This window comes from Dongia deserti (genome assembly GCF_003574735.1).
Classification (GTDB): domain Bacteria; phylum Pseudomonadota; class Alphaproteobacteria; order Dongiales; family Dongiaceae; genus Dongia_A; species Dongia_A deserti.
Genome location: NZ_QORW01000020.1, coordinates 54,971 through 109,213 on the forward strand (window position 1 = coordinate 54,971; position 54,243 = coordinate 109,213).

The 54,243-nt window shown below is 63.6% G+C and carries 53 protein-coding genes and 1 tRNA gene (1 of these 54 running past the window's edge); 19 read left to right on the forward strand and 35 right to left on the reverse strand.

The genetic code is table 11. The features are described 5' to 3' along the window. Window positions 1–565 carry the 3' portion of a DMT family transporter gene (locus DTX69_RS24595; protein ID WP_119304232.1) on the forward strand. It extends 371 nt beyond the left edge of the window, so only the last 565 of its 936 coding nucleotides appear in the window; its start codon lies off the left edge, out of view; the stop codon is at window positions 563–565. Between the two features lie 129 nt (window positions 566–694). Further along, window positions 695–2,026 (forward strand): 30S ribosomal protein S12 methylthiotransferase RimO, encoded by a 1,332-nt coding sequence (rimO, locus tag DTX69_RS24600; protein WP_119304233.1) that lies wholly within the window; start codon window positions 695–697, stop codon window positions 2,024–2,026. Window positions 2,027–2,156: 130 nt separating this feature from the next. On the opposite strand, the gene DTX69_RS24605 is transcribed toward rimO, so the two are convergent. After that, complete coding sequence (locus DTX69_RS24605; protein WP_119304234.1) at window positions 2,157–2,993, reverse strand: aminotransferase class IV; 837 nt, start codon at window positions 2,991–2,993, stop codon at window positions 2,157–2,159. Next, window positions 2,990–4,420 carry an aminodeoxychorismate synthase component I gene (gene pabB / locus DTX69_RS24610; RefSeq protein WP_119304235.1) on the reverse strand — a complete coding sequence of 477 codons (1,431 nt, stop codon included), beginning with the start codon at window positions 4,418–4,420 and terminating at the stop codon, window positions 2,990–2,992. The genes DTX69_RS24605 and pabB overlap by 4 nt, the downstream gene beginning before the upstream one ends. Window positions 4,421–4,659: 239 nt before the next feature. Between pabB and DTX69_RS24615 the strand changes: the two genes are divergently transcribed. Beyond that, window positions 4,660–7,548, forward strand: coding sequence for an MASE1 domain-containing protein (locus DTX69_RS24615; protein WP_162917530.1), 2,889 nt, complete (start codon window positions 4,660–4,662; stop codon window positions 7,546–7,548). Further along, the gene (locus tag DTX69_RS24620) at window positions 7,545–9,023 is read left to right on the forward strand and encodes a hypothetical protein (protein WP_119304237.1); all 1,479 of its coding nucleotides are present in this window, start codon (window positions 7,545–7,547) and stop codon (window positions 9,021–9,023) included. The genes DTX69_RS24615 and DTX69_RS24620 overlap by 4 nt, the downstream gene beginning before the upstream one ends. Here DTX69_RS24620 and DTX69_RS24625 read toward each other — a convergent pair. The 10 genes from DTX69_RS24625 to DTX69_RS24670 form a co-directional block, all read right to left on the reverse strand. After that, window positions 9,016–9,642: a response regulator transcription factor gene (locus DTX69_RS24625; protein ID WP_119304238.1), complete on the reverse strand. Its 627-nt coding sequence runs from the start codon at window positions 9,640–9,642 to the stop codon at window positions 9,016–9,018. The genes DTX69_RS24620 and DTX69_RS24625 overlap by 8 nt on opposite strands. A gap of 90 nt (window positions 9,643–9,732) precedes the next feature. After that, a complete protein-coding gene (locus DTX69_RS24630) occupies window positions 9,733–10,551 on the reverse strand; it encodes a phytanoyl-CoA dioxygenase family protein (RefSeq protein WP_119304279.1) in 819 nt (272 codons plus the stop codon). Between the two features lie 53 nt (window positions 10,552–10,604). Continuing rightward, complete coding sequence (locus tag DTX69_RS24635; RefSeq protein WP_119304239.1) at window positions 10,605–11,828, reverse strand: phosphopentomutase; 1,224 nt, start codon at window positions 11,826–11,828, stop codon at window positions 10,605–10,607. A gap of 4 nt (window positions 11,829–11,832) precedes the next feature. Beyond that, a complete protein-coding gene (deoA, locus tag DTX69_RS24640; protein ID WP_119304240.1) occupies window positions 11,833–13,155 on the reverse strand; it encodes a thymidine phosphorylase in 1,323 nt (440 codons plus the stop codon). Further along, window positions 13,155–13,955, reverse strand: coding sequence for a purine-nucleoside phosphorylase (locus DTX69_RS24645; RefSeq protein WP_119304241.1), 801 nt, complete (start codon window positions 13,953–13,955; stop codon window positions 13,155–13,157). The genes deoA and DTX69_RS24645 overlap by 1 nt, the downstream gene beginning before the upstream one ends. Continuing rightward, a complete protein-coding gene (locus tag DTX69_RS24650) occupies window positions 13,952–14,344 on the reverse strand; it encodes a cytidine deaminase (RefSeq protein ID WP_119304242.1) in 393 nt (130 codons plus the stop codon). Before DTX69_RS24650 ends, DTX69_RS24645 begins: the two co-directional genes overlap by 4 nt. Window positions 14,345–14,347: 3 nt before the next feature. Beyond that, window positions 14,348–15,322 (reverse strand): ABC transporter permease, encoded by a 975-nt coding sequence (locus tag DTX69_RS24655; RefSeq protein WP_119304243.1) that lies wholly within the window; start codon window positions 15,320–15,322, stop codon window positions 14,348–14,350. 1 nt (window position 15,323) lies between these two features. Continuing rightward, window positions 15,324–16,451: an ABC transporter permease gene (locus DTX69_RS24660; protein WP_119304244.1), complete on the reverse strand. Its 1,128-nt coding sequence runs from the start codon at window positions 16,449–16,451 to the stop codon at window positions 15,324–15,326. Next, window positions 16,448–18,031: an ABC transporter ATP-binding protein gene (locus DTX69_RS24665; RefSeq protein WP_119304245.1), complete on the reverse strand. Its 1,584-nt coding sequence runs from the start codon at window positions 18,029–18,031 to the stop codon at window positions 16,448–16,450. The genes DTX69_RS24660 and DTX69_RS24665 overlap by 4 nt, the downstream gene beginning before the upstream one ends. A 17-nt stretch (window positions 18,032–18,048) precedes the next feature. Continuing rightward, a complete protein-coding gene (locus tag DTX69_RS24670) occupies window positions 18,049–19,041 on the reverse strand; it encodes a BMP family lipoprotein (RefSeq protein WP_119304246.1) in 993 nt (330 codons plus the stop codon). A 478-nt stretch (window positions 19,042–19,519) separates the two neighbouring features. Here DTX69_RS24670 and DTX69_RS24675 point away from each other — a divergent pair, with 478 nt between their 5' ends. Next, complete coding sequence (locus DTX69_RS24675; RefSeq protein WP_284736045.1) at window positions 19,520–20,224, forward strand: TOPRIM nucleotidyl transferase/hydrolase domain-containing protein; 705 nt, start codon at window positions 19,520–19,522, stop codon at window positions 20,222–20,224. A gap of 183 nt (window positions 20,225–20,407) precedes the next feature. On the opposite strand, the gene DTX69_RS24680 is transcribed toward DTX69_RS24675, so the two are convergent. Next, the gene (locus tag DTX69_RS24680) at window positions 20,408–20,893 is read right to left on the reverse strand and encodes a DUF992 domain-containing protein (RefSeq protein WP_284736046.1); all 486 of its coding nucleotides are present in this window, start codon (window positions 20,891–20,893) and stop codon (window positions 20,408–20,410) included. 182 nt (window positions 20,894–21,075) lie between these two features. Here DTX69_RS24680 and DTX69_RS24685 point away from each other — a divergent pair, with 182 nt between their 5' ends. Together DTX69_RS24685 and DTX69_RS24690 are read left to right on the forward strand one after the other, a co-directional pair. Beyond that, window positions 21,076–22,272, forward strand: a complete 1,197-nt coding sequence (locus DTX69_RS24685; RefSeq protein WP_284736047.1) for an acyl-CoA dehydrogenase family protein — start codon at window positions 21,076–21,078, stop codon at window positions 22,270–22,272. A 2-nt stretch (window positions 22,273–22,274) separates the two neighbouring features. Next, a complete protein-coding gene (locus DTX69_RS24690; protein ID WP_119304247.1) occupies window positions 22,275–23,411 on the forward strand; it encodes an acyl-CoA dehydrogenase family protein in 1,137 nt (378 codons plus the stop codon). On the opposite strand, the gene dhaK is transcribed toward DTX69_RS24690, so the two are convergent. The 12 genes from dhaK to DTX69_RS24750 all read right to left on the reverse strand — a co-directional run bounded on the left by dhaK (window position 23,408) and on the right by DTX69_RS24750 (window position 33,393). After that, entirely contained in the window at window positions 23,408–24,397 is a 990-nt protein-coding gene (dhaK, locus tag DTX69_RS24695; protein ID WP_119304248.1) for a dihydroxyacetone kinase subunit DhaK, read from the reverse strand. The genes DTX69_RS24690 and dhaK overlap by 4 nt on opposite strands. Window positions 24,398–24,409: 12 nt before the next feature. Beyond that, window positions 24,410–24,859 carry a hypothetical protein gene (locus DTX69_RS24700; RefSeq protein ID WP_119304249.1) on the reverse strand — a complete coding sequence of 150 codons (450 nt, stop codon included), beginning with the start codon at window positions 24,857–24,859 and terminating at the stop codon, window positions 24,410–24,412. Between the two features lie 4 nt (window positions 24,860–24,863). Then, window positions 24,864–26,483 (reverse strand): phosphoenolpyruvate--protein phosphotransferase, encoded by a 1,620-nt coding sequence (ptsP, locus tag DTX69_RS24705; RefSeq protein ID WP_284736048.1) that lies wholly within the window; start codon window positions 26,481–26,483, stop codon window positions 24,864–24,866. After that, window positions 26,458–26,769 (reverse strand): HPr family phosphocarrier protein, encoded by a 312-nt coding sequence (locus DTX69_RS24710; protein ID WP_119304251.1) that lies wholly within the window; start codon window positions 26,767–26,769, stop codon window positions 26,458–26,460. The genes ptsP and DTX69_RS24710 overlap by 26 nt, the downstream gene beginning before the upstream one ends. Then, window positions 26,766–27,155, reverse strand: coding sequence for a dihydroxyacetone kinase phosphoryl donor subunit DhaM (dhaM, locus tag DTX69_RS24715; RefSeq protein ID WP_119304252.1), 390 nt, complete (start codon window positions 27,153–27,155; stop codon window positions 26,766–26,768). The genes DTX69_RS24710 and dhaM overlap by 4 nt, the downstream gene beginning before the upstream one ends. Beyond that, entirely contained in the window at window positions 27,155–27,763 is a 609-nt protein-coding gene (gene dhaL / locus DTX69_RS24720) for a dihydroxyacetone kinase subunit DhaL (RefSeq protein ID WP_119304253.1), read from the reverse strand. Before dhaL ends, dhaM begins: the two co-directional genes overlap by 1 nt. 12 nt (window positions 27,764–27,775) lie before the next feature. After that, on the reverse strand, window positions 27,776–28,789 hold the full coding sequence (locus DTX69_RS24725) for an ABC transporter ATP-binding protein (protein WP_119304254.1): 1,014 nt from the start codon (window positions 28,787–28,789) through the stop codon (window positions 27,776–27,778). Beyond that, complete coding sequence (locus DTX69_RS24730) at window positions 28,782–29,879, reverse strand: ABC transporter ATP-binding protein (protein ID WP_119304255.1); 1,098 nt, start codon at window positions 29,877–29,879, stop codon at window positions 28,782–28,784. The genes DTX69_RS24725 and DTX69_RS24730 overlap by 8 nt, the downstream gene beginning before the upstream one ends. A 3-nt stretch (window positions 29,880–29,882) precedes the next feature. Continuing rightward, window positions 29,883–30,104, reverse strand: a complete 222-nt coding sequence (locus DTX69_RS24735; RefSeq protein WP_119304256.1) for an MAPEG family protein — start codon at window positions 30,102–30,104, stop codon at window positions 29,883–29,885. Next, window positions 30,101–31,054 carry a carbohydrate ABC transporter permease gene (locus DTX69_RS24740; RefSeq protein ID WP_119304257.1) on the reverse strand — a complete coding sequence of 318 codons (954 nt, stop codon included), beginning with the start codon at window positions 31,052–31,054 and terminating at the stop codon, window positions 30,101–30,103. The genes DTX69_RS24735 and DTX69_RS24740 overlap by 4 nt, the downstream gene beginning before the upstream one ends. After that, window positions 31,051–32,004, reverse strand: coding sequence for a carbohydrate ABC transporter permease (locus tag DTX69_RS24745; RefSeq protein ID WP_119304258.1), 954 nt, complete (start codon window positions 32,002–32,004; stop codon window positions 31,051–31,053). Before DTX69_RS24745 ends, DTX69_RS24740 begins: the two co-directional genes overlap by 4 nt. Before the next feature lie 72 nt (window positions 32,005–32,076). After that, window positions 32,077–33,393, reverse strand: a complete 1,317-nt coding sequence (locus tag DTX69_RS24750; protein ID WP_119304259.1) for an ABC transporter substrate-binding protein — start codon at window positions 33,391–33,393, stop codon at window positions 32,077–32,079. 392 nt (window positions 33,394–33,785) lie between these two features. Between DTX69_RS24750 and DTX69_RS24755 the strand changes: the two genes are divergently transcribed. From DTX69_RS24755 to DTX69_RS24775, 5 genes are read left to right on the forward strand one after another with little or no spacing between them, the layout of a single operon-like run. Then, on the forward strand, window positions 33,786–34,823 hold the full coding sequence (locus DTX69_RS24755) for a LacI family DNA-binding transcriptional regulator (RefSeq protein WP_284736049.1): 1,038 nt from the start codon (window positions 33,786–33,788) through the stop codon (window positions 34,821–34,823). Between the two features lie 15 nt (window positions 34,824–34,838). Continuing rightward, a complete protein-coding gene (gene xylB / locus DTX69_RS24760) occupies window positions 34,839–36,296 on the forward strand; it encodes a xylulokinase (RefSeq protein WP_119304261.1) in 1,458 nt (485 codons plus the stop codon). Continuing rightward, a complete protein-coding gene (gene xylA / locus DTX69_RS24765; RefSeq protein WP_119304262.1) occupies window positions 36,293–37,606 on the forward strand; it encodes a xylose isomerase in 1,314 nt (437 codons plus the stop codon). The genes xylB and xylA overlap by 4 nt, the downstream gene beginning before the upstream one ends. Before the next feature lie 60 nt (window positions 37,607–37,666). Further along, complete coding sequence (locus DTX69_RS24770; protein WP_456073062.1) at window positions 37,667–38,728, forward strand: sugar phosphate isomerase/epimerase family protein; 1,062 nt, start codon at window positions 37,667–37,669, stop codon at window positions 38,726–38,728. A gap of 21 nt (window positions 38,729–38,749) precedes the next feature. After that, on the forward strand, window positions 38,750–39,922 hold the full coding sequence (locus DTX69_RS24775) for a Gfo/Idh/MocA family protein (protein WP_284736050.1): 1,173 nt from the start codon (window positions 38,750–38,752) through the stop codon (window positions 39,920–39,922). A 28-nt stretch (window positions 39,923–39,950) separates the two neighbouring features. Here DTX69_RS24775 and trpS read toward each other — a convergent pair whose 3' ends face one another. The 3 genes from trpS to DTX69_RS24790 form a co-directional block, all read right to left on the reverse strand. Beyond that, window positions 39,951–41,009 carry a tryptophan--tRNA ligase gene (trpS, locus tag DTX69_RS24780; RefSeq protein WP_284736051.1) on the reverse strand — a complete coding sequence of 353 codons (1,059 nt, stop codon included), beginning with the start codon at window positions 41,007–41,009 and terminating at the stop codon, window positions 39,951–39,953. A 232-nt stretch (window positions 41,010–41,241) separates the two neighbouring features. Next, window positions 41,242–42,018 carry a citryl-CoA lyase gene (locus DTX69_RS24785; RefSeq protein ID WP_119304263.1) on the reverse strand — a complete coding sequence of 259 codons (777 nt, stop codon included), beginning with the start codon at window positions 42,016–42,018 and terminating at the stop codon, window positions 41,242–41,244. Continuing rightward, the gene (locus tag DTX69_RS24790) at window positions 42,015–43,583 is read right to left on the reverse strand and encodes a class I adenylate-forming enzyme family protein (protein WP_119304264.1); all 1,569 of its coding nucleotides are present in this window, start codon (window positions 43,581–43,583) and stop codon (window positions 42,015–42,017) included. The genes DTX69_RS24785 and DTX69_RS24790 overlap by 4 nt, the downstream gene beginning before the upstream one ends. 116 nt (window positions 43,584–43,699) lie before the next feature. On the opposite strand from DTX69_RS24790, the gene DTX69_RS24795 reads away from it, so the two are divergent. Both DTX69_RS24795 and DTX69_RS24800 read left to right on the forward strand, forming a co-directional pair. Beyond that, window positions 43,700–44,374 carry a glutathione S-transferase family protein gene (locus DTX69_RS24795; RefSeq protein ID WP_119304265.1) on the forward strand — a complete coding sequence of 225 codons (675 nt, stop codon included), beginning with the start codon at window positions 43,700–43,702 and terminating at the stop codon, window positions 44,372–44,374. A gap of 30 nt (window positions 44,375–44,404) precedes the next feature. Further along, a complete protein-coding gene (locus DTX69_RS24800; protein ID WP_119304286.1) occupies window positions 44,405–44,899 on the forward strand; it encodes a VOC family protein in 495 nt (164 codons plus the stop codon). Here the strand turns inward: DTX69_RS24800 and DTX69_RS24805 are convergent. Continuing rightward, window positions 44,896–45,480, reverse strand: coding sequence for a helix-turn-helix domain-containing protein (locus tag DTX69_RS24805; protein ID WP_119304266.1), 585 nt, complete (start codon window positions 45,478–45,480; stop codon window positions 44,896–44,898). The two genes, DTX69_RS24800 and DTX69_RS24805, sit on opposite strands and share 4 nt — an antisense overlap. Before the next feature lie 51 nt (window positions 45,481–45,531). Between DTX69_RS24805 and DTX69_RS24810 the strand changes: the two genes are divergently transcribed. Continuing rightward, window positions 45,532–46,035 (forward strand): GNAT family N-acetyltransferase, encoded by a 504-nt coding sequence (locus DTX69_RS24810; protein WP_119304287.1) that lies wholly within the window; start codon window positions 45,532–45,534, stop codon window positions 46,033–46,035. On the opposite strand, the gene DTX69_RS24815 is transcribed toward DTX69_RS24810, so the two are convergent. The 5 genes from DTX69_RS24815 to DTX69_RS24835 form a co-directional block, all read right to left on the reverse strand. Further along, a complete protein-coding gene (locus DTX69_RS24815) occupies window positions 46,032–46,253 on the reverse strand; it encodes a hypothetical protein (RefSeq protein ID WP_119304267.1) in 222 nt (73 codons plus the stop codon). The two genes, DTX69_RS24810 and DTX69_RS24815, sit on opposite strands and share 4 nt — an antisense overlap. A 72-nt stretch (window positions 46,254–46,325) precedes the next feature. Further along, complete coding sequence (locus DTX69_RS24820; protein ID WP_119304268.1) at window positions 46,326–47,288, reverse strand: ABC transporter permease; 963 nt, start codon at window positions 47,286–47,288, stop codon at window positions 46,326–46,328. Window positions 47,289–47,294: 6 nt separating this feature from the next. Then, window positions 47,295–48,275 (reverse strand): ABC transporter permease, encoded by a 981-nt coding sequence (locus DTX69_RS24825; protein ID WP_119304269.1) that lies wholly within the window; start codon window positions 48,273–48,275, stop codon window positions 47,295–47,297. Beyond that, the gene (locus DTX69_RS24830) at window positions 48,268–49,803 is read right to left on the reverse strand and encodes a sugar ABC transporter ATP-binding protein (protein ID WP_119304270.1); all 1,536 of its coding nucleotides are present in this window, start codon (window positions 49,801–49,803) and stop codon (window positions 48,268–48,270) included. The genes DTX69_RS24825 and DTX69_RS24830 overlap by 8 nt, the downstream gene beginning before the upstream one ends. A 65-nt stretch (window positions 49,804–49,868) precedes the next feature. Beyond that, window positions 49,869–51,011, reverse strand: coding sequence for a sugar ABC transporter substrate-binding protein (locus DTX69_RS24835; protein ID WP_284736052.1), 1,143 nt, complete (start codon window positions 51,009–51,011; stop codon window positions 49,869–49,871). A gap of 243 nt (window positions 51,012–51,254) precedes the next feature. Between DTX69_RS24835 and DTX69_RS24840 the strand changes: the two genes are divergently transcribed. From DTX69_RS24840 to DTX69_RS24855, 4 genes are all read left to right on the forward strand, one after another. Continuing rightward, window positions 51,255–52,271, forward strand: coding sequence for a LacI family DNA-binding transcriptional regulator (locus tag DTX69_RS24840; RefSeq protein ID WP_284736053.1), 1,017 nt, complete (start codon window positions 51,255–51,257; stop codon window positions 52,269–52,271). Between the two features lie 238 nt (window positions 52,272–52,509). Continuing rightward, the gene (locus tag DTX69_RS24845) at window positions 52,510–53,007 is read left to right on the forward strand and encodes a lytic transglycosylase domain-containing protein (RefSeq protein WP_162917531.1); all 498 of its coding nucleotides are present in this window, start codon (window positions 52,510–52,512) and stop codon (window positions 53,005–53,007) included. Between the two features lie 109 nt (window positions 53,008–53,116). Then, on the forward strand, window positions 53,117–53,323 hold the full coding sequence (locus tag DTX69_RS24850; protein ID WP_119304273.1) for a hypothetical protein: 207 nt from the start codon (window positions 53,117–53,119) through the stop codon (window positions 53,321–53,323). A 410-nt stretch (window positions 53,324–53,733) separates the two neighbouring features. After that, window positions 53,734–54,009 (forward strand): hypothetical protein, encoded by a 276-nt coding sequence (locus DTX69_RS24855; protein ID WP_119304274.1) that lies wholly within the window; start codon window positions 53,734–53,736, stop codon window positions 54,007–54,009. Between the two features lie 116 nt (window positions 54,010–54,125). On the opposite strand, the gene DTX69_RS24860 is transcribed toward DTX69_RS24855, so the two are convergent. After that, window positions 54,126–54,202, reverse strand: a tRNA-Met gene (locus DTX69_RS24860). Window positions 54,203–54,243 lie beyond the last annotated feature (41 nt).

Consider the following 54,243-nt stretch of genomic DNA (forward strand, 5'->3'; position numbering starts at 1 on the left):
CGGAGAACGCTTCGGCGGCGCCCGGCTGGTGGGCTACGGCCTGGTTCTGGCCGGCGTTCTCGCCCTGGGTGGGGCTGGTCTGCTCGAAGCTGGCGCCGGCGACTGGCGAGGCCACGCTTTGCTGCTGCTTTCAGCGGCTTCGTGGGCCTGCTTCACCCTGGCTTTCAAGCGCTCCGGACTGACGGCCTGGCAGGCGGCGGTGCTGATCAACGCGGTCTCCGTCGTCGTCATGATCGCCGTCGACGCAATCCAGGGCGGTCCGCGCCTATGGGACATCCCCTGGCAGACCGTGGCCACCCAGGGCTTCGCCCAGGGTATCTTGTCCGGCTTGCTGGCCCTAGCAGCCTATGGCTATGCGGTGTCGGTCCTGGGCGCCTCCAAGGCCTCAGCGTTCGTGTCCCTGACACCTGCCCTGACGGCAGTGATCGCGGCCCTCACCCTCGCCGAATGGCCGGACGGGGTGACGATTGCGGCAGTCCTGATGGTGGGTGCCGGGGTTGCGCTGGCGAGTGGCGCTGCTTCTGGAATTTCCTTCAAACGCAAAGCCTTGCCGCAGCAGGGTTAAGCCACCGATGAGGCTGCTGGGGCGGGATAGCTGCCTTGCGCGGCCTACGCTTGCACCAGTCCAGGTTTCGCGATACGACCGCCGGCGAATTCGGGCGGCAGCGGGCCGCCCTCACGCTTTCAGGTCCTGATGAAACAAAGTGCGTCCAAGGCCGCCCCCAAGGTCGGCATCGTCAGCCTCGGCTGTCCGAAGGCGTTGGTGGATTCCGAGCGGATCCTGACCAAGCTGCGGGCGGAGGGCTATGTCGTCTCGGATTCCTATGACGGCGCCGACGTGGTGATCGTCAACACCTGCGGCTTCCTCAACAGCGCCAAACAAGAATCACTCGATGCAATCGGCGAGGCGCTGAAGGAGAACGGCAAGGTCATCGTCACCGGCTGCATGGGCGGCAACGAGCAGGCGATCCGCGCGGTGCATCCCGGCGTGCTGTCGGTGACCGGTCCGCAGCAATACGAATCCGTGGTCAGCGCGGTGCACAAGGCGGTGCCGCCGAAGCACGATCCGTTCGTCGATCTGGTGCCGCCGCAAGGCTTGCGCCTGACGCCGCGGCACTACGCCTATCTCAAGATTTCAGAGGGCTGCAACAATCGCTGCACCTTCTGCATCATCCCCAGCCTGCGCGGGGACCTGGTCAGCCGGTCGGCGCGCGAGGTGCTGATCGAGGCGGAGAACTTGGCCAAGGCCGGCGTCAAGGAGCTGCTCGTCATCTCACAGGACACCAGCGCTTACGGCGTCGATCTGAAGTACGCTGAGAGCAAGTGGCGCGGCCAGATGGTGAAAGCGCGCATGACGGAGCTGTGCGAGGCTTTGAGTCAGCTCGGCATCTGGGTGCGGCTGCATTACGTCTATCCCTATCCGCATGTCGATGAGGTCCTGCCGCTGATGGCGGAGGGCAAGATCCTGCCCTATCTCGACATCCCGTTTCAGCATGCCAGCCCGCGCATCCTCAAGGCGATGCGCCGGCCGGCCAACCAGGAGAAGGTTTTGGGGCGCATCCAGAGGTGGCGCGAGATCTGCCCCGACCTCACCATACGCTCGACCTTCATCGTCGGCTTCCCCGGCGAGACCGAGGAAGAGTTCGACGAAATGCTGGACTGGCTGCACGAGGCCGAGCTGGACCGCGTCGGCTGCTTCAAATACGAACCGGTGGAAGGCGCCAAGGCGAACGAAATCGCCGAGCTGGTCGACGAAGATGAGAAGCAGGACCGCTACGACCGCTTCATGGAAGCACAGCGCCAGATCAGCGAACGCCGGATGGCGAACAAGGTCGGCCGTACCCTGCCCGTCCTGATCGACGAGGTAGACGAGGACGGCGCCACCGGCCGCTCCCCCGCCGACGCGCCGGAGATCGACGGCAATGTCTATCTCGACGGCGAGACCAAGCTGAAGCCGGGCGACCTGATGCAGGCCAAGATCACCCGGGCCGATGAGTACGACCTGTGGGGCTCTGTCGTCCGCTAACTCCCTCTTCCGTCATGGCCGGGCGAAGACCCGGCCATCCAAATTTGCGTCAGAGTCGCGCTTACAGACTTGGATCACCGGGGTCCGACGGTTTGCGCCGGCGCCCGGTGATGACGGAAAAAGAACGGACCTAACGCGGCGTCAGCGCGCGATAGGCTTCGCTGAGACGACGTGTCACGGTTCCGCTCGCCACGTCCCAGCTCTCGAAGCGGCGGATCGGCACGATCTCCAGCAGCGAGTTGGTCAGGAAGGCCTCTTCGGCCTTGGCAAGGTCGCCGTGGCTGATGCGCGTCTCTGTCACCTGCACAGCCAGCTCCTTGGCGAGATGCAGAACAGTGGCCCGTGTGATGCCGGGCAAGGCGCCTTCCTCGATCGTCGGCGTCAGCAGCGTGCCCTTGATCACCGCGAACAGGTTGCTGCGTGCGCCGCAGGCGATCGTACCCTTGTTGTTCAACAGCAGCGCCTCATCGGTGCCTTCCGCGGCCGCCTCCGCTTGCGCCACGATGTTGTCGAGATAGCCGAGGGTCTTCAGGCGTGCCGTCAGCGAGCCTTCGTTGCGTCGGGCGCGCTTGGACGTCAGGACGGCAAAGCCACCTTCGGTCGCGGCCGGATGATAGGGAGAAACCGAAATAATAAGATTGGGATTGGGATCTTCCGGCGGCAGCAGCCCCCGTTGGCCCGGCCCACGCGTGAGCGTGACGCGCAGTGCGGCAGACGCGGCATCGAGATGATGCGCTTCCAGCGTCTCGTGCACGGCGGAGGCAATGTCCGGCACGTCGAGCGGCAACGGAATGCCAAGCTCCGCCGCCCCGCGCGCCAGACGCCCCAGATGGTCTTCGAGCTTGAAAACGTGTCCGCGATAGACACGGAGCGTCTCGAACAATCCATCGCCTAGCAGCAGCCCGCGGTCGGCGATGTCGATGCGCGCCTGCTCGCGTGGAACCAGGCGGCCGTTGAGCCAGATCATGCCGCCGATCCGTGGGCGGGCTGAACGCCGCCTTGCGCCAGGACCTCGATCAGCGCCTTGGCCTTGGCGAGGCTCTCCTCGTATTCCGCCTGCGGATCGGAATCCGCGACGATGCCGCCGCCAACCTGGAGGGTCAGATCCTGCCCCTGGATGCAATAGGTGCGGATGACGATGTTGCTGTCCATCCCGCCATCGGCGCTGAGATAACCGATCGAACCGCAATATGGCCCGCGCGAGGTCGGCTCCAGCTCCGCGATGATTTCCATGGCCCGGATCTTCGGCGCGCCGGTGACCGATCCGCCGGGGAAGCAGGCGCGCAGCAGATCGGCGGCACTGCGCCCTTCCGCCAACTCGCCGGTCACGACGGATACCAGGTGATGCACGGTGGCATAGCTCTCGAGGCCGAACAACGTCGGCACCTTCACGGAGCCGATCCTGCAGACGCGGCTGATATCGTTGCGCAGCAGATCAACGATCATCAGGTTCTCGGCGCGGTCCTTGGCACTCGCCAGGAGCTCCGCGGCGAGCGCCTTGTCCTCGGCCGGTCCGCGACCGCGCGGGCGCGTGCCTTTGATCGGCCGCGTCTCCACCCTGCGATCGGACACTTTCAGAAAGCGCTCGGGCGAGGATGAGAGAATGCCGGTCGCGCCGAAATCGAGGTAGGCGCTGAAGGTCGCCGGGTTGCGTGTGCGCAGCGCCTGATAGAGCGACAGGCGGTCGAACCCCGACGGCAGCCTGGCGCGGAAGCGCTGGGTGATGTTGGCCTGATAGATGTCGCCCGCTTCGATGTAGTCGATGGTGCGACGCACGGCTTGCTTGAACTCCGCTGGAGCGAGATCCGGCTTTGCCGCAATCGCCCAAGACGCTGCTGGCGATGTGTGTGATGTGCGGCGCAGCCGCTCGCGGGCCCAGCCGATCCGCGCCTCGGCGCGTTCATGGCGCGCGGCCGGCGACGTCTCCGGATAGCCGCTCGCCAGCAACCAGGCGCGCCCTTCCACGTGATCGACGGCGAGCACGAGGTCGTAGAGACCGAGCATGAGATCGGGCCAGGTGATATCGGAGCGGCCGTGAGCCGGCACCTGCTCGACATGGTGGCGCAGGCCATAGCCGAAATATCCGGCGAGGCCGGTCTGGAACGGCGGCAGATCAGGCCGATGCTCGACGCTGTAGCGCTCGAACAGCTCGCCTATCACTGCGAACGGATCGCTGCCAATCTCGGCACCGTTCAGCCGCACGCCGGCGCGGTCCGCCTCGACCCGCGCGAAGGGGTCGATCCCGAGGAAGGAATAGCGGCCGAGGCGCTCATCCTTCAGCGCGCTATCGAACAGGGCCAAGCCGGGCCGATCCGCGAACGCACGACACCAAGCGACCGGATCGGGCGGCAGCTCGCCGGATGACAATTCCTGAGCTATGAGCTTGGTCTTCATGGCGCGGAGGCTAGCACGCGGCCCCGTTCCCGTCATTCCGGGAGCGTCCTGGTTCGGGGTCCCGGCGTCGCTTTCTGATCAAGGCAACGGCCAGCCTCCGTCGCGTCCTTCACGACCCAAGCATGCCTCCAACGCCCAATGCAGGCAACCGGAGCAGGTTGGCCCCTTATTCGTGGTTGCCACGGTTGGGGCGCCGTTGAATGATGTTCCAGCGGTTGATTGACGAGGCTTAGGCTAGTTTGGCAACGCAGGCGGAAATCGGCAGAACGGCGTGGAGCGATCCACTCAGCGTCCGCGCATTGACGGGCGGCGCGATGATCGCTGCCGGTTACGTCCTGTGCTTCGGGGTGGGAATGGCGTTCGCCCTGGACACCGGGATTTCGGTGGTCTGGCCGCCAAGCGGGTTTGCCCTGGCCATCCTGCTGCGGTTCGGCATGCGGGCGATCGTTCCGATCTGGGTGGGCGCGGCAGCATCCAATCTGATCGACGGGAGCACATCGCCGTTCATATCCGTGCTCATGCCGGGCCTAACCATCACGGAGCCGCTGATCGCCATTTTGCTGTTGCGCCTGGTCGGCTTCGACAGCTCCCTGCAGCGGTTGCGCGATATTTCGGCCCTGGTCCTTGTCGGCGCGCCGATCAGCACATTGTTGAACGCGCTCGCCAGCCTCTACGTTCTCAGCAGTCTCGGCGTCACCACCTGGACCGACTACGGATACAACGTGCTGGCCTGGTGGGCCGGCGATGCCGGCGGCATCATTACCATCGCCCCCGCGATCCTCATCCTGACCAATCATAGCGAACGTGTGATCACGACCCAGAACTGGGTTGAGGCGGGCCTGCTCACGCTGCTCGGTTTTGCCGCGCTGCAATTGGCCGTGATGTGGCCAAACCTGAGCCACGGCGGTGCAGCGGCCTACATAGTTTTTCCGATCGTCGCGTGGGTGGCGCTGCGGGCCCCCCGGCGGGTCTCGATCGTCGTCGCGCTGTGCATCTCCGCGGTCGCGCTGGCAACGGCGAAATTGTCTGGCGAACGATTCCTGGGCGCGCATGACACCCTGTCCGAACTCGTCAGCCTGCAAAGCTTCGTGACCTGCCTCACCTTGACCTGCCTGCTTCTAGCTGCGCTCAGCCTGGACAAGGCGCAAATCGAGGCACGGCTGCGCGAGCGGGAACAGTTCCTGAGCCTGGCCATCCTGGGCAGCAATGACGGCATCTGGGACTGGCGACCGAACGAGCACCGACTTTGGCTGTCGCCACGCTGGAAAGAACAGCTTGGCTATGCCGAGCACGAGCTTCCGCACTCGCTTTCGACCTGGTCGGCACTAGTCCATCGCGACGACCGCGACCGAGTGGCGCAGCGCTTTACCGACTTCCTCGAGGACCGCAGCGACAGCTTCGAGATGGTCCAGCGTTTCCGCCACAAGCTGGGCCATGACGTCCACATCCTGACGCGCGGCATCAAGATGAAGGATGATGAAGGCCGGGTGACGCGCGTGGTCGGCGTCCATACCGATGTTACCGAGCTGCTGAGCGCTCAGGAGGAGCTGCGCCATCAGGCGGCGTCGCTGGCCGGCCTCGCACGCGATCTCGAGGAGCAGCGCCGCACCGCCGATGCCGCAAACACGGCGAAGTCGCAATTCCTGGCGACCATGAGCCATGAAATCCGCACGCCGATGAACGGCATCATCGGCATGCTATCGCTGATGCTGGATTCGAATCTCAATCAGGATCAGAAGAGATGGGCGTCGACCGCCCTGGATTCGGCGGAAACGCTGCTGACCATCATCAATGACATCCTGGATCTGTCGAAGCTCGACGCCGGCAAGACCGAGGTGGAGCTGCTGGACTTCGACGCGGCGGGCCTGATCGAGGGTGTGACCGCCCTTCTCAAGGTACGCGCCACAGCCAAGGGAATTGCGCTGCGCACCGATATCGCGCCAAACGTCCCGAAATGGCTCAAGTCCGATCCCACGCGCCTGCGCCAGATCCTGTTCAACCTGGTCGGCAACGCGGTCAAGTTCACCCAGCACGGTGGAGTGGTGGTACATGCCTCCGTCGGCGCGATGCGCGGTGACAGCTGCGAGCTCCGGATCGGCGTCACCGATACCGGCATCGGCATCGATCGTGACAAGATGGCGAGTCTGTTCGAGCCGTTCCAGCAAGGCGACACTGGGATGGCGCGGCGGTTTGGCGGCACGGGCCTTGGCCTCGCCATCGTAAGACGCCTGGTCAGGCTGCTGGGGGGCAGCGTCGCTGTCGAAAGCAAGTTGAATGAGGGCAGCACCTTCACCGTCATCCTGCCCTGCACGATCGTCACCTCGCCGCTCGACCGACCGGCGGCGATCCCGCGGGGCACCGTCTCAGGCCCGCATCGCCGCGCATCGATCCTGATCGCGGAGGATAACGAGATCAACCGCGAGCTCGTCACGCAGATGCTGACACGGCTGGGCCATGACGCGACGGTGGTCAGCAATGGCCGGGAAGCGCTGACGGCCGCACAGACACGGGCGCTCGACCTTATTCTCATGGACATCCAGATGCCGGAGATGGACGGCGTCAGCGCCACCGCCGCCATACGGGCCCTGCCCGGCAGCCATGGCGGCACCCCGATCGTTGCTGTCACAGCGAATGCAATGGTCGGCGATCGCGAGCGGTATCTGGCCGCGGGGTTCGATGACTATCTCGCCAAGCCGCTACACCTGGAAGAACTACAGGAAGTGATCGCGCGTTGGACCAACAGCGCGGCCTCGCCGGCGAACGGTGGAGAGCAGGCGGTCGCGCTGGATCAGCAGCGTGCGGCTGAGCTCAGGGGAGCCATGTCCGAGGCCGATTTCGCGGCCCTTATCGAGCGCCTGCCCAAGGAGATCGACGCACAGATCGAGCGTACGCAGCACGCGATCCGTGCCAACGATGCCGATGGGGTGCGTGTCGCCTTGCGAGCGCTGCATGAGTCGGCATTCGACTTCGGCTTGCGCGAGCTGGCGGCCTTGTCGACTCGGCTTATCGGCGACAATGTGGACCTGGCTCAGATCATAGAACACACGAGTGCCATGCAAAGCGCGGTAACGCGGGCGAAGTCTGCGATCGACGTGCTTCGCGCGCCTTCACGAGATTCGCAGGAATGACCGGCAAGGGTGCCGCAAGCCTGACAATTCGTGCTGGAGCAATCGTCGCCTTGATCGCTCTCGGCTTGGCCATTGCGCTGGTCGCGTGGCAGGAGCGCCTGGCGAGCGCCGCGATCGAGACCTCATCTGATCCGGCGACCGTTCTTGGCATCAGCTTCTATTTGCGGCTCGCCATCCTGCTTCTGCTGATCGGGGCAGCGGCCGTGATATTGGTCGCCGTGCTGGTGGCGCGCGCACTGTCCATGGCGACGGAACGGTTGGTACCGGAGCAAGCGGTCGATCCTGGTACAACCGAGCGAGACGCGGCCGACCTGGCACCAAGCTCGGACCTGCCGGTGCCGCTGGCTCGGATGGGGCACCTGATGTCCGTCGGCAGTCTGCTTCGCGGGTTCTGCCATGAACTGAACAACGAGTTGGGCGCCGTCCAAGGATATGCCGAGCTGCTGTGCGGCGATACGCGCTTGAGCGAGCTGCATCGCCGCCAGGTTGCCCGCATCAGGGATGCGACCAGGACCGCTCTTGCCGATATCCGCAGCTTCGGCGCCGCGCTCGGCTGGTCTGGCGACCCGGTGCACATCACGCGGTTGGGGGAGATGGCAGCCGAAGCAGCCCGCTCCGCCCAGACCGCCATCGCGACCAAGATCGAGGTGGAGGTGCCGTCCGGTAGCGACGTGGAGGTAACCGCGACCGAGGCGGAGGTCGGCCAGGCCATCTTGCACCTATGCGCCGCCGCGATTCCATTACTCGGCAAGCAGGATGCCCGCATTCGAATCCTGGTCGATTCCGTCGTCGGAGCAACGTCGACAGCAGCCGCGGACGTCGCCATCAGCGGGCACCGGCTGGAGATCTGGTCGGATCCGATCGATCCGGAGCGCACCAAGATCCAGTTCGGCGCCTTGCGTCCAAGCTGGCGCTATGGCCGCGTGCGCTTCGAATTCGAGGGTCATGGCTGGACGCGCGATCTGGTCGGCAGGATGTTCGATATCGGCCAATCGGACGAGGCAGCGGCGGAAGTCGCCGCCATGGCGCTCCTGGGAACGCTCATGATCGAGACCGGCGGCGTCATCATGGTCGACACCTGCCCGAACAGGCAGACTACTACCACACTGCTGTGGCCGGCGCGCATTGCGCCTGAAGTCGGGGCGCCGCTGGAGCTCGACGCGCATGAGGATGAGCTTGATGCCCTGGTCATCCACACCTCCGAGGCGACGGCCGAAGAGCTTTCCCGCCGGCTGACGGGCTTCGGCCTGCGCGTTGCCTCAACGACCAGTACGGATTCTGCCATGGAGCTGGTCGCGGAGATGGGTGCGAGATGCCATGCGATCGTGCTGGCACAGTCCAGCGATGGAGCGGTCCTGGCGCGGCTGCGAGACAGCGGCGCAGCGCCGCGAGTCGTTCAGCTCGAGACGGTGCCGGAAGCGGAGGAACTGGAAAGGCTGGCAGCCGAATTGCGGCGACCGGAAGCGGTTACATGAATTGCCCGAGCTGGGCCAGGCGCACTGCGATCTGCGTCCGGTTCTTGGTCTCGAGCTTCCGGCACAGATTGCGGACGTGCAGCTTGACGGTCACCTCCTGCAGGTCGAGCGCGCGGGCAATCTCCTTGTTCGACGCGCCCTTCACCAGCATGGCAGCAACCTCCAGTTCACGCGGCGTCAAGACTTCCGCGCCCACGACCTGCAGTCCCTCGGTCGTGCCGCTGCTCCGCATCAGGTCGGCCGGCGCATAGACTTCGCCCGCCATGATCGTTTGCAACGCCGCGATCAGCTTGTCGCCGGACAAGGTCTTGGGAATGAAGCCTTTCGCCCCGGCGGCGATCGCGGCGCTCGCGACCGGCTTGGTGACCATGCCGGTAATGATGGCGACCGCCGAGTTCGGGCAGTGCGCGACCATGCGCTTCAAACCTTCCAAGCCCAGCATGCCCGGCATGTTGAGGTCGAGCAGCGTCACGTCATGGCAGCCGCTCGCGAGGACGAGCGCAAAGGCTTCATCGAAACTGCGGGCCGTCACCACGTCGGCTTCCGGCATATGACGCTCAATGACCGCCTTGAAACCGTCCAGGACGAGTTCGTGATCATCGGCCAAAAGAATTCGCACGCCTGTTCCCTCGGCACCTGTAAGCGAGGCAATTATGACATTACGACCGCAGAGCGCTTAACGAAAGATGAAAGCTTTGGGTCAGCTCAATCATAGCGGGCGCAAAGGCAGCCTCGATCCGCGGACAAGCCAATTGTCGGCAGGATAGCGGCACTCGCCATCGATCACGTGCAGTGCATAAGCATGTCGGGATCTATCGGAAGTATTAGGCCCGCTATAGTGCGGCAGCTGGCCGTGCAGGACGATCAGCGTCCCCTTCGGCGCCTCCAGCCCGACTCGCGGTCCCTCCGGCCAGGGCGAGTCATCCAGCACCTCGGTCACCAGCGTGTCGTTCCGCCTCACGAAGCGAGACTTGAGGGGTATGCGATGAGCGCCGGGCAGGCACCACATCGCCCCGTTCTCCATGGTGGCGTCCTCCAGCGCGAACCAGAAGCCGATGCAGCTCAGCGGTTCGGTATAGAGGTAGGTGGAATCCACGTGCCAGACCACCTCGCCGCCGATATGCGGCTGCTTGAAGATATACATCGACTGGATGATCTGCGGCGCCCGGACGCCGAGGTTCTTGGCCAGCGCACGGAGCTTTGCGGTATGCGAGAACGCCTCAAAGGCCGGATCGAGATCATGCATCGCATGCCCGATCTTGTTGATCGACAGCGCCTTGGGTTGCTGCAATTCGCCGCGGGCATCGAACGCCCCTTCCTCGAAGAAGAAGCGAATCTTGTCACCGGACGTCTCGAAATACTCCGCCGAGGCATGCGCGCGGCTCGTCGTCGAGAAGATTGTGCGATGCTCTGCCGGATCAAACTCCTCTACGAGTTCGAGCGCCCGCGCGCGCAAGCGGTCGCATTCAGCCGCCGCGACGAAGTTCTCCAGGAACAGATAGCCGTCGGCTTCGAAGGACGCGCGCATGTCTGCTGACAAATGACCGTCGTCGCTGCGAAGGCGGCGGGGCGCGAGATCGATCATGCGAAGCAGTTCTGGCCATGCGCCAGCGGCGCTAGATTTAGATGCCGCGCGATGGTCTGGCCCATGTCGGCGAAGCTGAGCCGCTTACCGACGGAACCCGCCGGCACAGCGGGACCGAAGAACAGCACAGGTACATGCTCGCGCGTATGGTCCGTGCCGGACCAGGTCGGATCGCAGCCGTGGTCAGCGGTCGCCAGCACCAAATCGCCGGGCCGCAGCCGCGCTTCCAGCTCCGGCAGGCGACGGTCGAACGCTTCCAGCGCGGCGGCATAGCCCACGACATCGCGCCGATGGCCATATAGCATATCGAAATCGACGAAGTTGGCGAATACCAGCGACCGGTCGCCTGCTTCCGTCATTGCGTCGATGGTGCGATCGAACAAGCCGACATTATCCTCCGCCTTCAGCTTCTTGGAGATGCCGCGATTCGCGAAGATATCGGCGATCTTGCCGATGCTCCAGACCTCCGCGCCCGAGGCGGAGACGCGATCCAGCAGCGTTTCTTCGGGTGGCGGCGTGGTGTAGTCGCGGCGGTTCGCCGTGCGGCGGAAATCGGCTGGGCTTTCTCCAACGAAGGGCCGCGCGATCACGCGTCCGATATTGAGCGGCACCAGTAATTCCTTGGCGCGCTCGCAGAAGCGATAGAGCCGTTCCAGTCCGAAATGCTGCTCGTGCGCCGCCACCTGGAACACGCTGTCGGCAGAGGTGTAGCAGATCGGCTTGCCGGTCCGGATATGCTCCTCGCCCAGTTCGACGATGATCTCGGTGCCGGAGGCATGGCAATCGCCGAGAATAGCCGGGAGGCGAAACTCTCCGACCAGTTGCTCGATAATCTCCCGCGGGAAACACGGACGTTCGCGCGGGAAATAGCCCCAGTCGAACGGCATGGGGCAACCGGCCATCTCCCAATGGCCGCTGGGCGTATCCTTGCCCTTGCTCACTTCGGCGGCACAGCCATAGGCGCCTTCGATGCCATCGGCTTCCAGACCTGGAGGGATCGCGCCGGTCGAAATCTCGGCGGCGCGACCAAGACCCCAGCGCGCCAGGTTCGGCACGCGCAACCGGCCGGATCGCACACCGGGTTTGTCGGCGCGACCATCGGCGCACGCTTGGGCGATATGGCCCAGCGTATCGGCGCCTGCATCGCCGAATTGTGCGGCGTCGGCCGTCGCGCCAATGCCGAAGGAATCCAGAACCAGGATGATGGCACGCCGCTGCATGGACTCAGTCTACCGCAATCCGCTGGTGAATGGGCGACGGGACCCTGACCATCTCGCCAGTCAGCCGGACTGCCGCCCGGATGGCATCCGCAGCACGCGACCAGGATGCTCCGTCCACCGCGTGAACAAGGCAGATCGGCTGGTGTGGCCCCACTTCTTCGCCCAGGGCGCGGAAATCGGAGAATCCCACGCGATGGTCGATCTTGTCCTGCGGGCGGAGCCGGCCGCCACCCAGCTCGATCAGCGCCACACCCACGGCGCGTGTGTCAATGGATGCAATCCGGCCCGTCGCCACCGGCGTGCATGGCCTGACCACTGGCGCCGAGGGAAGATGGGCGCCTGGACGGTCCACCAAATTGGCGGGGCCGCCCAGCGCCGCGACCATCTGACCAAAGATCTCCGCTGCACGGCCGGAGGAAAGTGCCGCATCGATCTTGCTCATGGCTTCCGGCGCAGACTGGCATACGCCGCCGACCAGAAGCATCTCCGCCACCAGCGTGCGTGTGACGTCATCCAGCCTTGGATCGCGGCGCTTGCCGGTCAGGTATTCGATCGCTTCCATAACCTCCGTCACGTGGCCGGCGGCGTGACCCAGCACCTGGCTCATGTCGGTGATCAAGGCCGTAGTCTTGACCCCCGCCCCGCTCGCCACGCGCACGATGCTGTCGGCCAATTGGCGCGCGGAGTCGAGCGTCGGCATGAAAGCGCCGTTGCCGGACTTCACGTCCATGACCAGGCCCTGCAGTCCGGCGGCCAGTTTCTTGGAGAGGATGGAGGCGGTGATCAAGGGAATGGATTCGACTGTCGCGGTCACGTCGCGGATCGCATAGAGGCGGCGGTCCGCCGGCGCGAGGTTCGATGTCTGGCCGATGATGGCGCAGCCCACCTCGCGCACCACACGCCGGAACAAAGCCGTGTCGGGTTGGGCCTGGTAGCCGGGAATAGAGTCGAACTTGTCCAGCGTGCCGCCGGTATGGCCCAGCCCGCGGCCGGAAATCATCGGCACGAAGCAGCCGCAGGCCGCCGCGATGGGCCCCAGCATCAAGGAAACCTTGTCGCCCACGCCGCCGGTCGAATGCTTGTCGATCACCGGACCGCTCAGCCCGTCGCGCGACCAGTCGAGGACGTCGCCCGACTGCATCATGGCGCGCGTGAGGGCAATGCGCTCCGGCATCTCCATGCCGCGGAAGAACACCGCCATGGCGAAGGCAGCCACCTGCCCTTCGGTGATGGAGCCGTCGGTGATGCCTATGACGAAGTGCGCGATCTCGGCCTCGCTCAACACGTCGCCATTGCGCTTTTTGCGGATGATTTCCTGCGGCAGCATCAGGCGCCCAGACCTGCAATCATGTGATTGAGCAAGCGCCGCAGCTCTACTGCAGCGGTCGCGGCCACGCTCATCGTCTGCTCGTGGCTCAATGGCGTATCGCTCATGCCCGCGCCGAAATTGGTGATGATGGAGAAGCCCGCGACCTTCATGCCGGCCTGGCGCGCCAAAATCACTTCTGGAACGGTCGACATGCCGATGGCCGTGCCGCCGACCATGCGCGCGAACCTAATCTCCGCCGCTGTTTCGAACTGCGGACCGGAGAACCAGACATAGATTCCTTCGTGTAACATCACACCGGTCGCCTGCGCTGCGTCACGAGCGTGCTGCTGCAGGCCAGCATCGTAAGCGCCCACCATGTCGACGAACCGGCTGTTGCCGGCTTCATCGAACAGCGGCGAGGATTGCACCAGATTGATGTGGTCGGTGATCATCATCACCGAGCCAGGGCCCATTGCGGGATCGAGGCTGCCGCCGGCGTTGGTGAGGATCAGCGTCTCGCACCCGATCGCATGTAGCGCGCGCACCGGCACCTTCATGGCGTCCGCGCGGCCATGTTCATAGAAATGCCCGCGCCCCTGCAGCACGGCGACCGCGGTCTCACCGATCTTGCCCAGCGACAGGAGGCCAGCGTGCCCTTCCACGCTCGGCTGTGGAAAGCCTGGCAGTCCGCGATAGTCGAGGACGGTGGCGTCCGTCACGTCCTGCGCCATCGGACCTAGACCGGAGCCGAGGATGATGCCGACGTTCGGCTTGAAGCCCGGCTTGGCTGCCGCAATGATGCCCGCCGCCTCCTTCATGAGAGATTCTCCGGGCCGAAGGATTCGGGCAACAACTCGTCGCGGGTAAAGGTGCGGCGCAGACCTTCCGGTCCGCAGACGTGGATCTTCGTCTCGGGCGTCGCGAATTCGCGGATGCGCTGCCGGCAACCGCCGCACGGCGTGCACATCGCGTCACCACGGCCGATCACCACCACTTCGCGGATCTGTTGCCGGCCGTCGCACACCATCGCGGCGATGGCGCCGGCTTCGGCACAGGTGCCGACCGGATAGGCCGCGTTCTCCACATTGCAGCCGCTGTAAATCTGGCCGTCGGCGGCCAGGATCGCCGCGCCGACCTGGAATTTCGAATAGGGCGCGTAGGCACGCTCCATAGCGGCACTGGCCGCCGCGAATAGGCGCTGGTCCATCACTCACCGCTCCTTGACATAGGGTTGCCCCAGCGCGTGCGGCGCCATCGCGCGCCCGACAAATCCCGCCAGCAGCACCACGGTCAAGATATAGGGCAAGGCCTGGATCGCCTCCACCGGCACCTGCCCGATTCCCGGAAAATTGACCCCTTGCAGCCGGATGGCGATGGCGTCCAGCAGGCCGAACAGCAGGCAGGCGAACATGGCCGGCCACGGGCGCCACTTACCAAACACCATGGCGGCGAGCGCGATGAAGCCGCGGCCGGCGGTCATATGGGGGCTGAACGCTGCGTTCTGCGCGATGGACAGATAGGCGCCGGCGAAACCGCACAGGATCCCTGCGATGATGACGGCACGGTAGCGCAGCCAGGTGACCGAGATGCCGGCGGTATCAACCACCTTCGGATCCTCGCCGACAGCGCGCAGCCTGAGGCCGAAGCGCGTGTGATAAAGCACCCACCAGCCGATCGGGACGGCGGCGAAGGCGATATAGACCAGCAGATTGTGACCGCCGATGACGAAAGCGTAGACCGGGCCAATGATGGGAATGTCGTACGCATACTCCCAGCCCGGAGGCCGCAGCGTCATGAACCGCGCATCGGGTGCCAAGTCGGGGGTCTGTCCGCCGCGTCCGAACCAGGCGTTACCGAGCACGACCGTCAGACCGGCCGCCATGATGTTGATGGCAACACCGCTCACCACCTGGTTGCCGCGATAGGTGATGCAAGCAAGGCCATGCAGCAGCCCCATCATGATGCCGACCAGGATTGCGCCGAGCAGGGCGAGCCAAGCGGAGCCGGTCACCACCGCGACGCAAGCGGCGGCGAAGGCGCCGGCCAGCATCTTGCCCTCGAGCCCGATATCGATGGTCCCGGAGCGCTCAGAGAACATGCCAGCCATAGCCGCGAACACCAGCGGGGTCGCGGTGCGGAGCGTTGCCGACAGAATCGAAACGGTCTGCAGCCAGAGGTCTTCCATCTCAGGTCGCCTCCGCCAGGATCGCGCGTCGGTTGAACATTGCGTAGACGCGCGCGATCCACGGCCGGTTCATATAGGCGAGCGCGCCGGAGAACAGGATGACTAGGCCCTGCATGGCCACGATCATGTCGCGCGTGATGGTCGGGATCTCGAAGGCCAACTCGGCGCCCCCCTGATAAAGCGCGCCGAACAGGACCGCCGACAGCACAATGCCGATGGGATGATTGCGGCCCATCAGCGCCACCGCAATGCCGGTGAAGCCGGCGCCAGCCACGAAATCCAGCAGCAGGCGATGGTGATATCCGATGATCTGGTTCAGGGCGACGCCGGCGGCGAGCGCTCCGGAGAGGCACATCGCGATCAGGATAACGCGCTGCGGCGAGATGCCTGCGTAGACGGCTGCTTTCGGTGACAAGCCGACGGCGCGGATCGCATAGCCCCAGCGCGTGCGCCAGATGAAGATCCACACGAACACGCAGCAAGCCGCCGCCCACAGGATCGATAGGTTGAGTGGCGTGCTCGGCATCTTGAGGCCCAGGAGAGCCGCCAGTTCGTGGACATGCGGCAGATGGGCGGCATCACCGAACTCGCGGCTGCTCGGCAACATATCGCCTGGCGGGCGCAGAAGGTCCGAGCCGATATAGACCATCAGCGACGCCGCGATGAAATTGAACATGATCGTCGTGATCACGATGTGGCTGCCGCGATAGGCCTGCAGGTAGGCCGGAATGAACGCCCAGCCGGCACCGAACACCATCGCAGCCATCAGGCCGAGCGGAATCAGCAGGATGCCGGGCAGGTAAGCATCGAGCAGCAGGATCGCGAGCGTTGCACCGAGGCCCGCGACATAGGCCTGCCCTTCCCCGCCGATATTGAACAAGCCGGCATGGAATGCGACCGCGACGGCTAGGCCGGTGAATACAAAATCTGTCGCGTAATAGAGCGTATAGCTGATCGCGACGGAGTCATACACCGCGCCCCAAGCCATGATGCGCATGGCGTCGATCGGATTGACACCGATGATAAGCACGACCAGGCCGGCCACCAGCAAAGCCTGGATCAGATTGACGATCGGCATCAGGCCGATATCGACCCAGCGCGGCAGCGCGGCTTGCGACGCTGCGCTCATGCCGCCTCGTCCGCCTGGGCGTGCGCATTGGCCATCATGAGGCCGAGGGTGCGCTCGTCCGCTTCGTCGCCATCAACCTCGCCGACGATCCGGCCCTGGAACATCACCAGGATGCGGTCGCTGAGGGACATCACTTCGTCCAGCTCCACCGATACCAGCAGGATGGCGCAACCGGCATCGCGCAAGGCGAGTAGCTGCCGGTGGATGAACTCGATAGCACCAATATCGACGCCGCGAGTTGGCTGCCCGACCACCAGCACCTTCGGCTGACGCGCGATCTCGCGCGCCAGGATCAGTTTCTGCTGATTGCCGCCGGAGAAATTACCGCATCGGAGCTCCGGATCGCGCGGCCGCACATCGAAGCGCTCCATCAGCTTGCCGCAGGCGTTGGTCATCGCGTCGCGGTCCATTAGGATGCGGCCGTTATACTCCTCGTCGTCGTGATACCCGAGCACGACGGATTCCCAGGCCGGGAACGCCGTCACGACGCCCAGGCGCAACCGGTCCTCCGGCACATGGGCAAGACCATACTCGCGAACGACTGCCGGGCCGTAAGGTGCGTCCGGAGAGACCTCGAGGTCGCATAGCGTGATGCCGCCACTTGAGAGCGGCCGGATACCGGACAACGCTTCCAGCAGCTCGCTCTGGCCATTGCCGGAAACGCCGGCAATACCGAGAATCTCGCCCGCGCGCAGGTCGAAGCCGACATCATCGACACGCTTCACGCCCTTGGCGTCGACGACGGTGAGATTGCGCACCGACAGCCGCACTTCGCCCGGTGTCGCTTTGGTCTTGTCGAGCTCCAGGCGGACCTTGCGCCCCACCATCAGCTCCGCCAGATGCTCGCGCGTCGCCTGCTTGGTCGGCAAGGTCGCGACCATCTCGCCCTGCCGCATGACCGACACGGTATCGGTGATCGCCAGGATCTCGCGCAGCTTGTGGGTGATGAGCACGATGGTGACGCCGCGCGCATTCAAGGCGCGCAGGATCTGAAAGAGTTGGTCCGTCTCCTGCGGCGTTAGCACTCCGGTGGGCTCATCCAGGATGAGAATGTCGCAATGGCGGAACAAGGCCTTCAGGATCTCGACGCGCTGCTGCTCGCCAACCGGCAGATCAGAGATATGCGCATCGGGATCAACATTGAGCCCGTAATCCCGCGCCAGCCGCTCAAGCTCGGCCCGCGCCTTGCCAGCGCCGCCGCGCAGCAAGACGCCGTCTTCCGCGCCAAGCATGACGTTCTCGAGCACCGTGAACGGCTCCACCAGCATGAAGTGCTGATGCACCATGCCGATGCCCGCAGCGATCGCGTCGTGCGAGCCGTGGATCTTCACCGGCTTGCCGTTGATGAGGATCTCGCCGGCATCGGCCGTGTAGAAGCCGTAGAGAATACTCATCAGGGTCGATTTGCCGGCACCGTTTTCGCCGATGATGCCGTGGATCGAACTCTTCGCGATAGTCAGGCTGACATTCTTGTTGGCGTGAACGGCGCCGAACGACTTGTCGATGCCGCGCAACTCGATCGCCGCCGGCCGGGTTGCGGCCGACGGCGATTCCGCATTGCCAACGGGCTGTGCTGGCATTCCAGAGCCAGACCCGATCAGATCGGGCAGGAATTGTCGCTCATGTAATCGTGCACCTTGACCTTTCCAGAGATGATGTCGGCCTTGGCAGCCTCCACCTTCGCCTTCATGTCGTCGGTGATCAACGTCTTATTGTGCTCGTCGAGCGCCCAGTCGACGCCGCCTTCGGCCAGGCCGAGAACCGTGACGCCAGGCTTCCAGGTGCTTTCCTTCGCCGCCTTGGCGGTTTCGTACACGGCCACATCGACGCGCTTGAGCATCGAGGTCAGCATGGTGCCCGGCTGCAGGTGGTTCTGGTTGGAATCGACGCCAATTGCCAGCTTGCCGGCATCCTTGGCCGCCTGATAGACGCCAGTGCCGGTGCCGCCCGCCGCCGCGAACACCACATCGACGCCGCGGTCGAACTGACCCTTGGCGAGCTCCGCGCCCCGGGTGGGATCGTTCCAGGCCGCCGGCGTCGTGCCGGTCATATTCGCGAGCACGTCCACGTTCGGATTGGCAGCTTTCGCGCCTTGCGAATAGCCGCACTGGAAGCGGCTGATCAGCGGGATGTCCATGCCGCCAACGAAACCGACCTTGCCCGTCTTGCTGGCGAGGGCCGCCAGGACGCCGACGAGATAGGAGCCTTCCTGCTCCTTGAACACGATCGATTGCACATTGGGCAGATCGACGACAGAATCGATGATCACGAAGCGGATGTCGGGAAATTCCGGTGCCACTTTCTTAATCGCCGATTCCTGGCTGAAGCCGATGCCGATGATCGGATCGGCACCGCGCTGAGCCATCTTGCGGAAGGCCTGCTCGCGCTGCGCGTCGGCCTGCACTTCGAACTCAAGATAATTGCTGCCGGTTTCCTTCTTGAACTTTTCGATGCCGTTGTAGGCAGCTTCGTTGAACGACTTGTCGAACTTGCCGCCGGCATCATAGACCACGGCCGGCTCCGCCAGCGCTGCCGACGCGGCCAAGCAGAATGCACCAGCGGCGAAGGCCGCCTGCATCAACGTCTTCATGAACAGTCTCCCGTTTTGCCTTGGGCCCGGACTGACGACCGGTCCCACCCTATCAGGCCCATTGTTGTTACCCGGAATTCAGGCCCGTGCCATCATTTCGGCGGCGAATAGGAAAATCAAGCTCAGATTGACCGTTTGGACAGAATTTTAGCCGGATCAGGCGATTAACGATCAGCGGCCGCACGTCGTTGGGGAAGATGCAAGCGCAAGTAGGGAAATGGAGGCCAGCGCGGCTGGCTTAGGTATCGGACCGACGGCCCGTTGTTGGTTCGTCGTTCGGGGCTTGGCCAATGTGGAAAACTTCCGCAACCGCCAATTAGCGAATGCGCTGAACGGGCCGGTTCCCGACTACGGAGCCTAATGTTTCCTGGATGTCAGGTTTGGCGCTAGTGCGTGTTGCCTTCGGAGGCCGATCCGTAGGCAGAGGTCCCGAGATGTGTACGATTGCTGAGCCTGTCAAAAAGCATGGGTGGCGGGGTTGGCCAATAAAGCCGCAGATATGGTGCCGACGCGATCGAGGGACCGCCTCACCGGCGCGCGACGCCGCTGGGACCTTTCCGTTCCCGGATACGCGAGCGGGGCTGATGCTCCGCTTCGAGCGACCGCGGCTGCATTGGAACGCGCCCGACATGCTCGTTCCATTGTGCTGGTCGAGGGTATCAGCGATCAGATTGCTGTCGAGACTCTGGCAAGCCTCCAGGCAAGAGACCTGACGAAAGAAGGCGTGGTCGTGGTACCGATCGGCGGCTCTCGGTCTGTATCGAGGTTCCTTGCTCGTTTCAGGCCGACTGGCGTCGGACTGCGCGTCAGCGGCTTGTGCGATGCTGCCGAAGAGCGACATTTTTGCCGTGAATTGACGCGGGCCGGCTACGCGCAGCCCGATACACGCAATGAACTCGAAAGAGAGGGATTCTTCGTTTGCGACCGCGACCTGGAAGACGAACTCATTCGCGCGGTCGGACCCGACGTCATCGAAACGATACTGGCGGAAGAGGGAGATCTCGCTTCGTTTCGCACGCTCCAGAAGCAAGCCGCATGGCGGGATGCTTGCTTCGTCGATCAGCTTCGCAGATTCCTGGCTGCAGGCGCACGCCGGAAGCTGCGCTACGCAAGGCTCTTTGTTCTCGCGCTGGACCTCGACCGACAGCCCCGACCGCTCCGTGGTGTCCTGAGCCGGGCTTAGTGAGCGCCGGGGCCGAGACGACACAGCCGGCGGTTCTTTCTATCTGCTGGTTCGCGCGCTAGAGCCTGCTCCCCTTCCAGCCAGAAAGGCACGGAAGAGGAGCAGGTTACGGCTTAAGATCAGCCTAATAACTCGTCATAGGCGAATGGCGCGCCCCCACGGAGCGCCCCTACTCAGGCAACCTTACTTCGCGCCCACCTTCAGGGTGATCTGGCCGAAGCCGGCGGCCACGTTCAGGCCCGTCATGCCTTCGATGCTGACCGGCTGCAGCGCGATCTGCTTGTTGCTGCCGCCTACCAGCACATTGGCGCCGAGGCCGACGCCGACCGCCGCATCGGCGGTCGCGCCGCTATAGGTGCCGGCCAGCGCGCCCTTCTGCACTTGGCCGGGCGCGAACACCGCCCATACCATGTAGCCCTCGCCGGTGAAGCCAATGTCGACGCCGTATTTGTCGATATCGCCATGATAGCGCTCGGCGGTTCCGTCCGGCTTTGTGAAGACGCACGAGATATTCTTCGACGAGCCGAAGATGAAACCGACGCCACCCGCAACGTTGCAGTTCAGCGAGCCGACATTGACGCCGGACGCGGCGTCGGCCTCGGTCACGATGAACTGTGGCGCGACGACGACCGCCGCGACCGCAGCCGCGGCCAGGATACGCTTGATCATATGTGATTCTCCCTCGGGATTGATCGCAGACAGATGAAATAGCAACCGAAAGTTAGCACAGGTTCGGGCTTGTCCAAGTGCGCGCCGTCACACGTCATCGCGGCGTCGTTTCCAAGCAAGCCTGGGCGCCCAGATTCGTTAAGACAGGTCGCACGGTGAAAATCTTCCAGCGAGAGGACAGTTTGGAAGTCAGGCATCGCTTCGAGACTGCGGAGATGCGCGCCTTCCGCGCCGAGGTTCGGACTTTTGTCCGCGACCATTTGCCGGAGGAGATCCGCCGCAAGGTAGCACAGGAGCGCATGGACCTGCCGCGTGAGGATCAGCAGCGCTGGCACAAGATCCTGCGCGCCAAAGGCTGGGCCTGCCCTGGTTGGCCGAAGGAATATGGCGGCCCGGGCTTCAGCGACGACCAGCGCTATGTGTTCGAGCGTGAGCTCGCGCTGGGCGATGCGCCGCGCCCGATGATCTATGGCGAAGGCATGCTGGGGCCGACCGTCATGGCCTACGGCACCGAGGCGCAGAAGGAACGGATCCTGCCGGGCATCCTGGAAGGCGATGTCTTCTGGTGCCAGGGATTCTCCGAGCCCAATGCCGGCTCGGATCTTGCCTCATTGCAATGCAAGGCCGAGCGCGTCGGCGACCAATATGTGCTGAACGGCTCAAAGATGTGGACCAGCGAAGGCCACATCGCCGATTGGATGTTTGGCCTGTTCCGCACGGATAACACCGGCCGCAAGCAGGACGGCATTACCTTCCTGATGCTCGACCTCAAGTCGCCGGGTATCACGGTGCGGCCGATCCTCTTGTTCGAAGGCACGCACGAAGTGAACCAGGTGTTCTTCGACAATGTGCGCGTGCCGCTGGAGAATGGCTTGGGTGACGAGCACAAAGGCTGGGCCATCGCGAAGTACCTGCTGAGCCTGGAGCGGTTCGGCACGGCGGAGGTCTCGCGCTCGCTGGCGAGCCTTGCACGGCTGAAGTCTTTTGTGCGGGATCAGGACCCGTTCCGCCACGCGCTTGAGCAGAAAGACGCCATCGAGCGGCGGGTCGCGGAGCTCGAGATGGAGCTCGACGCGCTGGAGATCACGGAGGTGCGCTTCCTGTTCAAACAGGACGGCGCCAATGAAGTCGGCCCCGAGGCCTCGATGCTCAAGGTGCGCGGCACGGAGATCCAGCAGGACATCTTCGAGCTCGCGATGGTGTGCGCCGGCGGCTATGCGCTCGGCGCGCGTCGGGACGAAAGCGGCGCGGATGCGGCCGCGACACAACGCGGCCAGGATAGTGCGTATCCCTACTTCAATTTCCGCAAGACCGCGATCTATGCCGGGTCCAACGAGATCCAGCGCAACATCATCGCCAAAGCCGTGCTCGGCCTCTGATCATGCTGCCCACCTTCACCGACGAACAACGGCTGCTGAAGGAAAGCCTCGAGCGCTTCCGCCAGCAGGACTATAGCTTCGAGAAGCGCAAAGGGCTGCTCGCCAAGCTTGGCTCCAAGGACGATCCGGTCTGGGCACAGTTCGCGGAACTCGGCTGGCTCGCCGCGACCCTGCCGGAAGATTACGGCGGCCTCGGCGGCTCGCATGCCGATCTCGCCTTGCTGATGGAACAGTTCGGGCGTGGGCTCGTCACCTCGCCGTTTGTTCCCACCGTCGTGATCGGTGCGACGGCTGTCCGGTTGGCAGGGAGCGAGGCGCAGAAAGCGGCAATCCTGCCCGGAATCGCCGAAGGCCGGACCAAACTCGCCCTCGCCTACCTTGAAGCGCCGGGGCAGCTCGACCCGTCCATCGTGGCCACGCGCGTCCGGAGCGATGGCGACCACTTCATCATCACCGGAAACAAGATCGCGGCGCTCTATGCCAATGTTGCTGATCATCTGCTGGTCAGCGCTCGGATGTTTGGGCAGCTCGGCGATCACCAGGGGATTTCGCTGTTCATTATCCCGGCGAATGCAAAGGGTCTCGCCATCGGCGCCTATCGCACGCACGACGATGGCTGGGCGGCCGATCTTCATTTCGATCAGGTGCACGTGCCAGCGGAAGCCCTGGTCGGCTCAGCAGGGTCGGCGCTGGACACGGTCGAAGCATCGCTGGATGCCGGCGCTGCAGCGATCTGCGCGGAAGCGGTCGGGGCGATGTGGTGCCTGCACGACATGACGCTCGACTACATCAAGGTGCGCAAACAGTTCGGCGCGACGATCGGCTCCTTCCAGGCGATCCAGCACCGCATGGTCAACATGTACATGAAGTGCCAGCTGGCGCAGTCCATGGCGCTTGCCGGCATAGCCGCGCTCGACTCATCCGATCCAGTAGTGAGACGCCGCGCAGTTTCGGCAGCAAAGGTGCAAGTCGGTCGCGCCGCCCGCCATGTGGGGGAAGAGGCAGTCCAGCTGCATGGCGGGATTGCAATGACGGACGAATACGCGGCCGGCCACTATTTCAAGCGCCTGACCATGATCCGCCTGATGTTCGGTGACGAGGAATATCACCTGCGGCGTTATTGCGCTCTCAGCCGCTAAATTCCCCAGCGCAACGCGGCGGTATGAACCGGTGAGTCCCACAGGGCAGTCAGTTCACTGTCCAGCGCAGAGACTGTCAGCGAGCAACCGGCCATCTCGAGCGATGTGACATAGGACCCGACGAGCGAGCGTGCGACCTTGATGCCTTTGCCGTCCAGGATGCGCTTGGCGGAATTGTACATCAGGTAGAGTTCCATCGCCGGCGTGCCGCCGAAGCCGTTCACGAGCAGTAGAGCCTCGCTGCCGGACTTCAGTTTCAGATCGCCGAGGATGGCGCCCATCATCTCGTCCGCAATCGCATCGGCAGCAGCCAGCTTGACGCGCCGACGGCCAGGCTCGCCGTGGATACCGACGCCCATTTCCATCTCATCCTCGCCGATCTGGAACGTCGGCTTGCCGGCGGCCGGCACCGTGCAGCTGGTCAAGGCAACACCCATGGAGCGGGTCTGCGCATTCACGCGTTGCCCAAGCTCCTGTAGCGCCTCGAGGTCCGCGCCCTTTTCGGCGGCCGCGCCAACCATGCGTTCGACGATCAAGGTGCCGGCAACGCCGCGGCGGCCAGTCGAATAGGTTGAGGTTTCGACGGCCACGTCGTCATCCGTGATGACGGTCGCGATCTTGCCGTTCGCCATCTCTGCCGCCATGGCAAAGTTCATCACGTCGCCTTCGTAGTTCTTCACGATGAAGAGAATGCCGCCGCCGGTCTCAGCCGCCTCCGCGGCGGCGAGCATCTGGTCGGGCGTCGGCGACGTGAACACCTGGCCCGGGCACGCGGCATCCAGCATGCCGAGCCCGACAAATCCGGCATGCAAAGGCTCATGGCCGGAGCCGCCGCCGGAGATCAGGCCGACCTTGCCGCGCTTCAGATCGCGCCGGCGCACGAACTTGCGTTCGTCGCCCAGGGTCACGATGTCGGCATGAGCCGCAGCGAAGCCGGTGAGGCTCTCTTGCAACAGGGTCTCGGTCCCGTTGATCAGCTTTTTCATGGCGTTCCTCCCCTATTCCTTTGAGTCATCGTTGCCGCCGGCCTGACCGGAGATCAACCCCGCGATCCGCATCGCCGTGTCGCTCAGGATCTTGTCCAGTTCGGCATTCCTGGCCGGGTCGCCCAGATCCGGGACATACAGCGTGACGTGGCGCAGATGCGGGCTTGGCCGATGCGGCTGCTGCAGGCGGCCGGGATGGGCCCGCTCATAGGCCTCCAGAAATGCGCGTCGATCCGCCTCCGGAAAGCGGCAGACGTCGAAGATGATCTCAACATGACGCGGCGGGATCGGGACTGGGTAGGCCGGATTGGTGATCTGCGAGACGAAGCTGCGATTGGCGCCGAGCGCATCGGCCAGACGCTGGCGCATGCCGGATGGCCTGAGATCGAGCACGCGCAGCAGGATGCGCTTGTATTCGACCACCCAATTGACGTCGCTGGAGCGGTCGCCGTCATCTGCCATGGCATCACCGATCAAGCGCGCCCGCGATCGCGGCCTTCACAAGGCCGACCGACGAGGCGGACACGGACAACGAGCGCAGGCCTGTCCCGAGCAGATGCGGCACGATCGCGGGATCGGACGCCGCATCGCCGCATAGGCTGACCTCACGCCCCGTTTGCTTCCCATGCGCCACGGTGCGAGCGATCAGACTGAGCACGGCCGGATCGGAGGCGTCGGCATAGTCGGAAAGCGATGCAATGTCGCGCGCCGCCGCCATCACGTACTGGATAAGATCGTTGGACCCGATGGAATAGAAATCCGCATCGAAGCGATCAATGGCGATTGCGGCCGCCGGCACTTCCACCATGATGCCGAGCGGCGGCACGACATGGGGAACCTTGCGTGCTGCAAGGTCTGATACGACCGCGTCGAGATGTGCACGGCCTTCCGCCAAGTCGCGGGGCGTCGCCACCATCGGTAACATGACCTTGAGATTGCCGTGGGTTGCCGCCCGGCACAAGGCGCGCAGCTGGACGCGGAACACATCGGGCTTCAGCAGCGACAGGCGGATGCCTCGCATGCCGAGAAACGGATTGCCTTCATCGTCGATGGTAAGGCCCTTGACCGGCTTGTCGCCGCCGGCGTCCAAGGTGCGGATGGTGACCGGCCGCGATCCCGCCCACTCCAGGATCCGGCAATAGGCCCGGTATTGGGCTTCCTCATCCGGCAACGTCGGGCCGTGAAAGAGGAACTCCGAGCGCACCAAGCCGATGCCATCGCAGATCGCCGGATCGAGCAGAGAGAGTTCGTCGGGCCCTGCCGTGTTGATCATGACCGTCACGGCTTCACCGCTCGGCAGCCTGGCCGGCGCATGTTGATATTGCCTGGCGACGGCCGATCTCTGCTCGATCTCCGCTTCGCGCGATTGCGCGGCGGCACGGGTTGTCTCATTCGGCGCGACCACCAGTATGCCGCGCTCGCCATCTACCATCGCTTCCTGGCCGCTCTTGACCGCCATCAGGTCCGCACCGAGGCCGACCACCATGGGCACGCCCCGCGCCCGCGCCAGCAGCGCCACGTGGCTGGTCGGACTGCCGCCCGCCAGGGCGATGGCCGAGCCGGCCCGCCACTCGATCCCCAGAAAGCGCGAGGGCGGCAGGTCGAGAGCCACCAGAACCGTGCCGGCCGGAACGCTCTGCTGCTCCTCTCCCGAAAGAACGCGCAACACCCGATCGCGCAGATCGGTGAGATCGGCGCTGCGCGCGCGGAAATACTCATCTTCAGCGTTCGCATAATCCTCGACCTGAGAATCCAGTGCCGCGCGCCAAGCGACATCGGCGCCTTCGCCATCGGCGATGGTCGCAAAGGCCGCCTCGGCCAAGGCCTCATCGCCGAGCATGGCGATCTGAAACTCGAGCATTTCGCGCGCATCCTCCTGAGCCTGACGCGAAACCTCTTCCAGCTCTCTGATGGCTTCAATGATCGCCCCACGAAGCCGCTCCGCTTCGCGAGCCGGATCTCCCGCCGGACGCGCGGCAGTGCTTCTGACGGAATCCGTCAGTACGAACAGGCGGCTCAGTGCCAGGCCCGGCGATGCGGGCCTGCCGATCAGGCACACCTCACCCACCGCCGTGCCCTTCGTCAAAACCGCGGCGCACCAGCTCGACCAGCGCGGCCACCGCTTCGTGCGCGTCGCCGCCATGGGCGCGGAAATGCAGGGTCGAGCCCTTGGCAGCCCTGAACGCCATCACCTTGACGATGCTCTTGGCATCGATCCAGGGGCCGTTCCCGGAAAGGCCCAGCTCGATCTTGCTGGCGAAGGTCTTCGCAAGCTTGGTGAGCTTGACCGACGGGCGCGCATGCAGGCCGACCTCATGCTCGATGAGGATCGCGCCGGTCGCCGCTGTCTCCGTGGCTACGCCGTTCTTCATCGTGCCGAATATTCCTCTGCCGTTTGCCGCACCAGATCGACGCTCGAGCCGCCGGCCGCTTCCGTAGCCGCCACCACCGCACCCTCCACCACCGGCGCATTGCAGATCAAGACCCTGCCGCGCCGTTCCTCAGGCAGCATCTCGATCGCCATCTCGCTGTTGGTCTCCGCCCCGCCCAGATCCACCAGCACCACCACGCCGGCATTGGACCAGGCGCGATCGATCGCTGACATGATCTGGCCGACATCGGTGCCGAGACCGCCTGACGGATTGCCGCCGGTCCAGGCCAGCGGCACCTCTTCGCCCACCATCTGGCGCACCATGTCGGCGGCGCCTTCCGCGACCTTGGGCGAATGCGAGACGATGACGACTCCGACGCTCTCCATCACGCTTTCTCCAGGACTGAAGCGATGGCCTCGATCATGAGCGCCGAAGAACGCGCGCCAGGGTCCATGTGCCCGATCGATCGATCGCCAAGGAACGAGGCGCGGCCACGTAGCGCCTTGACCGGGATCGTCGCGTCCGCCGCGGCGTGAGCCGCGCGCGCAACCGCAGCCGCATCCGCCGTGCCTGCCTCGAGCGCCTCCGCTGTCGGGATCAGCACGTCGAGCATGGTCTTCTGGCCGCGCTCGGACTTGCCGCGCGCCTGGACGGCGGTGACCGCCCCGCGGAATGCGCGAACCAGATCCGCGCGGCCAGGCTCGGCCGGCAGGTCCTTGCCCAGTGCCATGAACAGGGTGCCATAGAGCGGCCCGGAGGCGCCGCCCACCTTCATCACCAGCATGGTACCGACACCCTTCAGGAAATCCGGCCAGGGCTTGGCGCTGAGATTGGCGACGTCGGCAAGCACAGCCTCGAAGCCACGTTTCATGTTGATGCCGTGGTCGCCGTCCCCGATCGCCTGATCGAGCGACGTCAATTCGTCGGCATGGCGATCGATCACGGTCGCCACCGCCTTCACCAGTTCTGCACGCAACTCTGCACCCAAATCCATTCCACTCAGCTCCTAGATTCTGATCCGCTCACCATCCGCGCCGAAATAAAGCGGCCGGCGCAGGGCGATATCGACCGCATCGCCGACCGACAATTCGACCTCCGGATCGACCAGCGTCACCAGCTTGTGCTGCCCGATCGTGAGATGCAAATGGTTCTGATCGCCGAGATGCTCGATCCACTCCACTTTAGCGTGGGCACCGCCATTGGCGCGCGCGATGGTCACATGCTCCGTCCGGGCGCCGATGGTCCAGGTGCCGGCCGGCGCCGGATGCGACGGAAAGGCGGATGGCGGCAGCAGGTTGATGGAGGGCATGCCGAGTCGCGTCGCCACATAGATGTTGCGCGGCGATTCGTAGATCTCGCGCGGCGACCCGATCTGCACTAGGCGGCCGTGATCCAGCACGCCGATCCGGGTGGCCATAGTCATGGCCTCGGTCTGATCGTGCGTGACATAGAGCATTGTCGCGCCAAGATCCTGCTGAATGTGCTTCAGCTCCAGGCGCAGCTCGGCCCGCAGCTTGGCATCAAGCGACGAGAGCGGCTCATCCATCAGGTAGATCGAGGGCGAGCGAACCAAGGCCCGGCCGATCGCGACCCGCTGCATCTCGCCGCCGGAGAGGCGCGTGGCGCGGTTCTGCAGCTTCTGGTCGATGCGCAGCAGCTTGGCGACTCGTTCGACCGTATGCCGGATCGCATCCTCGTCCACGCGCCGCGCCGGCGAGCGCAGCGGGAAAGCCAGGTTGTCGTAGACGCTAAGATGTGGATAGAGCGAGTATTGCTGGAACACGAAGGCGACGTTGCGCTCCATCGGCGACAGGGGTGTCGCATCGCGGCCGCCGATGGAAACGCGCCCGTGATCAGGCTTTTCGAGACCGGCGATCAAGCGCAGCGTCGTCGTCTTGCCGGCGCCCGTCGGGCCTAGCAGAACGACGAACTCGCCATCGTGGATAGTGAGGTCGATTCCGGTGACGGCGGTCACGTCGCCAAAGCGTTTTTCGACCCGCTCGAGGCGTACCTCAGCCATGAGCCGCTCCGTCGAACAGGGCCGACCGAACGGCACGACCGCTTTGCTTGTCGAACAAAGAGAGGCGACTTGAGGCGAAGCGCAGGCCGACATTCTCTCCAGGCCTTACTTCACCGGTCGACTTGGTGCGGGCCTTGATCTGCCCGAACTGCGTGTTGACCGTGACGATCTGCGTCGTGCCCAGATATTCGCTGCCATAGACCGCGCCACGCAAAGGCGAATTGTCGTCGAAGGCGATATGCTCCGGCCGGACGCCGAGCGCCAAGTCGCGCGGCGCCACGTCCTCTTGCAGCACCGGCATCTCCACCACGGCATCGCCTAGCAGCGCTTCGCCGGAGCCGCGCGGAATGCCCGCGTGGAAATGCAGGAAGTTCATCGGCGGCGAACCGATGAAATCCGCAACGAACATGCTAGCCGGTCTGGCATAGATCTCCTGCGGCGGGCCGAACTGCTCGACTTCGCCGCGATTCATGATGGCGATCTTGTCCGCCATGGACATGGCTTCGAGCTGATCATGCGTGACATAGACCGTCGTTGCCTTCAGCCGATCGTGCAGGCCGCGCAGCTCGCTGCACATCAGGTGCCGGAACTCGGAATCGAGCGCACCTAGCGGCTCATCCATCAGGAAGCACATCGGCTCGCGCACGATCGCGCGGCCGAGCGCCACGCGCTGCCGGTCGCCACCGGAGAGGCCCGTCACGGATTTGTCGAGGATATGCTCGATCCTCAAGATGCGCGCTGCTTCCTCGACCCGGCGGTTGATCTCCTTCTGCGGCATTCCCTGGCACTTCAGAGAGAACGCGATGTTCTTGCGCACGTTCATGTGCGGATAGAGCGCGAACAGCTGGAACACGAAGGCGATGTCGCGCTCCGCCGCGCGCTTGAAGGTCACGTCATTGCCGCCGAGCAGGATGCGCCCCGAGGTCGGCAGCTCCAGTCCCGCGATCATGCGCAAGGTCGTGGTCTTGCCACAGCCCGACGGTCCGAGCAGGACGAAGAAATCGCCGCTCTCCACGACGAAGTTAGAGTCCTTGACTGCGGCAAAATCGCCGAAGCTCTTGTGCAGTTGCTCGACCCGGATCTCAGCCATGATCTACTCCGGGAACTTGCTGACGATCGTGAACATGACGGTTCCCACCAATACGACCGTGAAGGACCAGCCATAGAGTGTGATTGTGAATGGCTGCACGAGCATGAGGACCCCGATCGCGATGAGCGCGACGGCGATGTTCTCCATCAGGTTCCGGCGTGCCCAACGCGGCCAGCGCTTCTGCGGCGCGCCCTTACTCGGCGTGGATTGCGGCAGCGCGCTCATTTCCGCACCGCACCGAAGGTGATGCCGCGCAGCAGATGCTTGCGCAACAACACGGTGAACACCACGACCGGAATCAGGAACAGAGTGGTTCCCGCGCCGACCGCCGGCCAGTCCATGCCGCCCTCCCCGATGATGGTTGGAATGAAAGGCGGTGCGGTCTGCGCCTGCCCAGAGGTCAGCAGAACCGCGAAGGCATATTCGTTCCAGGCGAAGATCAGGCAGAAGATCGAGGTGGCGGCGATGCCGGTCGCGGCCTGGGGCAGCACGACCTTGAAGAAGGCCTGCAGCCGTGTATAGCCGTCGATCATCGCGGCCTCCTCGTACTCCCGCGGGATTTCGTCGATGAAGCCCTTGAGCAGCCAGACGGCCAGCGACACGTTGACGGCCGTGTAGAGCAGGACCATGCCGAGAGCGGAATCCGACAGGCCAACTTCGCGGTACATGAGATAGATCGGGATCGCGACCGCGATCGGCGGCATCATGCGCGTCGAAAGAATGAAGAACAGCAGGTCATCCTTCAGCGGGATCTTGAAGCGCGAGAAGGCATAGGCCGCGAACACCCCCAAGGAAACAGCCAGGAAGGTCGAGCCGAAGGCGATGATCAGCGAGTTGATGAAGCGCGGGATGTAGTTCGACGGACCGGCGATCACCATTTCGCGCTTGCGCGTGACCTCCTCGCAGGCGCCCTGGGGCGGGCCAAGCGATTCGATGTATTCGTCAGTCTGACGTGTCCGCGTGGTGAAGAGATTGCAGTAGCCTTCGAGCGATGGATCGAAAACGATCTTCGGCGGATAAGAGATCGAGTCCGGCGGCGTCTTCCAGGCGGTGGCGAAGATCCAGGCCAGCGGGACCATGGTGACCACAGCATAGAGGATCACCAGGAAGGCCGCTATCCGCTTGGAAGTGGCGGACGGCTCTACGACCGAATGCGCAGTGCTGGCGCCGCTCATCTCTGCTTCACCTTGTTAAGGGCCCGCACGTAGATGTTGGCGAGTCCGAATACCACCACGAACAGGATGATGGCGAAGGCCGAGGAGTAACCGGTGCGATAGGCCTCGAACGCCTGGCGCTTGAGCGTGATGGAGGCGAGTTCCGTGGTGGAGCCGGGCCCGCCGCCGGTCAGCAGCATCACCATGTCGAACATCTTGAAGTTCTCGATGCCGCGGAACAGCACCGCCAGCATGATGAACGGCAGCGCCATCGGCAGCGTGATGGACCAGAACTGCCGCCACTTGGAGGCGCGATCTACCTCCGCCGCTTCGTAGATGTAGTCGGGGATGGACCGCAGCCCCGCGAGGCAGATCAGCATCACGTAAGGCGTCCACATCCAGGTATCGACGATCACGATCGCCCACGGCGCGAGCGTGACGGAGCCCAGCATCTCGAACGACGACGGCGGTAGGCCGGTGAAGAACGAGACGATGTAATTGAACAGGCCGATCTGCGGCTGATAGAGGAACTTCCAGAAGTTGCCGACCACGGCCGGCGATAGCATCATCGGGATGAGGATGATGGTCGTCCAGAAGGCGTGGCCGCGGAACTTGCGGTCGACGAGATAGGCCAAGGTGAAGCCAATCAGTGTCTGGAAGAAGATGGTCCAGAACACGAAATGCGCGGTCGCCTGCATGGCCGCCCAGACTTCCGGCGAGCTCAAAATATCCTGGTACCACTTCAATCCGACATTCACGACCGGGCGGTTGGGCCGGTTCGAGGCGTAGTTCGTGAAACTGAGATGGATCGTCCAGATCAGCGGAAAGATGTTGATCGCCAGCAGCAGAACGATCGTCGGCGCGACGAACAGCCACGCGATCGAGCAGTCGGACAGGCCGCGGATGGCGCGCGCCACGCTCGGCGGAGTCGCGCTCGCGACGCGGTCTGCAACGGCATTGATGTCGGGCATGCGATTCCTGGCTCCTGCGGCATCTCCGGATGTCCAGTCCGGAGATGCCGGCGCGGAAGTATAATCAAACTGCTAGATCTTGCCTTCTTCCTGGAAGATCGCAGTCCAGTCTTGGATCAGGCCGTCCAGGGCCTCCTTAGCCGTGCCCTTGTCGGCCACGACATAGTCATGCATGCGCTTCTGCATCGCCTGCAGCAGCGAGGCATAGGCCGGCTCCTGCCAGAAGTCCTGCACGCCGCCCATAGCCTCCAGGAACTGCGCCGCGAAGGGCTGCGAGTCCTTGAAGCTCGGGTCATTCAGCACGGCCTTGTGGCAGGCATAGCCGCCCAGCGACCACCACTTCTTCTGCACGTCGGGCTGGGCGAACCATTTGATGTACGCCAGCGCGCCTTCCATGTTGTCGGTGTTTGCGACGACGGAGATGCCCTGCCCGCCCAGGGTCGAGGCGGCGACCTTCTGGCCCGGATTGACGAAGAACCCGGTGACCGTGCCGACCTTCTCGTCCTTCGCCATGCCGGGCATGAAGGCGAACCAGTTCATCATCATGGCGACCTGGCCCGATTTGAAGGCGTCGAGTCCCTCACCCATGTAGCTGTCGGTGTAGCCCGGAGGTGTGCAGCACTTGTAGATCTCCTTGTACATCTCCAGACCCGCGACGGCGTCCGCAGAGTTCACCGCGCCTTCCATGTCGTACTTGCCAGGTGTGTTCTCGTACTTGAAGCCGTACGGATAGAGCGCCGAGGTGACGCCCATGGTGATGCCTTCCGAAGCGCGCTCCGTGAAGATCGCGGCGCCATACACCGTCTTGCCGTCGATCTTGCGGCCTTGAAAGAACTCCGCCGTCTCCTTGAGCTCGGTCCAGGTCTTTGGCGGTGCCAGGTCGCGGTTGTACTTCGCCTTATATTCCGCTTGCAGGTTCGGATTCTCGAACCAATCCTTGCGATAAAACCAACCGTTCGCGTCGCCCATCGCCGGCAGCGCCCAGTAGTTCGGCGTGCCTTTCGGCCAGGTGGAATAGGCGTAGACGGTGGCATCCGCGAAGTCCGACATCTTGATTCCTTCCCTGTCGAAGAAATCGTTCAGCTTCACGTAATAGCCGTTCTCTGCGGAGCCGCCGATCCACTGCGAGTCACCGATCAGCAGATCGCACAGCTTGCCGCCGGAATTCAGTTCATTGAGCATGCGGTCGGCGAAATTCGGCCACGGCACGAACTCGAACTTCATCTTCGTGCCGCTCGCCTTCTCGAAATCCTTGGACATTTCGACCAGAGCGTTGGCTGGGTCCCAGGCGGCCCAGCACAAGGTCAGTTCGGCGGCTTGTGCTTCGCCCATCGGCGCCAGAGCGACGATCGCGGCCAGCGCGCTTGCGCTCGCCAGTAGCTTCCTCATCTCGATTTCCTCCCACTGTTGAGATTCATCTCCCAGGCACCCCTGCCACCGGGAGATCCCAACCCCGTCCACTTGGGCGTGGCTGGGCTTGCTTGTGCTTGTTGATGCCGCCGCTGCCGCGCCTGACTCGTCTTAAGCGGCCTCGTCGTGATGTTTAGTAGTAGACCATGATACTAAACAATGCAATGAACATTCGTCCCTCGACGGAACTTTTCTGTGGGGTTTACCGCTGCAGCGCAGCATTCTGACGCGACATGACTGGTCGTAGGTCATACTGGAAACGATTTCAAACTAAACACTGGGCAGATCAACTCAACAACACGTCATCAGACCTGAGGTATTCACCTCAAGAATGTGTTGCGCACGTCATTGCCTCAGAGCAAAGTATGCGCATGTCGAATCGTCATCGGCGCACAACTCTGGTGGATGTTGCGGAGGCGGCTGGCGTCAGCCTGGCCACCGTCGATCGCGTGCTGAATCACCGGCCGGGGGTAAGCCCACGCACCATGGAGCGCGTCGAGCAATCTCTGGTGCGGCTCGGCTATCGCCCCGATCCGGCCGCGGTACGCCTGGCGCGCGGAATCCAGTACCAGTTCTGCTTTGTGCTGCCGACGGGCACCAACACCTTCATGAGCCTGCTCGCCGCGCAGGTCGATCGCACGCTGATGTCGCTGGCCGAGCAGCAGGCCTATGGCGACCTGCTGCGCGTCGACGTGTTCGACCCGTACGTGCTGGCCGACACCTTGCGTGGACTGATCGGCAGATATCACGGCGTGGCGACCGTCGCGCTCGATCATCCGGTGGTGCGGGATGCTATCGATGCGATGGTCGAAGCGGGCATGGTGGTGGTGACACTGGTTTCCGACGTGCCGAACTCGCGCCGGCATCGCTATGTCGGCATCGACAATTCAGCGGCGGGCCGCACGGTGGCGACGCTGATGGGGCGCTTCTCCGCGCAACGGAGAGGACCGATCGGCATCATCGCTGGCAGCCTGGCGCTGCGCGACCATGCGGAGCGGATGTTCGGATTCCAGCAGGTGATTGCCTCGGAGTACCCACATCTTCACACCCTGCCCGCGCTGGAAGGGCGCGATGACACGCAGCGTTGCCGGCAAGTGGCGGACAAGCTGTTAGCCGAGCAGCCGGATCTGGTCGGGATCTACTCGGTCGGCGCCGGCAATCGTGGAATCGCCGACGCTCTGGAGGCGGCGAGCCGCGCACGCGACGTCGTTTTCATCGCGCATGAGTTGACCGATTTCTCTCGGCGTTATCTGATTCACGGCACCATGGCCGCGATCATCAATCAGGACCCGGGACATGAGGCACGCTCAGCGGCGCGTATCCTGCTGGCGCATTGTACCAATCAGCCCGTGATCGCAGATCAGGAGCGGATTCGCATCGACATCTTCCTGCGCGATAATCTTCCCTGAATCAGGCACGCAATCATGTTCATCGGCATCGACCTCGGCACCTCTTCGATCAAGAGCATCCTGATCGGCGAAGATGGTCGCCTGATCGCGACTGCGTCGGAGCCGCTGAAGGTCAGCCGCCCCGCTCCCGGTTTTTCCGAGCAGGATCCGGAAAGCTGGTACCAGGCGACACTCTCCGCGCTGGACAACCTCGCCAAACAGGCACCGCGCGAGATGGCGACAGTGCGCGGCATCGGACTCTCCGGCCAGCAGCACGGCGCGACTTTGCTCGACAAATCCGGCAATGTCCTTCGCCCGTGCATCCTGTGGAACGACGTGCGATCGGCGAAGGAATGCAAAGAGCTGGAGGAGCGCCTGCCCGCCTTGGGCAGCATCACGGGCAATCCGACTTTGCCGGGATTCACGGCGCCCAAGCTCGTCTGGGTGAAGAGGCACGAACCCGCGATTTTCGCACGCGTCGCCAAGGTGCTGCTGCCGAAAGCGTATCTGCGTTATCGCCTGAGCGGCGAGTATATCGAGGACATGTCGGATGCCTCCGGCACGGCATGGCTCGAAGTTGGCAAGCGCGCGTGGTCCAAGGCCGCGCTGGAGGCCACCGACCTGTCGATCGACCACATGCCGGCACTGGTCGAAGGCACGGCGCCGGCCGGCCGATTGCGGGCCGAACTCGCACAGCGCTGGGGCATGGTGCAGCCGCCCGTGATCGCCGGCAGCGCCGGCGACAACGCGGCGGGTGCGATCGCGCTGGGTGCGATCCATCCAGGCGATGCGTTCGTATCGCTCGGTACCTCTGGCGTGCTGTGGGCCACGACAGCCGGCTTCGCGCCCAATACGACCGCCGCCGTGCATGCCTTCTGCCACTGCGTGCCGAACACCTGGCATCAGATGGGCGTGATCCTCTCCGCCGCGTCGTGCCTGTCGTGGTTATCGAGCGTGGTCGGGGTTGCCGAGGGCGATCTGCTGAAGGAGCTGGGCGAGGCCGTCGAGCGGCCGAGTTCGGTCGTGTTCCTGCCCTATCTCTCCGGCGAGCGCACGCCGCACAATGACGCCGATATTCGCGGCGCATTCGCGGGCATGTCGCACGACACATCGCGTGCGGTCCTCGCCCAATCGGTCATGGAAGGTGTCGCCTTCGCCATGCGCGATTGCCTGGAGGCCTTGCGCGACGCCGGAACGCGCCTGAAGTCGGTCGACGCCATCGGCGGCGGCGCGCGATCGAAGCTCTGGCTGGCGATCATTGCCAACGTGCTCGACTTGCCGGTCAACCGTCTGGCCGACAGCGAAGTCAGCGGTGCGATGGGCGGCGCGCTGCTCGGGCGCATGGCAGCGACCGGAGAGCCGCCGAGCGCGGTATGCAAGCCACCGCGGCGGATGGAGACGCTGGAGCCCCAATCGACCCTGCGCGACGCCTATGCCGGCGCCTATGCCCACTATCGCAAGCTTTACCCCGCCATCAAGGAGGCGACCCGATGAGCAAGTTCTTCGGACCGGAGCAGCCGATCCCCTATGAGGGGCCAAGCTCCAGGAATCCGCTCGCCTTCAAATACTACGATCCCGACAAGCAGGTGCTGGGCAAGCGCATGGAGGATCAGCTGCGCTTCGCCGTCTGCTATTGGCACAGCTTCGTCTGGCCAGGCACTGACCCGTTCGGCGGCGATAGCTTCCAGCGCCCGTGGATGCAGGCAGGCGATCCGATGCAGCTGGCGCGGCAAAAGGCCGATGTGGCGTTCGAGATGTTCCGCCTGCTGCGCGTACCGTTCTTCACCTTCCACGACCGCGACGTTGCGCCGGAAGGATCGACCATCGCCGAATCCAATCGCAATGTGCGCCAGATCGCGGATGTCTTCGCGCGCAAGATGGAAGAGAACAAGGTCGGCCTGTTGTGGGGTACGGCGAACCTGTTCTCCAACCGGCGCTACATCGCCGGTGCTGCCACCAACCCGGACCCGGAAGTCTTCGCCTATGCCGCGGCGCAGGTGAAGAACGTGCTCGATATCACGCACGAGCTGGGTGGCAAGAACTACGTGCTGTGGGGCGGCCGCGAAGGCTACGAGACCCTACTCAACACCGATCTCAAGCGCGAGATGGATCAGTACGGCCGCTTCCTGTCCCTGGTCGTCGACCACAAGAAGAAGATCGGCTTCAAGGGCACGATCCTCATCGAACCCAAACCGCGCGAGCCGACCAAGCATCAGTATGATTTCGATGTCGCATCGGTCTATGGCTTCCTCAAACGCTACGGCCTCGAGAACGAGGTGAAGGTCAATATCGAAGCCAATCACGCGACTCTCGCCGGCCATTCCTTTGAGCATGAGATCGCGCTGGCGGTGGCGCTCGGCATCTTCGGTTCGATCGACATGAATCGCGGCGACCCGCAGCTTGGCTGGGATACCGACCAGTTCCCGAACAATATCCCCGAGACCGCTTACGCGATGTATCACATCATCCAGGGCGGCGGGTTCACGACCGGCGGGCTCAACTTCGACGCCAAAATCCGTCGGCAATCGCTGGATCCGGACGACCTGCTATATGGCCATATCGGCGGCATGGATGTGGGCGCGCGCGGCCTGCTGATCGCTGCCAAGATGATCGAGGACGGCGCCCTCGCTCGGCACGTAAAGGAGCGATATGCGGCCTGGGACAGTCCGGAAGGAAAGGCTATCCTGTCCGGAGAGCACTCGCTGGCGGATCTCGCGGCCCGCGTGGAGGCCAAGAACGCCGAACCGCAGCCGCGCTCCGGCAAGCAGGAGTATCTTGAGAACCTGGTGAATAGCTATATGTGATCATTCATCCGGCCGACGTGGCGCGAGACCGCGCGGCCGCTTCGTTGGGAGGACTATTCCATGGCGATGACGACCATCAAGGGGCCGGCGATTTTCCTCGCGCAGTATGCCGGCGACAAGGCGCCGTTCAATTCATTGGATTCGATTTGTGCCTGGGCATCCAAGCTCGGCTTCAAGGGCGTGCAGATGCCAAGCTGGGATGGACGGCTGTTCGACCTAAAGAAGGCTGCCGAATCCAAGAGCTACTGCGACGACATGAAGGCGACTGCCGCCAAGCACGGCATCCAGGTCACTGAGCTGTCGACGCACCTGCAGGGCCAGCTGGTGGCAGTGCATCCCGCCTACGACGAAGCGTTCGACGGCTTTGCCGATCCGAAGGTGCGCGGCAATCCGAAGGCACGGCAGGAATGGGCGGTCGATCAGCTGATGCTGGCGGCGAAGGCTTCGAAGAACATGGGCCTCACCGAGCATGCCACTTTCTCGGGCGCGCTGGCTTGGCCGTACTTCTATCCCTGGCCGCAGCGGCCCGCTGGACTGGTGGAAACGGCGTTCGACGAGTTGGCGAAGCGCTGGAAGCCGATCCTCGATGCGTTCGACAATGTCGGCGTCAACGTCTGCTACGAGGTGCATCCTGGCGAGGACCTGCACGACGGCGTGACGTTCGAGATGTTCCTGGAGCGGGTGAAGAACCACCCACGCTGCACTATCCTCTTTGACCCATCGCACTTCGTGCTGCAGGCACTCGATTACCTGGAATATATCGACATCTATCACGAGCGCATCAAGATGTTCCACGTGAAGGATGCCGAGCTCAATCCGAACGGCCGCAGCGGGGTCTATGGCGGGTACCAGAAATGGGTGGATCGCGCCGGCCGTTTTCGCTCAACGGGCGATGGACAGGTGAACTTCCGCGCCATCTTCTCCAAGTTCGCGCAATACGGCTTCCAGGGCTGGGCCGTTCTGGAGTGGGAGTGCTGCATCAAGGATGCCGAGGAAGGCGCGCGCGAAGGCGCGGTCTTCATTCGCGATCACATCATCCGGGTGACGGAGAAGGCGTTCGACGATTTCGCGTCGAGCGGCGCGGATCTGGAAGCGAACCGGCGCATGCTGGGCATTCGATAAAAATCACAAAGGGGGAGCAAAATGCCAATCGAAGGCCGCAGCCGCGAAACGGCTGATGCACGCATTCGTCTGGGGATGGTGGGTGGCGGCGAAGGCGCTTTCATCGGCGCCGTCCACCGCATCGCCGCGCGCCTGGATGATCACTATGTGCTGGTCGCGGGCGCGCTGTCCTCGACACCAGACAAAGCGCGGCGCTCCGGCCAAGCGCTCGGCCTCGCGCCCGATCGCATCTATGACGATTTCGAAACCATGGCGAAGACCGAAGCCAAGCGGCCGGACGGCATCGAAGCGGTGGCGATCGTTACGCCCAACGATACGCATGCACCGGCGGCGAAAGCGTTCCTCAAGGCCGGCATGCACGTGATCTGCGACAAGCCGCTGACGGTGAATCTGAAGGAAGCTTTGTCGCTGGAAAAAGCGGTGAAGCAGAGCGGCCGCATCTTCGCCCTCACCCACAACTACACCGGTTACCCGATGGTGCGGCATGCCCGCGCGATGGTGAAAGCAGGCGAACTGGGAGAGCTCCGCCTCGTGCAGGCGGAATATCCGCAGGACTGGCTGACCGAGAAGATCGAAGATACAGGCCAGAAGCAGGCGGTCTGGCGCAACGATCCCAAGCGCGCCGGCGCCGGCGGATGCCTCGGCGATATCGGCACCCACGCCTTCCACCTCGCCAGCTTCGTGACCGGGCTGCAGCTAGACTCGCTGAGTGCCGATCTCACCAGCTTCGTGAAGGGGCGCAAGCTCGACGACAACGTGCATATCATGATGCGGTTCAAGGGCGGCGCCAAAGGCATGCTGTGGGCGAGCCAGGTCGCACCCGGCAATGAGAACAACCTCAAGCTCCGGGTCTATGGTACGAAGGGCGGGCTGGAGTGGTGGCAGGAGCACCCCAACCAGCTGATCTGGTCGCCGCTCAATAAGGCGCCGCAAATTCTCTCGCGCGGATCGCCGAGCGCCAATGCAGCGGCCGCGCGCGTGACCCGCGTCCCACCCGGGCACCCGGAGGGTTATCTGGAAGGCTTCGCCAGTATCTACACCGAGGTCGCCGCCGCCATCCGCGCGGCGCGCGCGAAGAAGAAGCTCGATCCAGCCGTCACGTTCCCGACCGTCGACGACGGTGTGCGCGGGATCGCCTTCATTGAGGCTGCGGTGAAATCATCGGCCAAGGACGGCAAGTGGGTTAAACTCTAAGGCGGCGCCAGACTCCTGAGCTCTTCGATCAAGGCGTGAGCTCAGGCGGCTGATGAACTCGCCGGCCCTGGTCGAGCTGGAACAGCCTCAATCCCGCCCTGACGTCTTGAAGCGTGGCATCCGTGACGTCCCGTGCTGTCCTGGTCCCCTCTCGCAGGACGTCACGCACGTAGTCCAGATCACGGGCGTAGGCCGCGCGGCGCTCCCGGATCGGCGCCAGCAGCTCCTGCAATACGGCTTCGAGCCGCTGCTTCACGGCCATGTCCCCGAGGCCACCGCGGCGGTACTGCGCCTTCAGCGCGGCGATGGCAGCCTCATCCTCGTCGAAGGCATCCAGATAGGTGAAGACGACATTGCCCTCGATTGTCCCGGGGTCGCTCGCGCGGAGGTGGTTCGGGTCCGTGTACATCTGGCGGACCGCCTGCCGGATATCTTGCGGTCCTGCGGACAGGAGGATCGCATTGCCCTGCGACTTGCTCATCTTCGCCTTGCCGTCGATACCGGGCAGGCGGCCAACGCGCGGGATGACGGCCTCAGCCTCCACGAGCACGCTGCGACCAATCTGCGTATTGATGCGGCGCACGATCTCGTTGGTCTGCTCGATGAGCGGCGCCTGGTCCTCACCGACGGGTACGACAGTCGCCTTGAACGCCGTGATATCGGCCGCCTGGGCGACCGGATAGCACAGGAAACCCGCCGGAATGTCCCGGCCGAAGCCGCGCATACGGATTTCGTCCTTGATTGTCGGGTTCCGTTCGAGGCGAGCGACCGTGACGAAGTTCAGATAGAGCATGGTCAGCTCGGCCAGCGCCGGCAGGCCTGATTGCACGCAGATAGTGCTTTTCTCCGGATCGATCCCAATGGCGAGGTAGTCCAGTGCGATCTCGAAGACGTTGCGGCGCACCTTCTCCGGATCGTGCGCGTGATCGGTCAGCGCCTGCATGTCGGCGAGGAGCAGGAATTGGCGATGCGTGTCCTGCATCCGGACCCGGTTTTTCAGCGAACCGACATAGTGGCCGAGATGCAGCGGACCGGTCGTGCGATCGCCGGTGAGGATGATCGGTTTTTGAATAGAAACATGATACATGGCGGATTCTCCGGGTTGGAGCCGCCGCGATCGAAAGCTGGTCACCAGGATTGACGTCGCCTACCGATTCACGGCGGCAAACGTCTGACAGGTACGAAAACGACGACGCGCCGCTCCTAGACGGAGCGCCACCAAAGAGCTTTGGCAAATGGCCTTGCGTCGATCATGGAGGGTTGATGCCATACTGCGGAGACTTCCGCAAGCCTGGACGTGCCGGCTGCTTCCTTGCTCCCTAGACTCCGCTTCTTCCCGGGTCGTAAGGCACCGCTCGTTCGGCAGCGTCCCAGATTGCCCGCATCGCAGGCGTCTCATGCTCTTCGTAGAGATGGCCGATCAAGCCGGCGCAGCGGGCGATCAGGCCGAAGCCACGCGCGATCTCCGACGGCACCCCGCAATCGCCGAGAATGGCAGCGATCGCGCCGGTCGCATTGATCGTGATGTGGCGGCCGTAGGTCGCATCGACCGCGGCACTGAGCGTTTCGATGGCTGCGACGTGCCGGCCGGCGACCTGGCGAGACCGCGCCAACTCCAACAAGCGCTGGGCGCGCGGATCATCCGGCCTGTGGGTCGGATGGCCAAAGCCAGGCAGCGGAGCACGCGTGCCGCGGTGCTCCACCGCGATCCGCTTCGCTTCGGCCTCGCCGTCTTCCGCCGCCACGATCCGCTGCAGCAGCGTCGCGCATCCCTCCATGCTGCCGACGAAGCGGCTGCCGACACCCAGCAAGCCTGCGGCGACAGCGCCCTGCACCGCTTCCGGCGCGCTGGAGTAGGTCAGGCGCGCCGCCAGCACGCTCGGCGTCAATCCATGCTCCATCAGCGCAACCAGACAGGCATCGATCAAGGCGGTCTGATCGGGAGTCGGCATGCGTCCGAGAACCTGGAAATAGATCATCTCAGTGAAGCTGCGTTGGCCGATCAGCTCCTTGCACAGACTCCTGCCGCGAACGAACACGTCGTCGCTAGTGTGGCTGGCAATGCTGGTCGTCGGCGCTTCGGGTCCGGAACTCATGAGGCTCCCTCTCCTTCAATCTCTTGGCCTGCAAAACGGCGCTCCAATTCGTGGCGCTGGATCTTGCCGGATGCGCTGCGCGGGAATGCGTCGAACGGAATGAAGTAGATCTCCTTGGGCTGCTTGTAGCCCGCGAGCTGTTCGCGGCAGCGGGCCCGCAGCTCGTCCTTTGTCAGCGCATCATCGCGGCGTGCAACAATAGCCACCGGCACCTCGCCCCATTTTGGATCGCGTTTCCGCACGACCGCCGCATCGGCCACGCGTGCATCCTGCAGCAGCACCCGTTCGATCTCCGCCGGATAGATATTCTCCCCGCCGGACTTGATGAGGTATTTGACGCGGTCGACGAAGTCGAGCGTTCCGTCCGGAGTGCGCACGAACACATCGCCCATGTGGAACCAACCGCCGCGGAAGTCCTGCGCGTTGGTCTCCGGCGCGCGCCAGTAGCCGCTGAATAGCGTTGGTCCGCGCATGCACAGCTCGCCCGGCGTGCCGTCGGGCACGTCGCGATCCTCCGCGTCGACCAGGCGAACCTCGCAGAACGGGCTTTGCTGCTTCGACAGTCTGGTTGGTATGGCACCGATGGAAATGAGATTCGAGGAGCAAGGCGGACAACCTGTTTCTGTCGCGCCAAAGGTGTTCGCATAAGGCGCGCCGAGCAAAGTTGTCACCTCCGCGATCTCCGCCGGCGGCACCAGGTCGGCCATCACGCCGCACACCCTCACGCCCTTGGCGCGCGTGCTGGTGCGCTTCAGCTCCTCGGAGAAGCGCCCGACCATGCCGGGCATGAGCAACAGCCAACCCAGCTGCTCCGTGCCGACGATCTCGCACAGCCGCGCGACATTGAAGCCGTCCACGACGAAGACCGTGCCGCCACACATCAGAGTACCAAGCGAGAACTCCGCCGCGCCCATGTGGTAGAGCGGCGACCAGGCCACGAAGGCATCCTCCGCAGCAATGCCGAATTCCGCCCGCAGCACCATGTTGCGCGCGATCTCGGCGCGATGGCTGATCACTGCGCCTTTGGGCAGTCCCGTCGTGCCGCTGGTGTAGAGAACCAGCAGAGGGCATTCGGGATCGAGTGCATGCGGCGACCCGGTCCCGTTGTTCGACGTCACCACAGACTCGTAGTCAGGCCCGAACGTCAGTACAATCGGGATCTGGACAGGCAATTCCGAGAGCCGATCCGCGTGGCGCGGAGAAACCAGGATGGCCTGCGGCTCGACCAGCGCGATGCAATGCGCCAGCTCCGGTGCTGCCAGCCGCCAATTCTGGCAGGCGAAGATCGCTCCGATCCACGCAGCGGCCAGGAACAGCTCCAGATATTCCAGGCGATTCTCGGACAGGATGGCGATCCGGTCGCCCGGCTTGACGCCGCGGCGCTCCAGCCACCCTGCCAGCGCGGCGACCCGCTGGCCGAACTGGCCATAGGTGAGTGTGCGATCACCCTCCACCAGCGCGAGGCGGTCGGGATAGATCCGCGCCTGCATTAGGAAGAGGCTCGCTACACTGCTTCCCGCAGCGCGCCGTATCAGATTGTCGGTACCCTGAATGGGTTCCAGCATTGCCCCGCCCTGAAGTTGCGGTGCTTCCATACTACCCGCGCGCCCGGAAGCGGTGTAGGGTTATTGCAACGCGCCGGTGACACTAGGGCCGACAAGAACCAGACGGGAGGACAGACATGAAGCTCTATATGCATCCAGTCTCGATGACGAGCCGCCCGGTGCGCTTGTTCATCGCGGACAACAACATCCCGGTCGAAGAGCAGGTCGTCGACCTCTTCACCGGCGAGCATTACAAGGAGTCGTTCCTCGCCATCAATCCCAACCATATGGTGCCGGTGCTGGAGGATGGCGATTTCCGGTTGACCGAGAGCTCGGCGATTCTCAAATACCTGGCCGACAAGATCGACTCTCCCGCCTATCCCAAGGACCTGAAGAAACGCGCCAAGGTCAACGAGGTGATGGACTGGATTAACACCAACTTCTATCGCGACTGGGCCTACGGCTTCATCTATCCGCAGGTCTTCCCGCATCACAAGCGCAAGACCGATGAGATCCACGCCGCCACGATCGATTGGGGCAAGGAACGCGCGCAGGAGTGGCTGCGCCTGCTCGACCAGCATTGGATCGGGCCAAACAAGCAGTATCTCACCGGCGATCAGATCACCATCGCCGACTATTTCGGCGCGGGCCTGGTGACGCTGGGCGAAGTCATTCGCTGCGACTTCAGCAAATACCCCAACGTCCAGCGCTGGCTGAACAACATGAAGAAACAGAAGAGCTGGCCCAAGGTCAACGAGGTGTTCTACGGCCTCTGTGAGTCGGTCAAGCAACAGCAATTCAATGCCATCTAGGCGCATGCATTCATTGCGATGGAGAGTCGCATGATTAAAGGTCTGCATCACAACGCCTATCGCTGCCGGGATTCGGAAGAGACGCGGCGCTTCTACGAAGATTTCCTTGGCCTCCCGTTGTGCAACACGCTGGAGATCAAGGAGACCAAGAGCGGTCGCAAGACCAACACGCTTCACACCTTCTACAGGATGGATGACGGATCGTGCCTGGCTTTCTTCGAAGCACCGGACATGCCGTTCGACTTCAAGGCCCAGCATGATTATGACCTGCATATCGCCTTGGAAGTTCCGCGCGAGGTGCTGGAGAAGATGATGGCGAAGGGCAAGGCGGCGGGCATCGAAACCCGCGGCATCTCGGATCACCAGTTCATCGATTCCATCTATTTCCGGGACCCGAACGGCTATGTCATCGAGCTGACGGCCAAGCGGCCGGGTCACGACGAAGCGACGGATCCCGCGAAGAACGGCGCCCGCAGCAAGCTCGATGCATGGCAAGCGGCCAAGCGGCAGGCCAAAGCGAGCTAGCGGGAGCGGCGCAGCACGGCCACGATGTAGCGACAGGCCGTGCTGCCGGAATTCTCGAACCGGCAATCGGCGGGTGGGCCTAGACGCAGGCAATCGCCGGCGCGCAGCTGATAGTCCTGCGCGCCTTGCGTGAACGACAGCCGTCCGGCGATCACCACGATCTGCTGATCCTCGATGAAATTGAAGGCGGCGGATGGATAGTCGACCTTCGCCTTTGGCGGCAATTCACCCCAGACCAGCTCGAGCGGCGACGCCGAACCCGGCGGCGTCAGGGCACGGCGCTCGAAGCCGGTTTCGCGATCGCGCCAACGCTCCTGTTCCGCTTCGCGATTGAGCAGGCGCGCTGTCCCCTGCTCCGCCCGCGCCAGCAGTTGCGAGAGCGTGAGCCCGAACGCGGAGGATAGCCGGCCCAGCAGCGCCGCCGTCGGGCTGCTCTCGCAGCGCTCCACCTTGCTGATCATGGCGCGCGAAACTGCGGATCGCTCTGCCAGTTCCTCCAGGCTCCAGCCCCGGCTGGACCGCTCCGCGCGAATGCGCGCGGCGATCCGGCTATCCAGCGCCTCATCTACTATACTAGACATGTTTCTTTTATAGTGGAATCATGAGTCGGCGACAAGAGTATGGAGGCTGCGATGGATGTCCGGGATGCAAACGAATCCGATCTGGCGGCGATGCTGGCGATCTACAACGACGTGGTGCTGACGACCACCGCCATCTATGACTATCAACCGCGCTCGAGCGAGCAGCAACTTGCCTGGTTTCGGGCCAAGCGCGACCAGGATCTGCCGGTGCTGGTCGCGGAAAGCGACGGAGCGATTGCCGGATTTGCCAGCTATGGCCCGTTCCGCCCCTGGCCGGCCTATCTCTACTCGGTCGAGAATTCCGTTTATGTTGCTGCGGATTGGCGGGGCCGCGGGATCGGATCGCTGCTGCTGCCCGCAATCATCCAGCACGCGGCTGACCGCGGGCTCCACACCATGATCGCCGGCATCGATGCGACGAACGAGGCCAGCCTGCGGCTGCATCGGAAATTCGGCTTCGAGCCGGTGGCGCAGTTCCGCGAGGTGGGGTGGAAGTTCGAGCGCTGGCTAGACCTCACCTTCCTGCAGCGCATGCTGCAGAAGGCGGCCGCCTAGGTGCGGCGGCGACCGATATAGACCAGGAACCCGCCAGCCAGAATTGCCGCGATGCCCGCAATATCGGGGATCGCGACGCTGTGCTCCTCCTGAGCGGTCGCCTGCAGTGGCCCAAGGTCCAGGACCTTCTCCTGAGTTGTATAGCTGAAGCGGCCCATCACGAGGCCCGCAATGCCGAGAAGGATCAACACCACGCCGAGGATTGCCAAAGGTCTCATCTGCCGCCTCACGGTTGCTCGAATAACCAGCAATAGCGCGGCGAGCGCGGAAGGTCCACCGTCCACGATCGACTAGATTTGCTTCCTCTGGCGCCCGTAGATCAGCAGCATGAGGATGATGACGGCGCCATAGATCAACTGCCGGCCGGCTTCGTTGATCTGCATGACGGACAGGATCGACTGCAGCAGCGTGATCAGGATGACGCCGGCGATGGTGCCGAGGTAGGAACCGCGACCGCCCAGGATGTTCGTGCCGCCCAGCACGACGGCGGCAACCGCCGGCAGAAGGTAGGGGTCGCCCATCGCCTGGTAGGCTTTGGTCGAATATCCGGCCAGCAGCACGCCGGCACTGGCGGCGAGACCACCCGAGGCCGTGAAGGCGAGCAGCACGGTCCGCTGTGTCGCTAGGCCGGAGAGATACGCGGCGCGCTCGCGGTTGCCGATCGCATATACCGCGCGGCCGAAGGTCGTGCGCGTGAGCACGAAGATGGTGACCGCGCCGACGATTCCCCACACGAACAGGGCATTCGGGATATTGAGGACCAGTCGGCCAGTCGCCAGCACGCGCATGGCCTCGGTCGCATGATCCTGCGGCGCGAAGCCGCCGGTGCGCAACACCATCAGGCCCTGGGCCACCGCATTCATGCCGAGGGTGAAGATCATCGACGGCACGCGTAGATAGGCAACGCCGATGCCGTTGGCGAAACCCAATGCCATGCCGCAGAAGATGCCGAAGGGAATCGCCAGCAGGTTCCACGGCGCATCCCAGCCGGCGGCGGCCGTCGACATCATGCCACCAACGGTCAGCACCCAGGGCACCGACAAATCGATCTGGCCCAACAGCACCACCAGCATCATGCCGGTGGCGATGAGGCCGAGGAACGAGGCAACCTGTAGCTGCTGCAGGAGATATTCCGGCGACAGGAAGGAACTCGAGTAGAGGCTGCCCACCAGCAACAGCGCAATGATGCAGGCGAAGGCCGCCAGGACCGCGCGATCCATCCGATTGAAGAAGCCGATGATCGCAGCTCCCATGGCCGCTTACCCGAACAGATCCAGGCGGTTCTTGATGCGCAGCAACCGCAAGGAACCGAGCGTGACCGCCGCCAGCAGGATGACGCCCTGGAATAGAGGCTGCCAGAACGGCTCCATATCGAACACGAACAGGAGATCGCCGATGGTGCGCAGCGCGAATGCCCCAAAGATCGCGCCGATGGCGCTGCCCGATCCGCCGAATAGGGATACGCCGCCCAGCACGACGGCGGCGATGGAATTCAGCGTATAGGTGCCGCCGATCGCGGCCGAGGCCTCGCCCGAATAGGTGATGAAGGTCAGCATCAGCCCACCACAGGAAGCGAGAAAGCCCGACAGCACATAAGCGAGCAGGCGCGCCCTCTCGATCGGTACGCCCGACATATAAGCGGCGGGCTCCGAGGAGCCGACGGCATAGGCGGCGCGGCCGAGCATGGACCTGCGGAACGGCACCCACACCAGCAGCACAATGCCCAACAGCACGACCAGCGACGTCGGAATCCCGCCAGGCAATTGGCCGGTCAAGGCATCCGCCAGATCGGCGTTGGTATCGCCTCCTGGCACGGAACGCAACCACAACGAGATGCCGAAGAACACGGCTCCTGTCGCCAGCGTGGTGACAATCGGCTGCAGCCGGCCATAAATGACGATTACGCCATTGAGCGCGCCGCACGCGATGCCGGTCGCCAGCACTCCGATGATCCCGAGAGTCGTCTCGAAGGCCGTGCCAACCGCGATGGTCGACGCCAGGCAATTCGCCAGCACGAAGATCATGCCGACCGAGAGATCGATGCCGGCGGTCAGCACCACCATGGTCTGCGCCATGGCGACCAGTGCCAGCAGGACGCCCTTATTGGAGGCCGTCGTGATGACATTGGCGGAAAAGCCGGCGCTGTGGTTGCCGGTATAGATCGCGAACATCACGACGAAGACCAGGATGGCCAGCAGCGTGCCGCGGTTCTCGGCGAACCAGTAGCGGAAATCACGCATGGCGTGCCTCACCCTCGGTCTGGATGTTGAGTGCGCTGCTGATCAGCATGTGCTCGTTGATGTCGGCACCCTCCAGGGTGCGGATGATCGCACCGTCATACATGACGAGGACCCGGTCGCAGCAGCCGATCAGCTCGTCATAGTCGGTGGAGTAGAACAGGATCGTCGCGCCGTTGTCCGCCAGCCGGCGCAGCAGCTGATAGATCTCCTGCTTGGTCCCGACATCGATGCCGCGCGTCGGATCGTTCAGCAGGATGATCCGTGGCGTAATCATCAGCCACTTGGCAATGACCACCTTCTGCTGATTGCCGCCGGAGAGCGAGCCGACGGAAATCCCGGTTCCTGCCGTTCGGATCGCAAGGAGAGACACCATCTCCTCGACCGCCTTGGCCTCCTTGACTTGATCGATGACGCCGAACCGCGAGACGGTACCGAGCGCGGCCAGGGAGAGATTGTCGCGCACCGACATCGGCAGCATCAGGCCCTCAGTCTTGCGGTCCTCAGGGATCAGCGCCATGCCATTTCGGCTCCCCTTGGCGGCGCGCGGACTGCGGATTTGCGCCGGCCGCCCGTCGATCAGGATCTCGCCCGACAGGCCTTTCAGCACGCCGAACAGCGCCAGCAGCAAGTCCCGCTGCCCCTGCCCGTCCAGGCCGCCCAGCCCGACGATCTCGCCCGGACTGGCGCGGAACGAGATGTCGGTCAGCCGATTGGTCCAGCTGAGATTGCGCACCTCGATGGCGCTCGTGGTCCGGTCGCGGCCAGCAGGCTTCGGTGGGAATACATGGGAGTATTCGCGGCCGATCATCATCTCGACCACTTCCTTGCCGGTCTTGGTACCGGCTTTGTACGTCGCGACGTTACGGCCGTTGCGGAACACGGTGCATTCGTCCGCCAGCTCGTCGATCTCGTGCATGCGATGGGAGATGTAGAGGAGCGCCAGGCCTTCCGTGCGGAGACGCTTCAGCACGGCGAAGACTTTCGCAACATCTCCGGCCGTCAAGGCAGAGGTCGCTTCATCCAGAATGAGGATGCGCGGCCTGCGCGCCAGGGCCTTGGCGATCTCCACCATCTGCCGGCGTGACAACGGCAGGTCCTTCACCGGCGCCATCGGGTGGATGTCTTCCGCGCCGGCGCGCGCCAGCGCTTCTTCCGCCAGCCGCCGCTGTGCCCTGCCGTCGATCAGGCCGAAGCGCGTCGGCGGATCGCTGATGGCGATGTTGTCCGCCACCGACAGATCGGGAATGAGGGACAACTCCTGGAAGATGCAGACGATCCCCGCTCCATTCGCCGCCTTCGGTGTTGGAAACGCGACTTTGCGCCCGTCGAGCTCCATCAAGCCCTGGTCCGCCTGCACCACACCGGCCATGATCTTGATCAGCGTGGACTTGCCCGCGCCATTCTCGCCAAGCACCGCATGGATCCTGCCTGCCTCGACCCGCAAACTCGCTTCCTCGAGCGCGCGTACACCGCCATAGCGCTTCGAGACGCCTTCCATGCGGAACAGAGGGGCGGTCACCGCATCCATGGGGTACTTTCGCAGACAGCGACGCCGCTGCCAACCGGCAGCGGCGTCTCGTTATGCACGGTGGGTTACTGGTTCTGCTCCGACTGGCCCATGATCTCCTGGGCTGTGAAGTTGATGCCGCAGGTCGGGAAGGCATTGCCGACGAAGAAGTTGTCGGACTGGTCGGCATAGTAGTCTTGACCGTTCTTGAAGTTCGGGTCCTCAACCCTTGCCAGCGGCAGCTTGATGGATTGCGGGAGCACTTGGCCTTCCAGCGCCGCGATCGCGGTCTTGATCGCGACCGCCACCTGGGCTGGTCCGGTGCCGCCCGACGCACATTTCAGGCCTTCCGACGAGTATTGGCCGCACAGCTTGCGGAAGCCGTTCTCGGTCTCGCCGCCCACCGGCACGAACGGATGCTTCGCATCCATCATGGCGCGGACGGTTCCGGTCGATCCACCCTGCACCGACACACCGACGAAGCTCTTGTGAACGGCGATTGCGTCGGCCGTTACCTTCTGTGCAGTACCGTCATCCCACTTGCCGACTACTTCGACGATCTCCCACGGCTTGCCGGACGCCTTCAGCACTTCGTGGAGGCCTTCATGACGATCGCGGTCGACCGAGGTTCCTTCGACGCCGCGCACCTCGAGCACCTTGCCGCCACTCGGTATGTTCTTCACCAGCCAGTCGGCCCAATATTCGCCAAGGCCCTTCTGGTCGACGTTGACGTTGATCGCTTCCTCGGTATCGAGAATGTTGTCGAAGGCGACCAGCACGACGCCGGCCTTCTTCGCGCGCTTGATGACGGGCGTAAAGGCAGCCGGGTTCTGCGCGTTCACGACAATCGCGTCGTAACCCGAATCGATGAAGTTATCGACGGCCGCCAGCTGCGCCGCGAGATCTTCGCCGGTCGAGACCACCTTGAATTCCTTCAGCTTGGCCTTCACCTCCGGCTGCTCGGCATAGGCCTTGGCGGTCTTGATCATCTGGATGCGCCAGGTGTTGCCGATGAACCCATTCGCCAGAGCGATGCGATACGGCCCATCCTTCTTCGGGAACTTGAAGAACTTGGTCTGATCGCTCCAGGGCACGAAGCATTCCGGATCCGCCGCCGGACCCGACACGACCTCCTGAGCGTCGGCAGAAGGCGCGAAAACGAACAGAGCGGTGACCGATGCCGCCGCAAGCAGCGCCATCGCCCGCCGAAGCGTGGTCGAGGTAGACATCCGAATTCCTCCCAAAAGAACGTTCTTTGTTGCTTGAGGCCCGGACGGACGACTGGATTGTGCCCCTGTTTGTTTGCCTCTCCCGCCAGGCGCCTCATGATTAGGGAGAAATGAAAGCGCTGTCAATTGGCAATGAAAGCGCTTTCTCGTAGAATTGACTTAGGCGCCCGGCTGACGTCAAAACACCTCATTGCTCACCCCACGGAGGAACCCATTCGCAGAAAGCGCAGCACCCTGGCCGATGTGGCGAAGCTCGCCGGTGTCAGCGCGGTGACGGTATCGCGCGCCCTGCGCCATCCGCGCATGGTTTCCTCCGCATTGCGGGCCCGCATCGATGCGGCCGTGAGCGAGCTCGCCTATGTGCCGGACGTGGCGGCCAGCCGCCTCGCCTCGGCGCGCACGCATGCGATCGGCGTCATCGTCTCCTCGCTCACCAACGGCGTGTTTGCGGACTATCTGCGCGCCCTGCATGACACATTGCTGCCCGCCGGGTTCCAGGTCGTGGTGTTTTCCAGCCGCTATTCGGCGGACGAGGAGGAAAAGGTCATCGCCACTCTGCTCGGTCAGCATCCGGAAGCCATCATCATTGCTGGCATCGACCAGACGCCGCATGGGCGCCGCTTGCTGGAACGATCGGGCGTGCCGGTGATCCAGACCTTCGAGCTGACCGATGATCCAATCGACATCAATGTCGGCCTATCGCAACGCCAGGCAGGTTACGCCGCCACGCAATACTTGATCGATCGTGGTCACCGCAGGATCGGCTACACCGCCGCGCGGCTCGATGCGCGCGCCCATGCGCGCATGGAAGGATACAACCGCGCCATGGCGGACGCGCGGCTCCCGACCGATGGGCTCGTCGCCACGACGCCGCGGCCATCAAGCGTCAGCGCGGGTGGGGAGTTGATTGGCGCCATTCTCGATCGCCGATCCGATCTTGAGGCCCTGTTCTGCTGCGATGACAATCTTGCGCTTGGTGCGCTGTTCGAGTGCCAGCGTCGTGACATCGCGGTTCCCGACCAAATCTCGATCATCGGGTTCAACGACCTGGAGTTCGCGGCCTGCGCGCACCCGCCGATCTCCTCGGTGGCGACGCCGCGCTACGAGATGGGCCGGCTGGCCGCGGAGATCGTGATGAAAATCATCGAGATCGGCGAGCGTCCCGCCGACCGCCGGATTGACGTTGGATTTACCATCAGCGAACGCGGCAGCACCATGCCGGTCGCGCGTCCGCAGGCGCGCCGCGCTCTGTCGGAGTAATGCGCAAGGCGGGGCTACACGGTCTCGTCTGGGCTGCTGAATGAGGGCACGGCAAACGGCGATCCTGTCCAGAGGTCTCCGGCCAATCCGTCCTGTTGGGCGCGGAAAAGCGCCAAAAACAGCTGAAATACCGGCATTTCTGGCCTCTCCGCACCACGCGCAATAGACGCTTCCTTAACTATTCCCGGCGAATCCTACCGGCCACCCACACCGCAGGGGTCGTCTCCGGTATCGACGCATGGTTCGCATATTCGCCTTGCTCCTGTTCGTTGCCTTCGCTTCCGCCGCCCAGGCCGGGCAGCCGCGGACCATGATGGATTGCTTCAACGAAGCCGGCCGAACCTACAAAGTCCCGCCGATGCTGCTGCAGGCCATCGCGTGGGTGGAAAGCCGCTACGACAAGAATGCGAACAACTACAACACCAACGGCTCCGTCGACATGGGCGTGATGCAGATCAATTCGCTCTGGTTGGAGCCATTGGCGGAATACGGCATCGAGCAAAGGCACCTCTACAACGCTTGCCTCAATATCAACATCGCCGCCTGGATCCTGCGCAAGCAGATCAACGAAGTCGGCTATAACTGGCAGGCTGTCGCCCATTACCATTCGCGCACGCCAGAGCGCGGCGACAGCTACGCGCGGAAGGTTGCGCGGGTGTATTTCGCCCTGAAGCGGCAGCGCGAAGAACAGCAGCAAAAACAGCAGATGCTTGGCAAGCAAGTCGCTGAGCGATAGGCCTTCCGACCTTTCATTATTTTTCATCCGCTTCGCAGCTGTTTCCCAGCGGATACCTGCAATCCTGAATTCGTCAGCTTGTTCACCTCTACATGGAGGTGGAAAGGACATGACAGCTCACAGCAAGCGTAAGCCGGAGCCCGACCACTCAGAGTCGGCCACCGGTCTCAACCCCGGCGATCAGGCGACTCCAGGGACGCCCGGTACCGGCGAGAACGTCTGCGCCAAATGCCGCGGCACCGGTCGCGTCGGCAATGGATCCTGCGAGCAGTGCGGCGGCAGCGGAAGAGTGATCGAAGGCATCGGCGGCGGCTAGGCCGTAGCCGATCGCGCGTTGATATCGACCGGGAGCACTGAACATTGCAGCGAGGGTGAATCAATGCGCCGACCGTCAGGACGTCCGCCCTGCGCTCACGCGCGTACTCACTGTCGGAGGTTGGTGGCAATACCAACATCGCTCGTTGGGATTTTGCTGGGCAACGATAGGGCGAGTATAAAGATGCAAATCCCAGTCCAGTCTCCTTCAGCACCACAATGCCATCCGACGCCGTCCAGGCGCGGATCGACGAAGATGACGGGCTGGGGCGACATCTATTTTCATGCGAACAGTGTCACGGACAACGGATTCGCGAAACTAAAGGTCGGGACAGCGGTTCGCTATCTTGCCGAGCCGGGCGATGAGGCCTGCAGGCGACCATCGTGAAACCATTCTGGGCGAGGTTAACGATGCCGGAAGCAGAGAAGCGATATGCGAGAACACAGCAGCTGAGCCATGAAGACGTGATACGTCTCGTGGGAGATCTGGACGACGCGACCATCGCCGCGATCCTGGCCATCGGTGCCACCTACCAGGAGATCGAGCAGGCCTTGAAGTGGGCCGGTGCCGGTCCGGACGAGTCGCGCCTGGATGCCGAGGGCATGACCCCCACGGCCGAGCAGGTGTTTGATATCCTTCTCAGTGATCCGACCTATGCCGAGGAGGAACAAGAGGGCGCGCGGTAGCGGGCCCTCGCATTCGCTGCAGGTAGGCGCGGCGGAATGCCTTTCACGTTGTTTCGACGGTCCACTCAGACCAAAACGCCGCAGCGATGAGCTGCGGCGTTGAATTTCGTTGGAGTTGGTTGCGGGGAGAGGATTTGAACCTCTGACCTTCAGGTTATGAGCCTGACGAGCTACCGGGCTGCTCCACCCCGCGATCCAGGGATCAGGTATCAGTAATCAGGTATCAGAGGGTTT

Coding starts and splice junctions, on each gene's coding strand:
- rimO (WP_119304233.1), top strand. CDS start 695: ATGAAACAAAGTGCGTCCAAGGCCGCCCCCAAGGTCGGCATCGTCAGC.
- DTX69_RS24605 (WP_119304234.1), bottom strand. CDS start 2,993: ATGATCTGGCTCAACGGCCGCCTGGTTCCACGCGAGCAGGCGCGCATC.
- pabB (WP_119304235.1), bottom strand. CDS start 4,420: ATGAAGACCAAGCTCATAGCTCAGGAATTGTCATCCGGCGAGCTGCCG.
- DTX69_RS24620 (WP_119304237.1), top strand. CDS start 7,545: ATGACCGGCAAGGGTGCCGCAAGCCTGACAATTCGTGCTGGAGCAATC.
- DTX69_RS24630 (WP_119304279.1), bottom strand. CDS start 10,551: ATGCGCGCGTCCTTCGAAGCCGACGGCTATCTGTTCCTGGAGAACTTC.
- DTX69_RS24635 (WP_119304239.1), bottom strand. CDS start 11,828: ATGCAGCGGCGTGCCATCATCCTGGTTCTGGATTCCTTCGGCATTGGC.
- deoA (WP_119304240.1), bottom strand. CDS start 13,155: ATGCTGCCGCAGGAAATCATCCGCAAAAAGCGCAATGGCGACGTGTTG.
- DTX69_RS24645 (WP_119304241.1), bottom strand. CDS start 13,955: ATGAAGGAGGCGGCGGGCATCATTGCGGCAGCCAAGCCGGGCTTCAAG.
- DTX69_RS24650 (WP_119304242.1), bottom strand. CDS start 14,344: ATGGACCAGCGCCTATTCGCGGCGGCCAGTGCCGCTATGGAGCGTGCC.
- DTX69_RS24655 (WP_119304243.1), bottom strand. CDS start 15,322: ATGGAAGACCTCTGGCTGCAGACCGTTTCGATTCTGTCGGCAACGCTC.
- DTX69_RS24660 (WP_119304244.1), bottom strand. CDS start 16,451: ATGAGCGCAGCGTCGCAAGCCGCGCTGCCGCGCTGGGTCGATATCGGC.
- DTX69_RS24665 (WP_119304245.1), bottom strand. CDS start 18,031: ATGCCAGCACAGCCCGTTGGCAATGCGGAATCGCCGTCGGCCGCAACC.
- DTX69_RS24670 (WP_119304246.1), bottom strand. CDS start 19,041: ATGAAGACGTTGATGCAGGCGGCCTTCGCCGCTGGTGCATTCTGCTTG.
- DTX69_RS24680 (WP_284736046.1), bottom strand. CDS start 20,893: ATGATCAAGCGTATCCTGGCCGCGGCTGCGGTCGCGGCGGTCGTCGTC.
- DTX69_RS24690 (WP_119304247.1), top strand. CDS start 22,275: ATGCTGCCCACCTTCACCGACGAACAACGGCTGCTGAAGGAAAGCCTC.
- dhaK (WP_119304248.1), bottom strand. CDS start 24,397: ATGAAAAAGCTGATCAACGGGACCGAGACCCTGTTGCAAGAGAGCCTC.
- DTX69_RS24700 (WP_119304249.1), bottom strand. CDS start 24,859: ATGGCAGATGACGGCGACCGCTCCAGCGACGTCAATTGGGTGGTCGAA.
- DTX69_RS24710 (WP_119304251.1), bottom strand. CDS start 26,769: ATGAAGAACGGCGTAGCCACGGAGACAGCGGCGACCGGCGCGATCCTC.
- dhaM (WP_119304252.1), bottom strand. CDS start 27,155: ATGGAGAGCGTCGGAGTCGTCATCGTCTCGCATTCGCCCAAGGTCGCG.
- dhaL (WP_119304253.1), bottom strand. CDS start 27,763: ATGGATTTGGGTGCAGAGTTGCGTGCAGAACTGGTGAAGGCGGTGGCG.
- DTX69_RS24725 (WP_119304254.1), bottom strand. CDS start 28,789: ATGGCTGAGGTACGCCTCGAGCGGGTCGAAAAACGCTTTGGCGACGTG.
- DTX69_RS24730 (WP_119304255.1), bottom strand. CDS start 29,879: ATGGCTGAGATCCGGGTCGAGCAACTGCACAAGAGCTTCGGCGATTTT.
- DTX69_RS24735 (WP_119304256.1), bottom strand. CDS start 30,104: ATGAGCGCGCTGCCGCAATCCACGCCGAGTAAGGGCGCGCCGCAGAAG.
- DTX69_RS24740 (WP_119304257.1), bottom strand. CDS start 31,054: ATGAGCGGCGCCAGCACTGCGCATTCGGTCGTAGAGCCGTCCGCCACT.
- DTX69_RS24745 (WP_119304258.1), bottom strand. CDS start 32,004: ATGCCCGACATCAATGCCGTTGCAGACCGCGTCGCGAGCGCGACTCCG.
- DTX69_RS24750 (WP_119304259.1), bottom strand. CDS start 33,393: ATGAGGAAGCTACTGGCGAGCGCAAGCGCGCTGGCCGCGATCGTCGCT.
- DTX69_RS24755 (WP_284736049.1), top strand. CDS start 33,786: ATGTCGAATCGTCATCGGCGCACAACTCTGGTGGATGTTGCGGAGGCG.
- xylB (WP_119304261.1), top strand. CDS start 34,839: ATGTTCATCGGCATCGACCTCGGCACCTCTTCGATCAAGAGCATCCTG.
- xylA (WP_119304262.1), top strand. CDS start 36,293: ATGAGCAAGTTCTTCGGACCGGAGCAGCCGATCCCCTATGAGGGGCCA.
- DTX69_RS24770 (WP_456073062.1), top strand. CDS start 37,667: ATGGCGATGACGACCATCAAGGGGCCGGCGATTTTCCTCGCGCAGTAT.
- DTX69_RS24775 (WP_284736050.1), top strand. CDS start 38,750: ATGCCAATCGAAGGCCGCAGCCGCGAAACGGCTGATGCACGCATTCGT.
- trpS (WP_284736051.1), bottom strand. CDS start 41,009: ATGTATCATGTTTCTATTCAAAAACCGATCATCCTCACCGGCGATCGC.
- DTX69_RS24785 (WP_119304263.1), bottom strand. CDS start 42,018: ATGAGTTCCGGACCCGAAGCGCCGACGACCAGCATTGCCAGCCACACT.
- DTX69_RS24790 (WP_119304264.1), bottom strand. CDS start 43,583: ATGCTGGAACCCATTCAGGGTACCGACAATCTGATACGGCGCGCTGCG.
- DTX69_RS24795 (WP_119304265.1), top strand. CDS start 43,700: ATGAAGCTCTATATGCATCCAGTCTCGATGACGAGCCGCCCGGTGCGC.
- DTX69_RS24800 (WP_119304286.1), top strand. CDS start 44,405: ATGATTAAAGGTCTGCATCACAACGCCTATCGCTGCCGGGATTCGGAA.
- DTX69_RS24805 (WP_119304266.1), bottom strand. CDS start 45,480: ATGTCTAGTATAGTAGATGAGGCGCTGGATAGCCGGATCGCCGCGCGC.
- DTX69_RS24810 (WP_119304287.1), top strand. CDS start 45,532: ATGGATGTCCGGGATGCAAACGAATCCGATCTGGCGGCGATGCTGGCG.
- DTX69_RS24815 (WP_119304267.1), bottom strand. CDS start 46,253: ATGAGACCTTTGGCAATCCTCGGCGTGGTGTTGATCCTTCTCGGCATT.
- DTX69_RS24820 (WP_119304268.1), bottom strand. CDS start 47,288: ATGGGAGCTGCGATCATCGGCTTCTTCAATCGGATGGATCGCGCGGTC.
- DTX69_RS24825 (WP_119304269.1), bottom strand. CDS start 48,275: ATGCGTGATTTCCGCTACTGGTTCGCCGAGAACCGCGGCACGCTGCTG.
- DTX69_RS24830 (WP_119304270.1), bottom strand. CDS start 49,803: ATGGATGCGGTGACCGCCCCTCTGTTCCGCATGGAAGGCGTCTCGAAG.
- DTX69_RS24835 (WP_284736052.1), bottom strand. CDS start 51,011: ATGTCTACCTCGACCACGCTTCGGCGGGCGATGGCGCTGCTTGCGGCG.
- DTX69_RS24845 (WP_162917531.1), top strand. CDS start 52,510: ATGGTTCGCATATTCGCCTTGCTCCTGTTCGTTGCCTTCGCTTCCGCC.
- DTX69_RS24850 (WP_119304273.1), top strand. CDS start 53,117: ATGACAGCTCACAGCAAGCGTAAGCCGGAGCCCGACCACTCAGAGTCG.
- DTX69_RS24855 (WP_119304274.1), top strand. CDS start 53,734: ATGCCGGAAGCAGAGAAGCGATATGCGAGAACACAGCAGCTGAGCCAT.